Origin of the sequence: Bradyrhizobium betae (genome assembly GCF_004123905.1) — a bacterium.
GTDB classification, from domain to species: domain Bacteria; phylum Pseudomonadota; class Alphaproteobacteria; order Rhizobiales; family Xanthobacteraceae; genus Bradyrhizobium; species Bradyrhizobium betae_A.
Genome location: NZ_MZXW01000022.1, coordinates 56258 through 112260, shown reverse-complemented (window position 1 = coordinate 112260; position 56003 = coordinate 56258). Strand labels below are relative to the sequence as shown.

Genomic DNA, 56003 nt, shown 5'->3' with positions numbered 1-56003 from the left:
CTCCCAGGTGAAACGCCTGATGATATCCAGATTGCCGATCGGGCGGAGGCGCGCTCCTTCTTTCCTCGTCGCGGACACAGCATGACTCCCGTGAACTGATTCTTCAGGCCGGTGTTCGTGGAAGGCCATAGTCCACGCAAGCCTGCTCTGACGCAAGTGCAGAGCAGGGTAATTTTGTCACTAAAATTACAAACATGAGCAGATCAGTATTTTTTGCCCGGCCGCAGTGTTGCCCGGGGAGCACAGCCTTAGTGAAACCAGAAAGCTTACCAAATAAACTATTTTGATTAGCGGAACGGCGCAGGCATATTGGCTGGTGACGGTGGGGGGTACTCGATCGTCCCGTTGCAGGTGGTTCGCTCACGTCCCTCGCGTCGAATGCGGGTACGTCCGAAAGCGCGAAGCGGCCGAGCGGATTTGAAGAGACGGGGATCTGGGGGGCCGTGACGGTCCGGTCTCCGAAAAATGAGCAACTTGGAGGTTTTATAATGAAAGTGGTGAAGAGCCTTTTGCTCGGCACTGCGGCGGGTCTGATCGCCGTGGGTGGTGCCCAGGCGGCCGATCTTCCGGTCAAGGCCAAGGCCGTCGAGTACGTGAAGATCTGCACGCTCTATGGTGCGGGTTTCTACTACATCCCGGGCAGCGACACCTGCATCAAGCTGGGTGGCTACCTGCGTGCTGAAGTCGCGCTCAATTCTGGCGGCAACTACAGCGCGTCCTACAACAACGTCTTTGCGGCGAACAACCGCCTGACGAACTACTACTCGATGCGCGCCCGTGAAGATCTCAACATCGACACCCGCACCTCGACCGAGTACGGCGTGGTCCGCACCTATTTCGACGCGGTCTTCACCTGGACGACCGGCAACTATGTCGGCACCGGCTCGGGCACGGGCGCAACCCAGTACAGCGGCACCCTTGGCCTCAACGCGGCCGGCACCGGCCTCGTCGGTTCGGGCAGCGGCAACGTCAACGGCACCGACGGCAACCTCTCGGGCGGTGCGCTCGGCGTCTATTACGCCTTCATCCAGTTCGCCGGCTTCACGATGGGTAAGGCCGTGTCGCAGTTCGACGCGCCCTGGATCAACTATCCCGGCAACAACTTCGACCAGCTCGTCGGCGGCAGCGGCACCACCAACGGTGTTACCCAGTTCACCTACACGGCCGATTTTGGCCAAGGCGTGACGGCCGCGTTCTCGGCGCAGGATCAGACGCAGGTGTTCCAGACCGCGATCTGGAACACCGCGGGCATGTCGACCACGGGCGTGCTCGGTGGCGCTTACGGTTCGAACGACCTCGGCGGCAGCCGCTCGCCCGACCTGGTCGCCATGGTCCGCGTCGACCAGGCCTGGGGCCTTTTCCAGGCGTCGGTTGCCGCGCACGACAACCATGTCGGCTACTACGGCGCGAGCGAGACCACCGGTCACCCCGAAGACAAGTGGGGCTGGGCCGTTCAGCTCGCCTTGCAGATCAAGAACATCCCGACCGGTGCGGGCGACCTGATCAACATCTCGGGCGTCTACACCGACGGTGCGAGCCGCTACAACTTCCAGGAGCTGGCTGCGACCAGCTACTCGATGTTCGGCGGTTCGGGCGGCGCGTATCAGAGCATCGGCTTTGCCGGCGTGTCTGACGCGGTGTTCGCTCCCGGCGGCGGCCTCGAGCTGACCAAGACCTACGGCTTCCGTGGTGCCTACACCCACAACTGGAGCCCGTACTGGAACACGGCGCTCTACGGCGCGTGGGCTGCGGTCAACTACAGCGGCACGGCCAAGAGCCTGATCTGCGGCAGCGCCTCGTTCGCCACCCTGACCGGCACCTGCAACCCGGACTTCAACATCGGCCAGGTCGGTGTCATCACCCGCTGGACCCCGGTCAAGAACCTGACCTTCTCGGCTGACTTCACCTACAGCCATCTCGACCAGAAGTACTCGGGCGTGATCACGACCCCGGCGCTGACGTCGGTTGCCAAGCCGGCAGCCACGTACGAGCTGAAGGACCAGGACACCTACAGCATGCTGATCCGCGCCCAGCGCAATTGGTAAGCTTGAGCGGTCTTCGCAGTTGATGAAGCCCCGGCGGGAAACCGCCGGGGCTTTTTCATGGATGCGGATTTCTGAAAATCAGATGGGCCGTGCAGGGCACGAAGACGAGCTATGCGGCGCGATCGGGCCCCAAACTTATTTACTTACCTGAGTTGATCAGCTATATAGCTTTCAGCCGATTACGAAAGTCACGGCTCTTAGCTTCACGCTAAGCCTCCAGAAACCTCCGGTGATGCCCCGCCGGAGGTTTTTCGTTTTGGGGATATCCTCTTCTCTTCAGCCGCGCATCACGCGGGTGCGCGAGTTCGGCCGGTAGGCGAGGCGGTTGTGGCCGGCGCAATAGGACTGGCCGTCGGCCGCACTATTGCCGCAGAAGCAGAAATCCTCCGCGCCAGGCGTCGAGATCGGCCAACGGCAGCGGTTCTCGGCAAGCTCCAGCAGTGTACAGCGATTGGCATCGTCGATCGGACCTGCGACCGCCGGCGTGTCGGTCTCGGCGTAGATCGTGGCGAGCATCTCATATTGCAGCCGCGGCACGGCTCGCTGCGCGCGCGCCGGCGCGAGGCTGCGCTCGAGCCTGCGGTCTTCGACCGCGCGGCTGCGCGTCAGATTGAGCCGGGACAATTTGCCGATCACCGCGTTGCGGCTGACGCCGATGTCGGCGGCGATCTCCCGGCAGGAGAGGCCGGCCTCGAAATGCTGCTTCAGAAGTTCAATGCGTTCGTTGGTCCAGGTTGGTGAGAGAACAGGCATTTTAACGATCCCAGGTTGCAGATGTCGGCCATCCGCATCGCGAGATCCGTCCGCTTCACGCACCGAGCGTGCTCACGTCCTGCCATTGTCGCGAATCGACAAAAGTCCGTCCTTGATGGCGAGACGGATGCCTTCCTCGATCAGTGTTCGTGCGACGCCGGGAACGCTGGTGCCGTGGGTGCCCTGTCTCACCAACTTCTCCAGGTAGGTGATGGTCGAGAGCGCCAAGGTTACGGGAATGCGGTCAGTCTCGGCTTTTTCGGTGGCCATGCCTAAACGCTAGCCTCTTACGCAGGTACATAAAAGTAACGATTAAGACTCTATTTAGGTTCGGGGGTGGAAGTCAAATCCGGACTGATACGGTGGTTCAGCATATTGGAATCGCTGTGGAAATCGGACACGACGCGGCGCGCCGCGCGGAATCCCCGGGCGGCGGCCTGGCGTCAAGGGCTGGGGAAATGCCGGCCGGCTCAGCCGTGCACGATGGCCTTTTCGATCATGCAATGGATGCCCTTGGAGCCGTTGACGGTCTGGGTCACCCTGAGATCGGCGGCGAGGCTGCACAGTGTGTAGGCGTCCTCGCGCGACAGGTTTCGCGTCTCGCCGAGCAGCACGATCATGTCGCGGAGCGCACGCACCACGCATTGGTCGAGGTCGGGGTCCATTGCCATGGTCATGTAATGCGTCGCCGTCTCGGCGCGGGGATAGTCGAACCGGAGGTCCTTGCGCAGCGTCAGGCGGAAGCGGCCCTGCAGCGCGGTCTCGATCGCGGTGACGCAGACCTCGCCGTCGCCCTGCACGCCATGGCCGTCGCCGCAGGAGAACATCGCGCCCGGCACGAACACCGGCAGATACAAGGTCGCGCCAGTGCCGAGCTCCTTGTTGTCGAGATTGCCGCCCATGGCGCGCGGGACCAGCGAGGAGATGCGGCCCCAGGCCGGCGGCGGCGAAACGCCCATCACGCCGAAGAACGGCTTGAGCGGCAGGTCGAGACCCCAGGGCATGCGGCCGACCATCCGCTCCCGGTCCAGCGGAATGTTGAGGAGACGCGTCTCGTGGAAATCGTCGGGCAGGGTGCCGGACAGCGGCTTGATCATGTTCCAGCCCCAATCCTGCCGGAGCTGGACGTCGAGGATCTCAACCGCGAGCACGTCGCCGGGCTCGGCGCCCTCGACCGCGATCGGGCCGGTGAGGATGTGACCGGGCAGCATGCGCTCGCTTTTGGCGTGAACCTCGTACAGCTCCGGCGGAATGTGGAATTTGTCGCGATCGGGCAGCATGTCGGGGCCGCCGCTGATGGTGTCGACCGTCACCTCGTCGCCGCTTTTGATGGTGAGGACGGGCTTGAGCGCGGCTTCGAAGAAGCCCCAATGGCAGGTCTCGGGGCTGGAATGCAGGTGGTGATGGGTCATGTGCGGCCGTCCAATCGCTTTTGCGTGTCATACCCGGGCTTGACCGGGCGATCGATCCTCTTTCAAGAAGATTTCTGAAGATGGACGGGCTGGTCGAGCCCGCGCAAGACACGATTATTCAAGACACGATCATTCCAGCGAGGCTCCCCTGTATTTCGTCCTGTCCAAGACCCTCGGCGCCGCGCTGCTGCCGATCAATCTCCTGGTCGAGCTCGGCATCCTGTCGCTCGTGCTGATGGTGACGCGTTTTGCCGCGCTCGGCCGCAAGCTGGCCGTGACCACGCTGGTCCTGCTCGTGCTCGCCGCGTTCTCGCCGCTCGGCAATCTGCTGCTCTATCCGCTGGAGTCGCGCTTCCCGAAGTGGGACCCGTCGCGGGGCGCCCCCGACGGCATCATCGTGCTCGGCGGCTCCGTCGATACCGATCTGTCGGCGGCGCATCGCATGCCGGTGGTCTCGCACGCCGCCGATCGCATGCTGGCACCGGCCGAGCTCGCGCGCCGCTATCCGAATGCACGCATCGTCTTCACCGGAGGCACGGCGAATCTGGTCTCGACCGAGGCGAGGGAAGCCGACTACTCCGCGCCGATCCTGGAGAGCCTGGGGATCGCGAAGGAGCGCCTGATCCTCGAGCGCGAGTCCCGCAACACCTGGGAGAATGCGATCTTCACGAAACAGCTGGTGGCGCCGAAGCCGGGCGAGCGGTGGCTGCTGGTCACGTCGGCCTTCCACATGCCGCGCTCGATGGGAATCTTTCGCAAGGCCGGGTTTGACGTCGAGGCTTATCCCGTCGACTGGCGGATGGGCGGGCGCGACGAGCTGTTCGCCTTCACCCGCAATGGCGCCGACGGGCTCGGAAGGACCGACGTCGCGATGCGCGAATGGATCGGCCTCCTGACGTACCGCGTCATGGGCCGAACCGGCGAGTTGCTTCCGGGACCGGGCAAGGACTAGAACGAGGGCTGCAAAACAACAACACAGACCGGCGCGTGACCGCCGGCCGGGAGGACGCCGTGCAGCAGCAGAGTGCAGACAGGATCGATCTTGCCGGCCTCGTCGCCGATCTCAACAGCCTGTTGCGGCTGAAGACAAATGTGATCGGCATGAAGCTGTTCGCGCATGCTGCGGACATGGAGGCGATCCCGAAAATCCGCCGGCCGAATGCGATCCACACCACCGACCAGATCGTCAGCATGGCCTCGCGGCTCGGCTGGACCGTCGGCATCACCGGCGACGATCTCGTAGGCAACCAGTGCCGCGCGGTGATCGGCCTTAGCCCCCAGGACGAAAAATGGCTCGCCGGCGATAACTATGTCGGGGTCTGGCACGGCACCGCGGAAGACGCGCGCAAGCGCCAGGAGGCGCTCGACGTGGTTCCGTTCGGGCAGTATCAGGCGCTCGCGGTCAGTCCGCTCGCCAGCGGAAGGCTCGATCCGCCCGACATCTGCCTCGTCTATGCCACGCCCGGGCAGATGATCATCCTGATCAACGGCCTGCAATATACCGGCTACAGGAAGTTCGAATGGGGCGTGGTCGGCGAGACCGCGTGCGCGGATTCCTGGGGACGGGCGCTCAAGACCGGCGAGCCCAGCCTGTCCTTGCCATGCTATGCCGAACGGCGCTATGGCGGCGTGCCGGACGAGGAGATGCTGATGGCCTTGAAGCCTGCGCATCTCGCCAAGGCGATCGAGGGCATGAAGGCACTGGCCAAAAACGGCCTGCGCTATCCGATCCCGCCCTATGGTATTCAAAGCGACGTCCGTGCCGGCATGGGCGTGAGTTACGCAAAGAAATAAAGGCCGACCATGAGCTCTGCGAAATTCGACATCGTCGTCTATGGCGCGACCGGCTTCACCGGCCAGCTCGTCGCCGAATATCTGACACGGCAGTATAAGGGCGACAATCAGCTCAAATGGGCGATGGCAGGCCGTAGCCTCGGCAAGCTGAAATCGGTGCGCGATGCGATCGGCGCGCCCGGGAATACGCCGCTGATCGTCGCGGATGCGTCCGACGCCGCCTCGCTGAAGGCGATGGCGGAGCAGACGATGTCTGTCATCACCACCGTCGGACCGTATCAGCTCTATGGCGAGGAGCTGTTAGCTGCCTGCGTTGCCACAGGCACCGATTATTTCGATCTCTGCGGCGAGCCGATCTGGATGCGGCAGATGATCGACAAGTACGAGGCGGCCGCCAAGGAGAGCGGCGCGCGCATCGTGTTCTCATGCGGCTTCGATTCCGTGCCGTTCGAGCTCGGTGCCTTCGTCGTGCAGGAAGAGGCCAAGCGCGTTTTCGGCGCACCGGCATCGCGCGTGAAGGGCCGCGTGCGCGACATGCGCGGCACGCTGTCGGGCGGCACCGCCGCGAGCGCGAAGGCGACCTTCGATGCGGTCGCCAAGGACATCAGCCTGATCGCGATCCTGAACGATCCGTTCGCGCTGACGCCTGGATTCACCGGCCCGAAGCAGCCGAAGGGCAACAGGTCGCTGCTCGAGGAGGATCTGCAATCCTGGGCCGCGCCGTTCATGATGGCGCTGATCAACACGCGCAACGTTCATCGCTCCAACATGCTGATGGGCTTTCCCTACGGCCAGGATTTTGTTTACGACGAGATGGTCTTGACCGGTCCCGGCGAGAAGGGCGAGGCCAACGCCAAGCGCGTGATGGCGGCCAATGCCGAGAAGACCGGCCCGAGCGCGCCGAAGCCGGGCGAGGGCCCTTCAAAGGAAGAGCGCGAGAACGGCCGCTTCGACCTGCTCTATGTCGCGATCGCGCCCGACGGCCGCATGGTCCGCGCCGGCGTCACCGGCGACCGCGATCCCGGCTACGGTTCGACCTCGAAGATGATCTCGGAATGCGCGATGTGCATGCTGCGTGATGTGACGGATGTCCCGGCTGGCTTCTGGACGCCGGGCGCAGCGATGCAGCACAAGCTGATCAAGCGGCTACGGGACAATGCGGGGCTGACTTTCGCAGTGGAAGCATAAGGCCCACTGATCCGTGTCCGCGAAGTTCGACATCGTCGTCTACGGCGCAACGGGTTACACCGGCCAGCTCGTTGCCGAGTACCTCGCCGCGCATTATATCGGTGACGGCGCCCCGACATGGGCCGTGGCGGGGCGCAGCCAGGATAAGCTCGCCTCCGTTCGCGATGCGATCGGCGCGCCCGCGGACACGGCGCTCATCGTCGCGGACGCAGCCGATCCAGCGTCGCTGCGCGCGATGGTCGATCAGGCAAGGCTGGTCGTTACCACCGTCGGCCCGTACCAGCTCTATGGCTCCGATCTGCTTGCCGCCTGCGTTGCCTCGGGCACCGACTATATGGATCTCTGTGGCGAGCCGATCTGGCTGAAGCAGATGATCGACAGCCACGAGGCGGCCGCCAAGGCGAGCGGCGCACGCATCATGTTCTCCTGCGGCTTCGATTCCATCCCGTTCGAGCTCGGTGCGTTCTTCGTGCAGGAGGAAGCCCGCCGCGTGTTCGGAGCGCCGGCGCCGCGTGTCAAAGGACGCGTCCGCGACTTGAGCTGGAGGTTCTCCGGCGGCACCTCGGCGAGCGCACGGGTCACCTTCGAAGCGGTTGCGCAGGACCTCAGCCTGGTGTCGATCCTCAAAGACCCCTTTGCCTTCACGCCCGGCTTCGAAGGGCCGAAACAGCCGCGCGGCAACAGGCCTGTTTTCGAGGAGGATTTGCAATCCTGGTCCGCCCCGTTCGCGATGGCGATCCTCAACACGCGCAATGTCCATCGCTCCAACATGCTGATGGGATTCCCGTATGGCAGGGACTTCGTCTACGACGAGATGGTGCTGACCGGCGCAGGCGATGAAGGGCAGGCTAACGCGAAGCTCGTCATGGCGGCCAACAGCGAAAAGACCGGCCCTGAAGCGCTCAAGCCCGGCGAAGGACCGTCGAAGGAAGAGCGCGACAACGGTCACTACGACCTGCTCTATGTCGCGATCGCGCCCGATGGTCGTCAGGTTCGCGCGGCGGTAAAGGGCGATCTCGATCCCGGCTATGCCTCAACGGCGAAGATGATTTCCGAATGCGCGATCTGCCTGTTACGCGACACGCCTGATGTCCCGGCCGGTCTCTGGACGCCGGGCGCGGCGATGCAGCACAAGTTGATCAGGCGGCTGCAGGAGAATGCAGGGCTGAGGTTTGAGGTCGAGGGGTAAGCGCGATTGCGCGCCACAATCACGGTGTCATCGTCCGGCTTGACCGGACGATCCAGTATTCCAGAGACAGCAGTGATCGAGCCGAGAAGCCGCGGCCTACTGGATGCCCCGCCTTCGCGGGGCATGACAGCGTCAATCGCTACCCCGCCCGCGCATCATACGCGTACATGAACTCCATACCCTTCGAGCCCAGCGGCAGCAGCCATTTCATCATCTGATTGCGCATCCACGCGCCGGTGGCGCTGAACTCGCGCTTGCTGTTGCCGTTGCGGCGCGCCATCGCGACGATCTTCTCGGTGCGCGGGCGGCGCTCGGCCTCAAAAGCCTGGAAGGTGGCGCTGAGCTCCTGGCCCTCCTGCATCAGGCGAGCGAGCCGCATCGCATCCTCGAGCGCCAGCGAGGCGCCCTGGCCGGCGTGAGGGCTGGTTGCGTGCGCGGCATCGCCGATCAGCAGCGAGCGCTTGCGCGACCAGGTCGGCAGGGTCGCAACATCGAGCGTGTCGGTGACAACGATATTCTCGGCGGCGTCGATGATGGCAGGGATCGGATCGTGCCAGCCGTGATGGAAGCCGCGCAAATGCTGCTTCAACGTCGCCGGGTCGAGCGCGCGGAACATCGCGGCATCCATGCCGTGTGCAGGCTGGGTGCTCCACCACATCACACCGTCGTTCGGATCCGGGCTGCAATAGCCATAGCCGAAGAAGCCTCTCTGGCCGAACGTGGTCTCGACGTGCCGGCCGATTGATCGACCGTCGAGCACGGCGTGGGGCACGAAGCCGCCGAAGCCGATCAGTCCGGTGTCGAACGGTTGCGGGCCGTCTGGCACCACTTGGCGGCGCACGATCGAGTGCACGCCGTCGGCGCCGATCAGGAAATCGCCCTCGGCGGTGGTGCCGTCGGAGAAGTAGGCGATAATCGGCTGGTCGCCGCGGTCTTCGATCTTGATCAGGCGCTTGTCGAAATAGAGCGAGACGCAGGCACACCAGGCCTTGTCGATCAGGATTTCGTTCAACGTGGCGCGGCAGACGTTGACGGCGGGCTGGCCGAAGCGCCGCTCCATGTCGCGGTTGATCGAGCCGAGCCGCTCGCCGCCCTGCGAATAGAAGTCGAAGGACTCCGCGACCGAGCCGCGGCTGATCAGCTCGCCCGCAAGCCCGATCTCGTCCAGCACGTGCATGCCGTTCGGCGCGATCTGAAGGCCGCCGCCGATGCCCTTCGAGTAGGGCCAGGCCTCGTAGATCGCGGATTCGATGCCGGCGCGGCGCAGCAGGATCGCGGCGACGGGCCCGGCGATGCCGGCGCCGATGATCAGGGCTTTGCGAGGACGGTTGGACATGGCTTGCTCCCGACGTTTCCGTGGTGCTAGGAGAAATTACGGTCGCTAAATCTCTTAGTGACTAAGATATATATCGACTAAGATATGAGGTGAGCCTTGTCAAGGACGAAGGCGCGCACGGCGTTGTTAGAAGAGCTCGAGGAGGCGATGCGCAGGTCCTCCGCGCAGGGCGTGCTCTATGGCCAGACCGTTGCGAATGTTGCCGGAATTGCCAATTCCGACCTCGAATGCATGGACATCCTCTATCTCGAGGGACGCGTCACCGCAGGCCGGCTCGCCGAGGTCACCGGGCTGACCACCGGCGCCATCACCGGCGTGGTCGACCGGCTCGAGAAGGCTGGCCTGGTGCGCCGCGAGCGGGACGAGAAAGACCGCCGCAAGGTCTTTATTTCCGTCGTGCCGGAGCAGGCCATGAAGATCGGCCAGCTCTACGTTCCGATGCAGCAGGCGATGGAGAAGGTGTTTGGCACCTATTCCGACCAGGAACTGCGTCTGCTGCTGCGATTCGCGACCGAGGGCTACAAGGGTGTGCTCGCGGCAACCGAAGCGCTGAAGAGCCTGCTCGACACGCCGCCGGAGAAGCGGCCCGATCTCAAATTGAAGAAGCTTCGTCGCCAGCCCTAGTTTTGTAGATCTGCGCAGCCGCGATCATGCCCCACATTGCGCCCAGCATCATCCAGAAGTGCCGCCAATGGTCGGTGTCGATCACAAAACTCTCGCCGACGGTGCCGACGAAGGCGGAGAAGACGGCGAGATAGGCACGCTGCCAGGGCACGCGGACGAAGATGTGCCTGATACCCATGATGACAGTGGTGAAGACCAGCGCGGGATAGCACATGCCGGAGAGCCAGCCGCCGGACATGAAGGCGTTCAGATAGGAGTTGTGGGTGTCTTCGGGGAAGAAGCGGTGGAATTGCAGGGGGCCGATGCCGAATGGCAGGTCGAGCGCCATCTCTGCACCCAGGATATGCCGGCCGAACCGGCCGAAGCGGCCTTCGTCATAGCTCTGGTCGAAGCTCGCGCGCTGCTTGAACATCTCGGCGGTGGAGTCGAACGACAGCAGCACGGCGATCAGCGCGATTCCCAGCACTGCGGCGACGATCGCCATGACGACGATGCGCGAGCGCTGCGCGTTGGTGCGGCTGGTCAGCACCATCAGCGCCAGCATGAAGGCTGCGGTCAGCACGAGGCCGCCCCAGGCGGCGCGGGAGAAGGCGAGCAGGATCGCCAGCGACATGATGCCGAAGGCGAAGACGTTGCGGAAGGCCTTGGCCAGCTTGTCCGAGACCACGCTCTGCAGCGCGAACAGCGCCGGCAGGATCAGGAACGCGCCGAGCACATTCGGGTCCTTGAACGTGCCGCGCGCGCGTCCGTAGAGGGTGAGCAGATCGTCTGCGCCGGGAACCAGGTGGAAATAGCCCGCGACCGCCGACAGCGAGGCAATCATTGCGCCGACCACGAGGCCGCGGCGGAGCATGTCGAGTCGGGCCGCCGTGTCCTCGGATGTGACCATCGCGAAGAAGACGACTGTTACCGCCATGTACCAGGACGTCGCGATCCAGCTCACCACCTCGGGCTGCTCGAATAGCGGGATCGTGCTGATCGTGTAGCCGACATTGAGCAGGACCAGCATCAGGATCAGCGGCATCAGCGCGAGCCGCAGGCGGAGCCCGGTGGCGAAGAAGGTGACGGTGGCGAGCAGCGTCACGATCTCGTAGGGGCTGGGCTCGATGAAGACGATCGCACCGGAGGCGCCGACCAGCCACACCATCGCGCGCTGGAGCGCCAGCACGCCGGGCGCAGCCGGTGCGGCAATGTTCACTCCACCGGCTGTCGCCGCATACGCCATGATACGCCCACGCTACTCGTCCAAACAACTTCCGCCGTCATGCCCCGGCTTGACCGGGGCATCCAGTACTCCGAGTCGTTCGTGGCAGTTCCCGCTGCCGGCGATTACTGGATCGCCCGGTCAAGCCGGGCGATGACAGTCTGGCTCGAGGCCAGCAAACTCAATACGCGTTCTCGTTCTTGGTCAGCAGCGAGACCGGCGTCTTCAGGAGTATGACGAGGTCGAACAGCACCGACCAGTTCTCGATATAATAGAGGTCGAACTCGACGCGCTTCTGGATCTTCTCTTCGTTGTCGATCTCGCCGCGCCAGCCATTGATCTGGGCCCAGCCGGTGATGCCGGGCTTGACGCGGTGGCGGGCGAAATAGCCGTCGACGGCTTCGTCGAACAGGCGACTCTGGAGCTTGCCCTGCACCGCATGCGGACGCGGGCCGACCAGCGAGAGATTGCCGGAGAACACCACGTTGAACAGCTGCGGCAGCTCGTCGAGGCTGGTCTTGCGGATGAAGCGGCCGACGCGGGTGACGCGCGGATCGTTCTTGGTCACGACCTTCGATGCCGTCGGGTCGGCCTGGTGGTGATGCATCGAGCGGAATTTGTAGACGTCGATGCGCTCGTTGTTGAAGCCGAAGCGCTTCTGGCGGAACAGCACGGGGCCGGGGCTGTCGAGTTTCACCGCCAGCGCCACCAGTCCCATCACCGGCAGGGCTGCAAGCAGCGCGAGGCTGCCGACGACGCGGTCGAACAGCCATTTCATCACCAGATCCCAGTCGGTGATCGGCGCCTCGAACACGTCGAGCGTCGGCACCTCGCCGAGATAGGAATAGGAGCGGGGACGGAAGCGCAGCTTGTTGGTGTGGGCGGAGAGGCGGATGTCGACCGGCAGCACCCAGAGCTTCTTCAGCATTTCCAGGATGCGCGTTTCCGCCGAGATCGGCAGCGCGAACAGCACGAGATCGACGCGGGTGCGGCGGGCGAACTCGACGATGTCGTCGACCTTGCCGAGCTTGCGCGCGCCGGCGCAGGTGTCGAGCGCGCGGCTGTCGTTGCGGTCGTCGAACACGCCGAGCACGTGGATGTCGGAATCCTCCTGCGCCTTCAGCGCCTCGACCAGCTGCTCGCCGTTGCTGTCGGAGCCGACGATGATGGTGCGGCGGTCGAGCCGGCCCTCGCGTGCCCAGGCACGCACCAGCGAGCGCAGCATCAGACGTTCGGCGATCAGCGCGGCGAGCCCGAGGAAATAGAAGGCGGCAAGCCACAGCCGTGACATTTCGCTGCCGAACTTGGCAAAGAAGGAGATGCCGATGAACAGCAGGAAGACGAACGACCAGGACGAGATCATCCGCGTCATCTGCCGCAACTGACCGCGGAACAGTTGCACCTGATAGATGTCGGCGGCCTGGAAGCAGACCACGGCGGCGACCGCGACGGCGACGATCTCGGCCGGATAGACCCAGCTGAAGCCGACAAGCGGCATGACATAGCCGAGATAAACTCCAATGCCGACAAGGCTCAGCAGCGTGAAATCGGCCACGCGCACGAAGCCGGTGATCACGATCGGCGAATAAGCGCGGGCGACCTTCTGGTTGACGACTTCGAGCGCGGCCGGCGTCAGGCGGCGGCGGCGCTCGACGAAGGGCTGGTCAGCGGGCCTCGCCGCGGCGGTCGTCGCGGCATCGAGCATCGAGCGTGCGTTGAGCGGTTCCACGGGCGTCCACGTCCATTCCAAAAACCCGCGGGCCGCGACTTTGCGCCCCGGGCGAGCATCCCCTGGCATCTGGATTATCGGACAAATCGGAAGATTCTCTAAAGCGGGCCTTAAGGATGGTTAGTGATTGGTAAATGCGCCGCGATAACCCGCGAGCACGCCGTCAACCATCGCGGCTTGCGAGAAATGCGCGGAGATGCGCTCGCGCAAGGACGACGCGCGCTGCGCGGTGCCTTGCGGATCGTCGAGCGCGGCGGCAATCGCTTCTGCCATGGCCCCGGCGTTGCTCGCCGCGAACAGGGCGGGGCTTTCGGGTCCGAAAATCTCGGGGATGCCGCCAACGCGGGCCGCGATCATGGGAATGCCGGCGGCTCCGGCCTCGATCACGACATAGGGCATGGAATCGCCGCGCGAGGGCACGACCAGCAGGCGTCCTTTGGAGAAGCCGTAGCGCGCCTTGACGTGGCCGATGAAACGGATCGCGCTGGTGAGGCCGAGCCTTTCGACCTGCGCTTTCAGCGCCGCCGTCTCCTCGCCGTCGCCGCCGAGCGTGAGCGTGACCTTCTTGCCGCCTTCGTGCAGTCGCCCGACTGCATCGACCAGCAGATCCGCGCCCTTGATGTGCCTGAACTCGCCGACATAGGCGAGGTCGGTGGCATCCTCAGTGGTGACAACAGGTTCGAATTCTTCCGGCGTCACGCCGTTGAAGACGCAATGCACCACGCCCTTGGGCGTGCCGACAATGCGCTGATAGGTGTCGCGGGCAAAGGCGCTCTCGAACAGGAACAAATCCGTCGCGTCCATCAGCGTGCGTTCGAGCCGCGCGTAGAACTCGCCCTTGAGCGTGTTCAGAGGATAGTGCAGCGAGCCGCCGTGCGGGGTGTAGATGCGGATGCTGTCGTCCGAGCGGCGCCGCATCCGGACGAAGGCGCCGGCCTTGGCGCCGTGGCCGTGCAGGACGTCGGGCTTGAGCTCGGCGATCATGCGCCGCATCCGCAGCCACACCAGAAAGTCGTCAGGCGAAGGTTCACGGCGGATCGCCAGCCGATGTACGCCGAGCTTCAGCCGCGGGGCAAGCTCGGCCAGCGCCTTGTCCGCACGCTCGCCGCCGGTGAGGCTGTCGGCGAGGATGCCAACGTGATGACCGCGATCGACCTGGCCGTTGGCGAGGTCGAGGATGTGGCGGAAGATGCCGCCGACCGGAGCGCGGACGGCGTGCAGGATGCGGAGCGGCCGGTCGGGAGAGGGGGGCATGATCAGAACCAGCGCTCGACGGCGAATGCTCGAACAATTCTCGAAATATCGAGATGGATTAAGAGCCCTCGTGGTTAACAAACGATGACGAGCGCGCCTGCGTCGCTCGCAGCGTGGCGCGATTAACCCAGCGGCAACCTTAATGGAGTGTAATCGCCCCGGTTGAGGTAGAGTCGCAGCGTTGCCCTGCGGGAGTGTTCGATGCGTTTAGCGTTCTGGCGTGCCGGCAAGGACAAGGCTGTGGTCGAGCGGGCTGTTGCGAAGCCCAAAGCCGAAGCAGCACCCAAGGTTGAAGCAAGGCCTGCGCCCGTTGCGGCGAAGCAGGCGCCTGTCGAATCCGGTGACATCGATCTGCACGCGCTTGGCGGCGCACTTGCCCGCAAACGCGGCTGGATCATCGTGCCGACGGTGCTCGCGCTCGTCGTCTCCATCGCAATCGTCAATCTCATCACGCCGCGCTACAAGTCGGAGTCGCGCATCCTGATCGACGGTCGCGAGAACGTCTTCCTGCGTCCCAGCAGCGACCGCAGCACCGAGGAGCGGCAGGCGCTCGATGCCGAGGCCGTCACCAGCCAGGTGCAGCTGGTGTTGTCGCGCGATCTCGCGCGCGAGATCATCAAGAAGAACAAGCTCGCGGAACGCCCCGAATTCGATCCGGTGCTGCAAGGCATCTCGCCGCTGAAGTCGCTTGCGGCACTGGTCGGCATCGGTCGCGATCCGTTCTCGATGACGCCGGAAGAGCGCGTGCTCGATGCCTATTACGAGCGGCTCCAGGCTTACGCCGTCGACAAGTCGCGCGTGATCGTGGTCGAATTCCAGTCGCAGGATCCCGAGCTTGCAGTGCGCGTCGCCAATTCGATCGCCGACGGCTATCTCGTGCTCCAGCAGAATGCGCGCCAGGACCAGGCGCGCAATGCCAGCCAGTGGCTCTCGGGCGAGATCGAGAATCTGCGCAAGAAGGTCTCCGACGCCGAAGCCAAGGTCGAGGATTTTCGTTCCAAGTCGTCGCTCTTCGTCGGCACCAACAACACCACGCTGTCGAACCAGCAGATGGGCGAGGTCAACACCCAGCTCAACAATGCGCGCTCGATGAAGGCGGATGCGGAATCCAGGGCGCGGCTGATCAAGGAGATGCTCCAGAGCGGCAAGCCGATCGAAGCATCCGAAGTGGTGAACTCCGAGCTGATGCGGCGACTGTCCGAGCAGCGGGTGACGCTGCGTGCGCAGCTCGCCGAACAATCATCCACGCTGCTCGGCAATCACCCGCGGATCAAGGAGCTCAAGGCCCAGCTCGGGGACCTCGACAATCAGATCCGCGATGAAGCGGCCAAGATCTCCCGTTCGCTCGAAAGCGACGCGCGCATTGCCGGCGGCCGGGTCGACGGCCTGATAGCGAGTCTCGAGCAACTCAAGAAGCAGGCGACCTCGACCAACGGTCAGGATGTCCAGCTCCGTGCGCTCGAGCGCGAGGCCAAGGCGCAGCGCGATCTGCTCGAGACGTATCTCGGCAAGTACCGCGAGGCCAGCACCCGCGAGAGCATCGATACCGCACCGGCGGAAGGCCGCATCATCTCGCGCGCGATCGTCTCGAATATGCCGGCCTATCCGAAGAAGCTGCCGATCGTGCTGATCGCGACGATCGCGACGCTGCTGCTCTCGTCAGGCGTCGTCGTCACCGGCGAGCTGCTGCGCCAGACCGCGCCGCGCGCGGTGGCCGTCTTGATGCCGGCGCAAACGCAGGCGGCGGTCAGGCGGGAACCATTTGTCCAACCGGTGGTCGATCCGATCGCCGAGCCGGTGATGGATGATCCCGTGCCGCTCCAGCCGGAGATGGCAGTCGATGCCCATGTCAGCGAATTCGCCGAGATCGGCCACCTCGCCGATAGCCTGCGCGCCGCCGGCGCGGCGGCGAAGAAGGTTACGGTGCTCGGCACCGCCTCGGGTGAGGCCATCACGCTGTCGACGCTGACACTGGCCCGGCACCTGGCGCGCGATGCGCGGGTGGTCGTGGTCGATCTCGCCGCGTCCTCGCCGACGATTGCGGCGGTGTCCGTCGATGCTTCGGCGCCCGGCCTTGCCGAGCTGATGCAGGGCGAGGCCTCGTTCGCGCAAATTATCACCCGCGACAAGCTCTCGCGGCTGCATCTGGTCATGGCCGGCCGTCCCGGCTTCGACCGCAGCCTCCTCCAGTCGCCGCGCGTGACGCTCGCGATCGACGCGCTGCTCCGCGCCTACGACCACGTGCTGCTCGACGCCGGCAGCGCCTCTGACCTTCCGGCGGAGCTCCTGACGGCGCATGCCCGCGCCGTCGTGGTGCCCGATGCCGCGATGGCGCCGGATGCGCGCACATCGATGTGCGAGCAGCTCAGCGCCGTCGGCTTCAGCGAGGTGACGATGCTGAGCAAGCCCGTGCAACCGACGAACGGGGCAGAGACGCTGCGCGTGGTAGCGGCGTGATCTTTCTTCCCCTCTCCCCTTGTGGGAGAGGGTGGATCGCCGCGTAGCGGCGAGACGGGTGAGGGGTCTCTCTCGCCAGGCCCCACTGTCTTTTGAGCCTGAGGATAGATACCCCTCATCCGGCGCTTCGCGCCACCTTCTCCCGCAAGGGGAGAAGGGAAGGGCAGCTCGCGAGTGGGAATATCTACCCGAACGCCTGCCGCAGCCGTCGCGCCAGGTCGAACAGCATCTGGTTCTGCTTCACCAGCCGCTTGCCGTGGCTGAGCGACGACATCGCCATCGCCGCGAGCTTTCCGCGCGAGGTCAGGGGGACAAAGCTGTCGAAAATGTCCTCGTCGTCCTTGCAGAACATCCGCTTGTACTCGTCCGAACCGATGCCGAGGTCGAGCGAGCGGTAGCCGCGCTCGGCGTAGCGGTCGATGATGTAGCGCATCAGGATCAGCCCGGGGCTGTAGCGGGCGTGCTCGGACATCGTGTAGGTGTTGAACATCATCGAGAAGCGCTGGCCATCGGCGACGCCGGCGAAGATCGCGATCACGTCCTCGTCGCATTCGAGCGCGTGGATGTCGATGACCCGGCCTTCGCCGCGCGGCGCGAGACACGCGCTGCGGACGAACTGCTCGACGCCCGCTTCGGCGAAGACGTTCGGCAGCTTCTGCTCGGCCATCCGCGCCGGCTTGACCCGGAAGAACCAGTCGAGCAGGCGGGTGACGTCCGCGTCGGTGGTGGCGAGGTGATAGCGGTAGCCGGCGAGCGCCTGGAGCTTCTTCTCCTTGCTCTTGAGGCGCCGGCGGAAGGAATTGCTGATCCGCGATGCGGGGGGGCCGCAGGGCTCCATCACCAGCAGCGGGCAGCCGTTGATCGCGCTCTGGCGCGGGAGGGCCGCAAACGGGTTCTGCTGGTCGAGCCAGCGCAGCGGCTGTTGCGTCAGCGAGAGCACGTCGACATGTTCGCGCAGCGGCGCAAGCAGCGCATCGAGATCCGCCGCACCGAACTGTGCCGCGAACTCGGCGTTCCACAGGCCCATATTGAAGGTCGTGTGCTTGCCGCCCATGAAGCAGGCGGTGCGCACGCCGTGGCTTTGCCGCAACGAGAGCGGCAGCAGCAGCAGCGGCCGGTGCTCGGCGTCGCGGGCAATGACGATGAACGGGCGGGCACCTTCGCAGCCGCCGACCAGCCGTTGCCACGGGCTGAGCAGGTCGAAGCGCTGGTAGGGGGTGAAGAGGTGGCCGGACTCCTCGAATGCGCGCCAGACCGCTTCGGCCGCGCCGAGATCGGTGACGATATCGACATGCGCGATACGGCTCGCATTAGACCGCGCTGGCGATTCTGCCGTCCGGCTTTGCATCGCCGCAGCCATGGTCATTCACGAAACCTGTCGAGAAAACGAAAAATACGTACTTCGGCCTGTGGCCGACCTTTGCAAAGAAATGTCAACAAAGGGTAATGACTATAAGAGAGGGAAGGGACCGCCGGCGGGCGTGAAGGTGGGATATTGGCATCCGACGACAGATGGCTGGAACGGCTGCGCCTTGAGCTGACCTGGTTCACCGGCCGGGCGGCGCTACGCGGTCGCGGGGCCGGCGCCATCCTGCGCTTTGCGCATGTGCGGCCGCGGCGACGCGGCGCGTTTCAGCCGCTGCGCGAGCACGAGATTACCCCGCAATTCCTCGACCGCGCCATCCGCGCGCTGAAGCGCTGGAACTACGACATCATCGGCATGGACGAGGTCTGCCGGCGCGCGGTGACGCTGCCGGAGACGCGGCGCTTCGCTGCACTGACCTTCGACGGCGTGCCGAAGGATCTCATCCAATTCGCCTATCCGGCGCTGGCGCGCCACGCAGTTCCCTTCACGATCTATGTGCCGACCGCGTTTCCCGACGGCGTCGGTGATGCCTGGTGGCTCGGCCTGGAGCAGGTGATCTCGCGCGAGAGCCGCGTCAGCCTGATGATGGGCGAGAAGGAGCAGCGCTTCACCGTCACAGGCAATGCCGAGAAGCAGGCGCTGTTCTCGCATCTCGAAGGCTGGCTGCGCTCGCTGTCGCCGGCAGATCTGTCGGTTGCGATCGCCGATCTTTGCACGCGCTACCGGATCGATCTCGCGGCGCTCTCGCGTGAGGCATCGATGGATTGGGAGGATCTGGCGAAGCTGGCGGCCGATCCTCTCGTCACGATCGGCAGCGCGACCGTGAACTATCCCGTTCTCGCCAACATGAAGGACGCGGCCGCGTTGCGCGAGATGACCATGGGCAAGGCGGTCGCGGAATCGGCCTTCCACCGCGAGATCAGGCATCTCGCCTTTCCGTTCGGCGATCGCTCGTCCTTCCGGCGCAGCCACGTCGTGATGGCGGAGGAGGCCGGCTTCGCCAGTGCGGTGTCGACGATCCCGGGCATCGTGGATGCGGAGGGGCGCACCAATCTGCGCGCGCTGCCGCGAATTTCCTGGGACGGACGCGTGCGCTCGCTGCGGATGTTGCGCGTGCTGGTCTCGGGTACTGCCTATGCGCCGGTGAAACCGACGGGCAGCGCTACGAGCCAGACTTGACGCGATCGGGCCGCTGCATCCAGCTCACAATCGGCATCGCCGGTAGCACCCAGCCCATGCCGACCACCACGTAATAGATCGCCTGCCGCCAGCCGGACTCGGCGATCCACGGCATCTGCGCCGCTGCCATGCCGAGCAGGGCCCAGACGGTGGCCAGCACCAGGAGCAGGATGGCGCCGAGGAACTTGCGGGTGCGGATCGTCATGACGGAATGTCGCGGTCTTTCGCGTAACTTGCGCTGCGGAAGCGGGGGACTATAAGGGCCATGCAGTCCGGTTCAAGCATCTTTAGTTCAAGGCTTGGGTTCGCCCCGAATGACGCCGATTTCCGCCCCGACCAAGCCGTATCGCGCCGTGCGCTGGTGGCTGATTTCCGTGGCCGCGCTGATCGCGCTGATGGTGCTGGTCGGCGGGGCGACACGGTTGACGGAATCCGGCCTCTCGATCGTCGAGTGGAAGCCGGTGACGGGCAGCGTTCCGCCGCTGTCGGAAGCGCAGTGGACCGACGCGTTCGAGGCCTACAAGAAAATCCCGCAATATCGCGAGCTCAATGCGGGCATGAGCCTGTCCGAGTTCAAGGAGATCTTTTGGTGGGAATGGAGCCACCGGCTGCTCGGCCGCTTCATTGGTGCCGCCTATTTGCTGCCGTTCCTGTTCTTCCTATGGCGCGGCGGTCTGTCGGGTGAGTTGAAGCGGCGGCTGTGGCTGCTGTTCGCGCTCGGCGGACTTCAAGGCGCGGTCGGCTGGTGGATGGTGGCCTCGGGCCTGACGGAACGTGTCGAGGTCTCGCAATACCGGCTGGCGACGCATCTGGTGCTCGCACTGCTGATCTTCGCCGGTATCGTCTGGACGGTCCGGCGGCTCGCAGAGCGGCCGCCGATCGCAGCGCCCGCGCGGCTGCGCTTCACCAGCGCGCTGCTGCTCGTCGTGACTTTCGTGCAGATCTATTTCGGTGCGCTGGTCGCGGGGCTGCGCGCCGGGCGCGCCTACAACACCTGGCCGCAGATCGACGGCGCGTTCATTCCCTCGAGCGAGCGGCTGTGGTTCGAGACGCCGTGGTGGCGCAACATGTTCGACAACGTGCTGACGGTGCAGTTCGAGCACCGCATGACCGCCTATGCGCTGTTCGCGCTGGCGGCGCTGCATGCGATCGATGCCGTGCGTTCGCGCGCAGGCTCAGCGGCGAGTGGTGCGCTCTGGCTCTTGGCGGCCGTGAGCGTGCAGGCGGTGCTCGGTATCCTCACGCTGCTCAACCAGGTGCCGATCAATCTCGCGCTGTCGCACCAGGCAATGGCGATCGCAGTGCTGACGCTTACGGTGATGCAGGTGGAGCGGCTGGCCTCACGGCAGCCTGCCGAGGCGCAGACGCGCGTGGTTCCGCTTGGTCAGGCCGGCTGATCAGCAATAGCCGTAGATGCCGCACGAGTAGGGCAGGCGCCAGAAATAGTCGACCTGCTTCCCGCCGTAATACGAGCCCTGATAATCGTAGTCCCACGGACGGCCGTAATAGCCCGGCAGCGTGTGCGAGCCGGGCAGCAGCGGCGTGCCCGGCAGGTTGCGGATGTAGCTGCCGATGCCATAGGCCGGCGAGATCAGCGCATCCGGATCGGTCTCGACATAGACCTTTGGCGGCTCCTGCAGCGGAGCCGCGGCCCGCCGCTTCGGCGTGGCCGGGAGATCGGCGGCGAGCGCACTTGAGACCGTCAGCATCGCCGCAAGGGCAGGCACCATCCAGCGCAGCATCGTCGGCTCCGAATCAAAAGGGCGATCCAAGGACGATGTATGGGGCAGGTATGGTTAACGACTGTTAACCTGGGCGCATTTTCTGCGCCCCGGAACGACCCAGGCGACTAAGCTCCCAGCGCCTGCTCCAGATCGGCGATCAGATCTTCCTTGTCCTCGATGCCGATCGAGAGCCTGACCACGTCAGGGCCGGCGCCGGATTTCACCTTGGCGGCGTCGTCGAGCTGGCTGTGCGTGGTCGAGGCTGGGTGGATGACGAGCGAGCGGGTGTCGCCGACATTGGCGAGGTGCGAGAACAGCTGCAGTTTCGACACCAGGCTGACGCCGGCATCGTAGCCGCCCTTCAGGCTGAAGGTGAACACGGCGCCCGCGCCCTTCGGCGCGTATTTGCGCGCGAGCTGATTGTACTTGTCGCTCGCCAAGCCCGCATAGCTGACCGAGGCCACCGCCGGATGGCCGGCGAGGAATTCGGCGACTGCCTTGGCGTTGTCGCAGTGCTTCTGCATGCGCAGCGGCAGCGTCTCGATGCCGGTGAGGATCATGAAGGCGTTGAACGGCGAGAGCGCAGGGCCGAGATCGCGCAGGCCGAGCACGCGGCAGGCGATCGCGAAAGCGAAATTGCCAAAGGTCTCCTGGAGCCGGATGCCGTGATATTCGGGCCGCGGCTCCGACAGCATCGGGTATTTGCCGCCCGTGGACCAGTCGAACGTGCCGGCGTCGACGATGATGCCGCCGAGCGAATTGCCGTGGCCGCCCAGGAATTTCGTCAGCGAGTGCACGACGATGTCGGCGCCGTGGTCGATCGGGCGGATCAGATAGGGCGAGGCCAGCGTGTTGTCGACGATCAGCGGCACGCCCGCCTTGCGCGCCACCGTCGAGATCGCCTCGATGTCGGTGATGCTGCCGCCGGGGTTGGCGATCGACTCGATGAAGATCGCCTTGGTGCGCGGGGTGATGGCGCGCTCGAAGCTGGCGATGTCATCGGAATCGGCCCACACCACGTTCCAGCCAAAACTCTTGAACGCATGCGTGAACTGGTTGATCGAGCCGCCATAGAGTTTTCGCGCGGCGATGAACTCGTCGCCGGGCTGCAGCAATTGCTGCAGCACCACGACCTGCGCGGCATGGCCGGAGGCCACCGCGAGCGCAGCGGTGCCGCCTTCGAGCGCAGCGACGCGCTCTTCCAGCACTGCGTTGGTGGGATTGCCGATGCGGGTATAGATGTTGCCGAACGCCTGCAAGCCGAACAGAGAGGCGGCGTGGTCGGCGTCATTGAAGACGAAAGAGGTCGTTTGATAAATCGGAGTCGCGCGCGCGCCGGTGGTGGGGTCGGGCTGTGCACCGGCATGCACGGCGAGCGTTGAAAATCCCGGAAGGCGATCGCTCATTGGGGGCGTCCTGTTCTCATGGTCTGAAATCGCGCGGCATGCTGATCGGCGCCGCGGCTCCCGTCAAGCCGCTGCTTCACATCACCGCGCCACGATTGTCACGTTCGCGCAGCGGAAATTTATTGCGTCAGCTTTGCTCGGTCTTGTTTCTTGCCGCGCGATCGGAGGCCGCGGTGTCGCCGCCGCCGACACTCATCCGATTGAGGGATAGCCGCATGCCTTGCGTCGGTGCCGGCGCGCGCTTGGAACTCAATGTGCGCGAATTCACGCCCATCCAGGAGATCTCGGACGACAAACGGCCATATTCGATCTTGGGGCAGCGGTTCATCACCACCTTGATACCGACCGATTCCGCCTTCGCGGCCGCCACATCGTCACGTGCGCCAAGCTGCATCCAGATCACTTTCGGCAGCGGATCGAGCATGAGCGCCTCTTCGACCACGGGCATGATGTGGCTGGAGTTGCGAAAAATGTCGATCATGTCGATGGGACGCTCGATGTCGGACAGCGAGGCGACGAAGGGCTTTCCCAGCAACTCCTTGCCGACATGGCCCGGATTGACCGGGATCATGTCGTAGCCGCGCTGCGCCAGATATTTGAACGCAAAATAGCTCGGCCGCACATTGACCGGCGACGCGCCGACCATCGCGATCGACTTCACGCTGTTGAGGATGGCGCGGATGTAATTGTCGGGATAGGCGTCGTGGTTCATTGGCTCTTCTTTTGCTGTCATTGCGAGGAGCGAAGCGACGAAGCAATCCAGACTGCGTCCGCGGTGGGATTTCTGGATTGCTGCGCTTCGCTCGCAATGACGATTCTATTCATCCCGCCATGTCGGCGTGCGCTTCTCGATGAAGGCGCCGATGCCTTCCTCGGCGTCACGCGCCATCATGTTCTCGGTCATCACCTCTGCCGCATAGCGATAGGCATCCGCAAGGCTCATCTCGGCCTGGCGATAGAATGCTTCCTTGCCGAGCTTGACGGTGTAGGCTGATTTGAGCGCGACCTGTTGCGCGAGCTCGATCGCGGCGCCGAGTTCGGAGCCGGCGGGCACCACGCGGTTGACGAGGCCGATCTCGCGGGCGCGGTCGGCCGGGATCGGTTCACCGGTCAGCAGCATCTCCATGGCCTGCTTGCGCGGGACGTTGCGCGACAGCGCCACCATCGGCGTTGAGCAGAACAGGCCGATGTCCACGCCGGGCGTCGCGAACTTCGCCTCGTCCGACGCGATGGCGAGATCGCAGCTCGCGACGAGCTGGCAGCCGGCCGCGGTCGCGATGCCTTGGACCGCAGCGACCACGGGCTTGGGCAGATGCACGATCGCCTGCATCATCGCGCTACAGGCGGTCATCATCTCGGCGAAGAAGGCGCGGCCGCGATCCGGGTCAGTGCGGCGCGCGGTCAGCTCCTTCATGTCATGGCCGGCGGAGAAGGCGGGGCCGTTGGCGGCGATCACGACGCCGCGGATTGCCTTGTCGTCGCGGATCTCGTTGAGCTCGGCGTGTAAGCTGGCGATCATCGCTTCCGACAGGCTGTTGCGGGCGGCCGGGCGGTTCAGCGTCAGGACCGCGATGGGGCCTACTATTTCGCGCAGCAGAATTGGCGGTTGCGGGGAGGGGGCGCGGGCGGCCTGGGCGGACATCGAGGCGTTTCCGATTGGATTATTGCGTTTGGATGACGCAGATAACTTAATGTAACAGGGGATGTGAAGCGAGGGTGAGGCGAAGCATGGCGTTAGCGAAAATGAGCGTGGCGGAGGTCGAGCAGTTTCTCCGTGACGAGTTTCCCCAGGCCTTCAGCGGCGACGACATCACGATCGAGAGTGCGGACGGCCAGACCTGCCTTCTGCGGCAGCGCTACAGCGAAAGGATGCTGCGGCCGGGCGGAACCGTGTCCGGTCCGACGCTGATGACGCTTGCCGATTTCGCGATGTACGTGGTGCTGCTGTCCGCAATCGGGCCGATCGGGCTCGCGGTCACCACCAATCTCAACATCAATTTCCTGCGCAAGGGCCAGCCCGGGCAGGACGTGCTGGCGGAGGCGCGGCTTCTCAAGCTCGGCAAGCGCCTGGCGGTCGGGGAGGTGAAGCTCCTGTCCGGCAGTTCGCCGGACCCGATCGCCCATGTCACCTCGACCTATTCCATTCCAAATGTTTGAGCTTTTCGCAGGTAGTATCGTACCATATTTTTAAGTCGTTGATTTGTATTGATTAATTTCCATCCTCGGGCATTGACCGTTGCGGGTCTCTTCTCTAGAAAACCTCGCAGTCCGGTGCGGTGTTCGCGCCGATGCTCCCCGTCCACGGAAACTCTGACATGAAAACCTTTTCGGCAAAGCCGGCTGAGGTGACGAAGAAGTGGGTGCTGATCGACGCCAAAGGTCTGGTCGTCGGCCGCCTCGCCACCATCGTCGCCATGCGCCTGCGCGGCAAGCACCTCCCGATCTACACCCCGCACGTTGATTGCGGCGACAACGTCATCATCATCAACGCGCAGCATGCGGTCCTCACCGGTCGCAAGCGCGAGCAGAAGACCTATTACAAGCACACCGGCTATGTCGGCCACGTGAAGGAGCGCACCGCGCGCCAGATCCTCGAGGGCAAGCATCCCGAGCGCGTGCTCGAGAAGGCCGTCGAGCGCATGATCCCCCGTGGTCCGCTCGGTCGCGTGCAGATGGGCAACCTCCGTGTCTACGGCGGCGCCGATCATCCGCACGAGGCGCAGACGCCCGAGAAGCTCGACATCGCCAAGTTGAACCGCAAGAACACGAGGGCCGCATAATCATGGCCGAATCCATTCAGTCGCTCGACCAGCTCTCGCAGCTCAAGACGGCGGTCGCGCCCGACGCGCCCAAGCACGAGAAGAAGGTCGACAAGTTCAACCGCGCCTACGCCACCGGCAAGCGCAAGGACGCGGTCGCCCGCGTCTGGATCAAGCCGGGTGCCGGCAAGGTCACGGTCAACGCGCGCGAGGTCGAGGTCTATTTCGCCCGTCCCGTGTTGCGCATGATGATCGAGCAACCGTTCTCGGTGGCCGCACGTTCCGGCCAGTATGACGTGATCTGCACCGTCGCCGGCGGTGGTCTGTCCGGTCAGGCTGGCGCGGTCCGTCATGGTATCTCCAAGGCGCTCACCTATTTCGAGCCGGAGCTGCGTACCGTGCTCAAGAAGGGCGGCTTCCTGACCCGCGACTCCCGAGTCGTCGAGCGCAAGAAGTACGGCAAGGCCAAGGCCCGCCGGTCCTTCCAGTTCTCGAAGCGTTAATCGCTTCGGTCGCATTCGCCGCGAAAGCGGCTTCAATGAGATGCAAAAGGGCGCTGATTTCAGCGCCCTTTTTGCTGTTCGTTTGTATGCAAATTGATGACGTGTTTCCCGAAAACTTGCTCTTGCATGAAAACCTGAATGGAACTTCGCGGACATAGCGTCGCATTTGGAAGGGCGCGCAAATCGGATGTGCCGATCGCGTAATTGCTATGTTTTAAGAGGGGGCCGACATGATGTCGCTCGATAGCATCACGCTCTATTTGGTTGCCACCATGGTTGCCGCACTGCTCGGCGCCATGATGGTATTCTTTGGCAGGCAGGAAAACAGTCCTGCGCTGAAATGGTGGGGCACCGCGTATCTCCTCGGCGCCGCTTCCGTTGCGCTGTGGACTGTGGCCGGCGACAAGCTCGGCCCGCATCTTTACCTTGCGCTGAACGCGGTCGGCTTCGTCGCCTGCGGCATGGTGTGGAATGCGGCGCGCGTCTTCCACGGCCGCAAGCCGAACTGGCCGGGCCTTCTCGTCGGCGCGCTCGCCTGGGCCGCGGCCGCCACGCTGCTCGATCCCGCGGCGTCCATAGTGCGCATGATCGTCGGCGCCGGCATCGTCTCGGTCTATGCGGCGCTGACCGCGAGCGAGCTCTGGGTCGAACGGCGCAAGAGCCTGCAACGGCGCTGGCCGGCCTTCGTGGTGCCGGTGATGCACGGCTGCGTCTTGATGTTGCCGATCCTGCTCGGCAGTTTCCTGCGCCCGCACGATGCCGGTTTCTCCACGAGCATCTGGGTCACCGTATTCGCGGTCGAGCTGATCCTCTATGCCGTCGGCACCGTGTTCGTGATCTTCATGCTGGTGTCCGAGCGCACGGTGACCGCGCATCGGACCGCCGCGTCGACCGATCCCCTGACCGGCATGCTCAACCGCCGCGGCTTTTCGGAAGCCTGCGGCCGTGTGATCGAGCGCGAGGCCAAGGCCGGGCGTCCCGTGACCGTGATGATCTTCGACATCGATCATTTCAAGTCGATCAACGATCGCTTTGGCCATCCCGCCGGCGACGAGATGCTGAAGTTGTTCTCCACCGTCGTTGTCAGCAATCTGCGCATGACCGACATGTCGGGCCGCATCGGCGGCGAGGAATTCGCCGCTCTCTTGCCGTGTTCGCTGGAAGAGGGCGTGCTGGTCGCCGAGCGCGTGCGCGAAGCCTTCGAGGCCTCCGGCGTCGTCGTCGATGAAGGCCCGGTCGACACCACCGTCAGCATCGGCGTCGCCGGCGGTCCGGCCGGCACCGAGCTCGAGGTGCTGCTGGCCTCGGCCGACACCGCGCTCTACCAGGCCAAGCGCGGCGGCCGTAATCGCGTCGAGGCGGCGGAGGAGCTGCCGCTGTCGCTGGAGAACTGGCGCCGCCAGAGCGCAGCGCGGGTCGGTGTGCCCAAGGGACAATCCAAGGCACAGCCGGCGACAGCCTGATACGCGGGGGGGCCTCGCGGTAATCCCCTGTTTACCGTTCGATCCCTACCATTGCGGTCATGGAATCGATCCGTCGACAGAATCCGCAGGCTGCCCTGATGTCGCTCGAAGCTCACGCGGCTTCGGCACGTGGCGGCTTCGCCTGTGTGTTCTCGACCGCGGACGAGTATGAGACGGCGCTCATCGCCGAGCGCCGCGCCCAGGGGCGCTACATGCAGAGCCGCAGCTATTGGCCGATCGCGCTGTTCGCCGGCTGTGCGCTGGTCGTGGCGGCCACGGTGCTGCTGTTCGCCTGAGTGACCTGCATTTTTGGTCCTGGTTTTGGACTTGGTTTTGGACTTGGCAGGGCGCCGTTTCGGTGCCTTTTTCTTTGCCCGAAGCTGCGGTAGACACGCTCATCGAACAATAATGGGTGGAAACCGATGATCACCGAGATCGCGCAAATCGACGTCAAGCCGGGCAGCGAGAAGGACTTTGAGGCCGCCGTCGCCAAGGCCAAGGCTGCCTTCGGCCGCGCCAAGGGCTTTCACGGTTTTGAGCTGCACAAGTCGATCGAGAAGCCGCAGCGTTACCGGCTGATGGTGAAATGGGAAACGCTGGAGAGCCACACGGTGGATTTCCGCGGCTCCGAGAATTTCACCGAATGGCGTGGCCTCGTCGGCCAGTATTTTGCCGCGCCCCCCGAGGTCGAGCACACCGAGACCGTGCTGACGACGTGAAGGGTCAAGCCGCCTCCGCCAGAGGGGGCGCCTCATACGTCTTGAAATGGTCGATCATGACCTTGGCGATGGCGACCAGCGGCAGCGCCAGCGCGAGGCCCCAGATTCCGAAGACGACGCCGAGCAGGATCTGGAACGCGAACAGCGTCGCCGGCGGGATGTCGAGCGCCTGGCGCTGCAGGATCGGCGTCAGCACGTAGCTCTCCATGGCGTGCACACCCATGAAGAGGATGAAGGCCGACAGCGCCGGGATCCAGCCCGAGGCCAGGCTCGCCAGCACCACGACGACGCCGGCGATGATGGCGCCGACGGTCGGGATGAAGGCAAGCAGGCCGGCCTGGATCCCCAGGATGAACGAGCCGGGAATGCCGATGATGGCAAGCCCGATCCAGGTCACGAGGCCGACCGCGATCATCACCACGATCTGCGCGATCAGCCAGCGCTCCAGCGTTTCGCTGATGCGGTCGATGATCAGGGCCACGCGCGTGCGATGCTTTGCGGGCGCGAGGAACAACAGACCGTCGTGATAGACGCTGGGCTGGGCGGCGAAGGCGAGCCCGAGAAACAGCACGATGAAGATGTTGCCGACGGCGCTGATCGCGCCGAACAGCAGCTTGAAGGTCTGACTCACGATCGCCCCGCCACTCGAGGCCAGCGCGCCGGCACCGCCGGGCAATCCGCCATGGGAGGCCGGGCTCGGGGCGGGCGTCGCGCCGGCGTCGCCTGAGGCGACGGGCGCGGCATTGCCGAGATCGAACACGCTGGTGTCGACGCCGTGGTTCTCCAGGAAGGAGCGGACGTTGCTGATCTGCGACCTGATGGTCTTGCTCAGCACCGAGGCCTGCTCGGCGATGGTGGCGCCGCCGAGATAGGCGACACCCGCAAGCAGCACCGCAAGCACGGCGCAGACGATCGCGAGCCGGACCGGATGAGGCAGGTGCACGCGGCGGCCGAGCGCGTTTGTCAGCGCGTTGAGGCCGACGCCGAGCAGCATGCCGGCGAAGATCAGCAGCAGGGTGGCGGCAAAATACCAGGTGAAGGCGAGCAGCGCCGTGAACAGCACGATACCGCTGCCGCCGACCGAGATGGCCCAGGCCTGATCTCGCGCGAGATCGCTGCGGGTCCGGGGCCGTTCATCTCTGGGAATGGTCACATCGGATCCTTTTCGGGGCTGTACCGAGCACTCTTTCGCGAATTGCCGTCGGGGATCAAGCCGGGCGGCGCTGGCCTGGCCTCAAAGCCAACGCGACCGGGGCAAAAGGGTGCCTCTAGGGGGCCTTGGCCGCCTTTGCGCGAAAATAGCATTGCCGTCCCGCGATCCCTTCTGTTGAATTTGTTCCATCGGAGGGGCATGTTTGGAGAATCTTTTTCGGCAGGAGGTCGGAACGGGAGATGAGAAAGCCGGTCGTCGGCGTGATCGGGAATGCCCATCGCGTCGAAAATCGATTTCAGGTCCAGATGGTCGGCGAGCGCAATTTGCGCGCGGTGGCCGAGGTTTCTGGTGGCTTGCCGATGATGTTCGCGGGCGCGCCTGATATCACCGATATTGGCGCGCTGCTCGACGTGGTCGACGGGATCGTGCTCACCGGCGCCCGTGCCAACGTCCATCCGACTCGCTTCAATGTCGATCCGTGCGAACGGCACGAACCCTACGATATCCATCGCGACGAGGTCGCGCTGGCGCTTTCGGTCGCCTGCGTCGCCCGCGGCGTTCCGCTGTTCGGCATCTGCCGCGGACTGCAGGAGATGAACGTCGCCTTCGGCGGCTCGTTGCACCCCGAGATCCGCGAAATCCCCGGCCGCATGAACCACCGCATGCCCCGGCTCGAGAACGGCGAGATCCATCCCGATCCGACCGTGGTGTTTGCCGACCGTCACGACGTCGACCTCACGCCCGGCGGTGCGTTCGCAAGACTGCTCGGCTGCGAGAAGATCAGGGTCAATTCGCTGCACGGCCAGGGCATTTTGGACCCCGGCAAGCGCGTGCTGATCGAAGGAATCGCCGAGGACGGCACCATCGAGGCGATCCGCATCGCGGAAGCCCCGACCTTCGCGCTCGGCGTGCAATGGCACGCCGAATACGACCCGCAGCAAAATCCGGTCAACCGGAAGCTGTTCGAGGCTTTTGGTGAGGCGATGGTCGAACGGCAGAAGGCCGCGGCGTAGTTCTCGCGCGTGTCCCGGACGCGCTGCAGCGTTCTTACGCTGCTGCGCAGAGCCGGGCGCAGGTCTTTCGGAAATCAGGCGCTTTATGTTTGCCCTTGGCTCGCTCGCCTGTCTGAACGGAGCCCTGTCGGCCGAGCCGAGCATCGGCAATGGGCTGATATCGTCGTCAAAATATCTTTGGTCCATTCCAGACGTCACGATACGGGACGTTGCACCAGCCGCAAACGGAACGGCCGTTCTCGTGCTTCAAGACCGCGAGAAGCGCCTGTCATTGATGATTGGCGCGAACGCACTTGGCGTTGATCGCGCGTTCCGCTTAAGACCGTCAAGATGCTTGATCCCTACGCCATCCACTCGGCAGCGGCGGCCGACGGCTCGATCTGGATCGGCGGGACGACGAACAAAGGGCGATCGTACGCCAGCGCTCCTTTGTCAGATGCCTACCTCGCAAAGGTCGGCCCGGATGGGCATTTGGTTTGGGAAGTTGTAATTGCGCGAAAGCGTGAGAACTCAATATTCGATATGGCGATCTTGCCCTCCGGTGACGCGGTCATCATCGGGCGAGAAGATGATGCAAATTGGCTCGCGCGGATATCTGGCGATGGAGAAATCCTCTGGGAGAAGACATTTGGGTTAGGCGAAATCGCGTCGGTCGCTGTGTTGAATGATCTGATTGCGGTGATGGCCTTCGAGGCGGTCGAGGGAGAGGCGAAAGGCGCCGGTGCGCGCGTGGCTTTGTGGCGTTTCGAGACCGAAGGACAACTTTTGGATCACCATGTCGTCCGTGACGATGGGGCAGGCCGGGCGCTTCCTGGCTGATGAAGGTCGGTTCGGGACGCGGAGATATTTTCGCGGCCAGCGCCTGGACTGAGCCGATGTCGAAGACGCCCTCGGCCAAGGCACTGAGCGTTACCCGTTTGACTGCCCAAGGCCAGGTCGTTTGGCAGAACGTCATTCCGGAGACCATCGTTCAACGTCGCGTGGGACCAATGCCTTGCCCGCGTGCCGTCCTGATCCCTCGAGAAGGAGGTCTCATCACCTTCTGTGTTGCTGCGGAAGGCACCGAATTTTTTTATCTCGAGCCCGCAGCAGGCAAAGTTGTCCGCGATCTTCTTCCAAATGCAACAGAGCAAATTTGCGACGGATCGTCCGGGCGCGCTTCGTTCATGCTCCCGCATTCCGACTCAAGCATCTGGATATTCGGGACGGGCGGAAGTTGCAGCTGGCTTCAACAGGTCAAGCTCCAGCCGTAGGTTGGGCGGAGGCCACTGCATCACCCTTCCTCGATCCAGACTTCCGCATCGCTCAGAGCGTTCAGAATGCGTTCGATGTCTTCGGGCTCTATCCCGTTGCCGCACAGTTCATTCAATTCGTCGAAGGTGATCTTGCCGTTTCGTTCCCCGATTTCGGTGGCTCGTCGAATGATTTCCGGTACGCTCATGTTCTCTCCTGGGGCGGCCTCTACTTTATGCTGAGAGAGTCGGGTTCCCGAGAGGGACGCCTCTAGCGCTTGCCATTGGCCCCACAGCCGGCGCGGTGCTCCGCTCTGTTACGCCGCCCGCTCCATCCGTCGCGCGCGGTAGGCCTGCGGCGACATCAGTGTCAGCTTGCGGAACGCCTTGCGGAAGCTGCTCTCGTCCTCATAGCCGGCTGTGCGCGCGATGGTCTTGATCGGCTGCGCCGTTGTCTCCAGCAGCGTGCGCGCCTGCTCGACGCGGCGGCGCATGATGAAGGCCTGCGGCGGCTCGCGCGTGAGCTCCTGAAATTTTCGGTTCAGCGTGCGTTCGCTCAGCCCGAGCGCGTCGGCAAGGCGCTTGACCGTCATCGGGCTCTTGCCGGTGCGGCGAACCAGCAGATCGGCTTTGGTCAGTAGCGGGTCCTGCGAGAGCAGATAGCCGACCGGCATGAAGATCGATTGGGTGCGCTGCGCGGTGTCGATGACGACGTAGTCCGCGCAGAGTTTTGCGATCGCCTTGCCGTCGACCATCTCGATCAGGCGGAGCAGGAGGTCGACCCACGACATCGGCCCGGCCGCGCAGACGATGCGGTCCGCCACGGTGACGACGGCGTCGGCGGCAAGGTCGACCGCGGGATGACGCTGCCGCAGCTCCCCTTGCAGCCACCAGGTGATGGTGGCGCGGCGGTTGTCGAGCAGGCCGGCGCCGGCAAGTAGGAATACGCCGCTGCAAAATGCGCCGATCAGCCGGCCGTTCGCATGCTGCCGGCGGAGCCAGGCGCCGGCGCGCGCATATTGCGGTTGCAGGCGCTCGGCCGTGACGTGATCGACGAGGTTGCCGGGGACGAGGATCGCATCGAAGCTCGCGCGCTTGCCGATCGCGCCGTCGACCGCGACGATCTGGCCGCCGCCGGCGCGCACGTCCTTGCCGTCGAGCGAAAGCGTTTGCCACGCGAACCGCGTTTTCGCGCCGCTTTGCTGAATCACGTGATTGGTGAGCGAGAGGATGTCGGCGATCCCCGCGATTGCCGAATGCATGCAACCTTCCAGTGCCAGGATTGCGAGCTTCATGGGACCTCCAGATGCGATGCGGTGATGCTAGCCGATCGGCGCACGGGCGCCGTGGCGGAAATTGCCTGATCTCTGTCTTATCCGCCACTGCTATTGCCGGCATGTCCGGCTCAATCTCCTGCCGTCGTCACACGACATGATTGGAGAAAGACATGCCTTACATCACTATTTCCACCGTCCGCGGCATTCTGGACGCCGCGCAGAAGAAGACGCTGCTCGAACGCGTCACCGACCTCCTGGTCGAGGTCGAAGGGCAGGGCAATCCGGAATTCCGCCGCAACGTCTGGGTCAGGATCGAGGAGCAGGAGCCGTCGCACTGGTCGCTTGGCGGCATGCAGCCGACGAACGAGATCATCGCCGGCACGTTCGGTGCGATCGGGGCGGACGGCGTGCGGGCCCCGCGGCCGTAGCAGCGCAGAGTGCGTGGCGGATCAGCCCAACACTTGGTCAAGATTTGGTCAAGGCTTGGTCCGCTCGCGCCCTGTGCTCAACCGATCTGCGGAGGCGATTTCCATTGCGTTGCACAATCACAACAAGACCTGCGCACGGCTGCATTGAGGTTCGCGAGACGCGCACCATATGCTCTGCAAGGGAGCCCTGCCGTGCAGACCATGAAGGCGGCCCTCGTTGCGGCGATTGGCGTCGTGGCTTTGATCTGCTGCCTCCTTCCGAGCTCAGCGGAGGAGAGCAGCCATCTTGCACTGACTGTTACGATCGACGGGGCCATTGGCCCTGCGTCGGCCAGCTACGTGAAGGAAGCCCTGGGCCAGGCAGGCGAACGGCGTGCCGAGGTCGTGATTCTGCGAATGAACACGCCCGGCGGCCTCAATTCCAGCATGCGCGAGATCATCGCGGATGTGCTGGCCTCGCCCATCCCCGTCGTCGGTTACGTCGCTCCCTCCGGCGCCCATGCGGCGAGCGCGGGGACCTATATCCTTTATGCGACCCACATCGCGGCGATGGCGCCAGGCACCAATATCGGTGCCGCGACGCCGGTGCAGATTGGCGGGCCGTTGCCGGGACTGCCGAGCGGACCGCCGGACAAGGATAGCAAAGACAAGAAGGACGAGCCGAAGGACGCGATGACTGCGAAGGCGACGAACGATGCCGTCGCTTTTATCCGCAGCCTCGCCGAACTGCGCGGCCGCAACGCCGATTGGGCCGAGAAGGCCGTCCGTGAAGCCGCCACCCTGTCCGCCAACGGCGCGTTGCAGGCTCACGCCATTGAGCTCGTCGCGCGCGATCCGGCCGAATTGCTCGGACAAATCGATGGTCGCGTCGTCGAAATTGCGGGCGGCAAGACGCAACGCCTCGCGACGAAGGATGCCGTCGTTGAAGCCATCGACCCCGGATGGATATCGCGCTTCCTGGCCGTCATCACCGATCCGAATGTGGCGTTCATTCTCCTGATGGTCGGCATTTACGGCCTGATCTTCGAGTTCATGTCTCCCGGTGCGGTCGCCCCGGGAGTCGTTGGAGCGATCTGCCTGCTGATTGGTCTCTATGCACTCAATTTGCTGCCGGTCAACTATGCCGGCCTTGCCCTGATGTTGATTGGACTCGTGCTCCTCACGGTCGAAGCCTTCAACCCGACCGTGGTGATCGGTCTCGGAGGGATCATCGGTTTCGTGCTGGGGGCGCTAATGCTTTTCAGGGGCGAGGCGCCTGGCTACCACCTGTCGTGGTGGGCGATCGGAATCACTGCGGCCGTATTCGTCGGCTTTGCGCTCGTCGTGCTTGGTTCGCTTCGGCGCGCCGCCAAGGCTCCCGAACGGGTCGGCGCGCAGGCCATGCGAGGCTTGGCCGCCGAGGTTCTCGACTGGAACGGCAGCGAAGGCCATGTCTTCGCCCATGGTGAGCGCTGGCGGGCGCGCGGCGCCGAAACGTTCAAGCCCGGAGAGACGGCCGAAGTCACCAGCGTCATCGACCTGACGCTGCTGATCCGGCGCGCACCAACCGGCGAGGGAGGTACATCATGATGCTGGAATATTCGACCTATGCGGCGCTCGCGCTGCTCGTCGTCATATTTCTATCCCAAGCCATTCGAATCCTGCGCGAATACGAGCGCGGCGTCGTCTTTACGCTCGGCCGCTTTACCGGCGTGAAGGGCCCCGGCCTCATCATCCTCATTCCGATCGTGCAGCAACTCGTCAAGGTCGATCTCAGGGTGATGGTGCAGGTCGTGCCGCCCCAGGACGTGATTTCGCGGGACAACGTGTCCGTCAAGGTCAACGCGGTTCTGTACTTCCGCATCGTCGACCCCGAACGGGCCATCATCAAGGTCGGCGATTACATGGCCGCCACCAGCCAGCTCGCACAGACCACGCTGCGCTCGGTGCTCGGCAAGCACGAGCTCGACGAGATGCTTGCCGAGCGCGACCGGTTGAATGCCGACATCCAGGAGATCCTCGACAAGCAGACCGACGTCTGGGGCATCAAGGTCACCGGCATAGAGATCAAGGACATTGATCTGAACGAAACCATGGTGCGTGCGATCGCCAAGCAGGCGGAGGCGGAGCGGTTGCGGCGTGCCAAGGTGATCAATGCGATGGGCGAGCAGCAGGCTGCCGAAAAGCTCGTCGAGGCTGGCCGGATTCTCGCGCAGGAGCCGCAGGCGATGCAGCTACGTTATTTCGCGGCTCTGCACGACATCGCGGGCGAACGGTCGTCGACAGTCGTCTTTCCGCTGCCAACGGGCCTGCTCGACCATTTCATGCCGCGGCGTGACAACCCGTAGCAAGCGCGCGACCTATCAGCTTCCGGCCGAGCTTCAGAAGGCCTTCATCGCGACTTGGTAGGATGGTAGAGCGGAAGCGAAACCCATCGTCCCTTGCAAGGAGCGAGATGATGGGTTTCGCAAGGGCTTTACCCCATCTTACTCCCCCAAAACAAAAAGGCGCCCCGAGGGGCGCCTTTCGCGTGTCGTGTCCAGTTCGGGCTGCTTAGCCCGAATAGTACATGTCGAACTCGACCGGGTGCGGGGTCATTTCGAAGCGGGCGACTTCGGTCATCTTCAGCTCGATGTAAGCGTCGATGAAGTCGTCGTCGAACACGCCGCCGGCCTTGAGGAAGCCGCGGTCCTTGTCGAGGTTTTCCAGCGCCTCGCGGAGCGAGCCGCACACCGTCGGGATCTGCTTCAGCTCCTCCTTCGGCAGATCGTAGAGGTCCTTGTCCATCGCCGGACCCGGATCGATCTTGTTCTTGATGCCGTCGAGGCCGGCCATCAGCATCGCGGCGAAGCCGAGATAGGGATTGGCGAGCGGATCGGGGAAGCGGACCTCGACGCGCTTGGCCTTCGGGTTCGCCGTGTAGGGGATGCGGCACGAGGCCGACCGGTTGCGCGCGGAGTAGGCGAGCAGCACGGGGGCCTCATAGCCCGGGACCAGACGCTTGTAGGAGTTGGTCGACGGGTTGGTGAAGGCGTTGATCGCCTTGGCGTGCTTGATGATGCCGCCGATATAGTGGAGGCAGGTCTCCGACAGGTCGGCGTATTTGTTGCCGGCGAACACCGGCTTGCCGTCCTTCCAGATCGACTGATGCACGTGCATGCCCGAGCCGTTGTCGCCATAGACCGGCTTCGGCATGAAGGTGGCGGTCTTGCCGTAGATATGCGCGACCTGGTGGATGCAATATTTGTAGATCTGCAGGTGGTCGGCCATCAGCGTCAGCGTGTCGAACTTCATGCCGAGCTCGTGCTGGGCGGAAGCGACCTCGTGGTGATGCTTCTCGACCTTGACGCCCATCTTGGCCATGGCGCCGAGCATTTCCGAACGCATGTCCTGCACCGAGTCCTGCGGCGGCACCGGGAAGTAACCGCCCTTCGTGCGGACGCGGTGGCCGAGATTGCCGCCTTCATATTCGGTGTCGGAGTTGGTCGGCAGCTCCGAGGAATCGAGGCGGAAACCGGTGTTGTAGGGACCGCTCGAGAAGCGCACGTCGTCGAACACGAAGAACTCGGCTTCTGGGCCGACGAACACGCTGTCGCCCACGCCCATCGACTTCACCATGGCTTCCGCCTTCTTGGCGATGCCGCGGGGGTCACGGTTGTAGGGCTCGCCGGTAGTCGGCTCGAGCACGTCGCAGGTGATGACCATGGTGGTCTCGGCGAAGAACGGATCGATCGTCGCTGTCACCGGATCCGGCATCAGGCACATGTCGGACTCGTTGATCGCCTTCCAGCCGGCGATCGAGGAGCCGTCGAACATCGTCCCTTCGGCGAAGATATCTTCATCGATCATGCTGACGTCGAACGTCACATGCTGCCACTTGCCGCGCGGATCGGTGAAGCGCAGGTCGACGTACTTGACGTCGTTGTCCTTGATCGATTTCAGGACGTCTTTGGCGGTCTTCATGCATACCCCTTTTGGCTCTGCGGGTCGGTTTCCAGGTGAGCAGGATTGTTCTCGCTTTTGGCGAGTTCGCGCACGACCGCACAAACAAAATCAGGCCGCCGAAGCAGCCTTTTTCTTGTCAGAGTGTCGCAAAATGCGGGATAGCACCCGGCTCAGATAGCGTCCAGCCCGGATTCGCCGGTCCGGATGCGGATCGCCTCTTCGATATTGGAGACGAAAATCTTGCCGTCGCCAATGCGCCCGGTTTGCGCGGCGCGGCGGATCGCGTCGATGGCGCGCTCGACCAGATCGTCGCCGATCACGATCTCGATCTTCACCTTGGGCAGGAAGTCGACGATGTATTCTGCGCCGCGGTAGAGCTCGGCGTGGCCCTTCTGCCGGCCAAAGCCCTTGGCCTCGGTCACCGTGATGCCCTGAAGGCCGACTTCCTGAAGCGCTTCCTTCACCTCGTCGAGCTTGAACGGCTTGATGATGGCTTCGATTTTCTTCACTGCGCGCCTCCCGGCCTGTCGATCAAATAGCAACGTTTTCGTCAGGATGCGCTTTTCTTAACGCACGATCTTGTCTTCGCTATGCCGGGATGCCTGACCAGCCCAGCGGCGGCCGGTCACACCCTGATGAATGCCAGTGAGCACGACGAACCGAAGCGGCTTCCTCGAAAGCAGGGTCTATGCCAAGTTGCAAATGCCCTGATTATTGGAGCGTTATCAGCCTTTTAACGAGCATCCCTGATAGGTGGAGCCGACCGGCCTAAAATACCGCAGACTATGAAATAGGCAAACGGTTCAATTTCTATGCAGATCATTGTTCCGGTGTATGGATCGGCACGGAACGTGCCTGTTGTAAAGGCGTTTGGACCAGGGAAGTGGCATGGAAGTTCTGACCAACGCTGAAATGCAGCGGGCCGACCAGCTCTCGATCGCGGCCGGCACGCCCGGCTTCAAGCTGATGCTGAGCGCAGGCCAGGCGGTCGCTGAGGCCGCCACTGCGCTGGTGGAGGAGGGGCCGATCCTGATCGTAGCCGGCCCCGGCAACAATGGCGGCGACGGTTTTGTCGCGGCGGCCGAGCTCGCCGCCCAGGGCCGCGAGGTCTCGATCATCCTGATGTGCGAGCGCGACCAGCTCCAGGGCGATGCGGCCTCGGCCGCACGCGGCTGGAAGCACCCGGTGCTGCCGTTCAATCCGCAGGCGATCGGCAAGCCGGCGCTGATCATCGATGCGCTGTTCGGCGCGGGCCTCAGCCGTTCCGTCGAGGGCGAGGCGCGCGCCATGATCGAGGCCATCAACGCCAACGGCGCGCCGGTGCTGGCGGTCGACCTGCCAAGCGGCATCAACGGCACCAGCGCGGCCGTGCTCGGCGTTGCCGTCAACGCCACCGAGACCGTCACCTTCTTCCGCAAGAAGCCGGCGCATTTGCTGCTGCCGGGCCGCATGCATTGCGGGCATGTGCGTGTCGCCGAGATCGGCATCGACGCACAGGTGCTGGACGAGATCAGGCCTGAGATCTTCGAGAACGATCCGGATTTCTGGGGCGCGGCCTTTCCGCTGCCGCGCATCGACGGCCATAAATACGCACGGGGGCATGTGCTCGCGGTCTCCGGCGATATGGCCGCGACCGGCGCCGCGCGGCTTGCCGCGCGCGGTGCATTGCGTGCGGGGGCGGGCCTGGTGACGCTCGCGAGCCCACGCGATGCGCTTGCCATCAATGCGGCTGCGCTCACCGCGGTGATGGTACGCCCCGTCGACACCGCGGTTGAATTCGGCGAGCTGCTTGGCGACAAGCGCTACAACACCTGCATCATCGGCCCCGGTGCAGGCGTCGGTGATCGCACCTGCGACATGGTCCATACCGCGCTTAACGCGCAGCGGCATCTGGTGCTGGACGCGGATGCGCTGACGAGCTTTGCCGCGAATCCCGAGCGGCTGTTTGAATCGATCAAATCCTCTGGGGACAGTGCGGTGGTGCTGACGCCGCATGAGGGCGAGTTTCCGCGCCTGTTCTCCGACCTCAGCAACAAGAATCCGGGCCGCTCCAAGCTCGAGCGCGTCCGCGCCGCCGCCGAGCGCTGCGGCGCAGTGGTGCTGCTGAAGGGCCCGGACACCACCATCGCCGCCCCCGACGGCCGCGCCACCATCGCCGCCAACGCGCCGCCCTGGCTCGCCACCGCCGGCGCCGGTGACGTGCTCGCCGGCATCATCGCGGGCCTGCTGGCGCAAGGCGTGCCGCCGTTCGAGGCCGCCAGCATCGGCGTGTGGATGCATGGCGAGGCGGCAAGCGAGGCCGGGCCGGGCCTGATCGCGGAGGATCTGACCGAGACACTGCCGGCCGTGCACCGGCGGATCTACGGTGCGCTCGGGGTGGAGTATTAGTGCTGAGGCAACTCGCGCTCACCGACATGGGCGCCGCCGCGCAGGTCCACCGGATTGCGTTCGACCATGCGATGCCGTGGCTCGTTGGGCTGCATACGCCGGACGAGGACCGCTGGTTCTATCGCGAGCGCGTCTTTCCGGTGTGCCGCCTGTGGGGACATTTCGATGATGATCTCCTGAGAGGCATCATTGCTTTCCGTGACGGATGGGTCGAGCAGCTCTACGTGCTTCCCGCGGCTCAAGGCCGCGGCGTCGGCACCGAACTCCTCCAGGTCGCCAAAGACTCCTGCGAACGGCTGGAGCTCTGGACCTTCCAGCGCAACGCGTCGGCGCGACGCTTCTACGAAGCGCGCGGATTTGCGTTGGTCGAGCAGACCGACGGGGCGCGGAACGAGGAGCGAGAGCCCGACGCTCGTTACCTCTGGACCCGCCAATAGGCGCTCACTCCACTGCGTACCAACGCACCAGCCGCGGCGCGGCCCAGTCGGTCACGACCGATTCGAGCAGCCATCGTCCGGGGGAGGTCGCAGCGAAGGCGATGCGTTGGGTCTGGCCGGGCTCGATTGCGAGCGTATCGAGCCAATAGGGCTTCCAGCCGTCGTCGAGCTTGTCGAGCAGGCGGAAATGGTGGCCGTGCAGGTGGAAGACGGTCGTGATCGGGGCGGGGTTCTTGAGGGCCAGCACGACGGTGCGGGCGGCTTTGGCGCGGAAGGCGGGGTTGGAGGAGACGGAGAAATTCGCGGGCCGCGTCCAACCGGCCTCGGGGGTGCCGAGCGCGACATCGAACCGCAGGGCTCCTCGGAGGTCCAGCTTCTCGGGCAGGTCGTTCAAAGGGAGTGGCTGGGGAGGCGACAACGGCAGGCGATCCAGCTTGCCGGAGATCGTGAGGCTTCCGATCTGGCGCGCTTCCTTGCCGTCATGGAGCAGGAATGGGGCCGATGCGGCTGCATCCACAAAGGCGTCGGCGCGTGTGCCGGGGGCCAGCACCAGGGCGCCGTTGCGCGCCGGGAACGGCTCGGCCGGCTGTCCGTCGAGGGCCATGATTTGGACCTCGTGGCCTTCCAATTTGATCGCCAGAACAGAGCGTTGGGAGCCGTTGATAAAGCGCAGTCGCAGCCGCTCGCCGACTGATGCTGAGAGTTCGAATGAAGTTTTGCCGTTGACCGTATAGAGGGCCGTCGTGTCCTTGGGGTCTCGCCCCGGAGGAAGCGCGGTCCCGTCCGGCCGCAGGCGCCATTCCTCGATCAGGAGGACCACGTCACGATCGACGGCGACCCGGCTGGACTCGGCGACGATGACCGGAAGCGGGCGCGCGGGGGACTTCTGGCCGTCCTCGAAGAGTCGGAAGTCAGCCAGCAGGGTCCCTGCGTTTGATATTGAAATTATTGATGTTTCAGTCGTGTCCGGAGCGGTCGGCGCGCGCCCCCGAAGCGGATCGGTGGCGGCCGGGGCATTCAGGCCGTACCAGACCGGTGCAAGCGGCACAGGCAGCTCGTTCCGGAACACCATTTGGCAGCTGTCAAAACGCTTGAGACGGACGTCCCCAAGGTGGCTTACGGCGGCCAGCTCCCAGATTGGTGTCGCCGGCTGACCCGGCCTCAGATCCAGGGTCGCTGCCCTTGCCTGAAGCGCAAGCTGGGCGGTCACGAGCGGGCTCGCGCCGCCGGCCGTCAGCCCGGCCGCCGAGGCTCCAAGGGAGGCACCAAGACCGGCCAAAACCTCACGTCTCGTCGGGGCAAAAATCCGCGTTTTCATGCGGCAATGCGGACCATGTGGCGCTGGATAAGTCCAGCCGCGATGCTTACCTCAAGCAGGCGTCCACACGGCCATTTTTTTGCTGCGAACAGGCGGGCACATGCTATAAGCCCGCCGCCCGCGGCATCGCGGCCGGTCTTGATGCAAATTTACGCGGGCGTGGCGGAACTGGTAGACGCGCTGGATTTAGGTTCCAGTGACGAAAGTTGTGGGGGTTCGAGTCCCTCCGCCCGCACCAAGCGCTTTCAGCGTTTGCACGGATTACTGAGGGGCCTCGCTCCGCGCGGATGTTTGTCCGCCTGGGGCCGGGTTCGATGAGCCACCGTCGTTGAGGCGTCTGCTTCGCGCCGGATCGATTAATGACAGCGTCCCGACGCGATAGCGTGCCGGGACCGAACGAGAAGAAGATTGGACGCCATGCAGGTCACAGAAACCCTCTCGGAAGGTTTGAAGCACGAGTTCAAGATCAGCGTTTCCGCGTCTGATCTCGACGCCAAGGCCGGCGCCAAGCTCGTCGACCTCAAGGACAAGGTCAAAATCAACGGCTTCCGTCCCGGCAAGGTACCGGTCGCGCATCTCAAGAAGGTCTATGGCCGCTCGGTGATGGCCGAGACCATCGACCAGACCATTCGCGACACCAACACGCAGCTGTTCTCCGAGCGCGGCTTCAAGCTCGCGACCGAGCCGAAGATCACCATGCCGAGCGAGCAGGCCGAGGTCGAGGAGCTGCTCAACGGCAAAACCGATCTGACCTACACGGTCGCGATCGAGGTGGTGCCCGCGATCGCGCTCGCCGACTTCAAGGCCTTCCAGGTCGAGAAGCCCGTCGCTGACGTCTCCGACACCGACGTCGACGAGGCGATCAAGCGCATCGCCGACACCAACCGCGGCTACGCCGCGAAGGCCGGCGGCGCCAAGGCCGAATCGGGCGACCGCGTCACCATCAACTTCAAGGGCAGCATCAACGGCGAACTCTTCGAGGGCGGCACCGGCGAAGGCATCCAGGTTGCGATCGGATCCAACACCTTCATTCCGGGCTTCGAGGAGCAGCTCGTCGGCATCGGCGCCAACGAGACCCGTACGCTGAAAGTGTCGTTCCCCAAGAACTACATGAACGAGAAGCTCGCCGGCCAGCCGGCCGAGTTCGAGACCACCGCGACCCTGATCGAGTCGCCGCAGGACGTCGTGATCGACGACGAGTTCGCCAAGACGCTCGGCCTCGAATCGCTGGACAAGCTGAAGGAGGCCGCACGCGAGCGTCTCTCCGCCGAGTTCGCGGGTGCGACGCGCCAGCGCGTCAAGCGCGCGCTGCTCGACCAGCTCGACGAGGCCCATCGCTTCGAGGCGCCGCCGTCGCTCGTCGACGAGGAGTTCAATCTGATGTGGAACTCGGTCAAGGCCGAGATGGACTCGGCCGGCAAGACCTTTGCCGACGAGGACACCACCGAGGAAAAGGCCAAGGAAGAGTACCGCAAGATCGCCGACCGCCGCGTGCGGCTCGGCCTCGTGCTCTCCGAGATCGGCGAGAAGAACAAGATCACCGTGACCGACGACGAGGTCGGCCGCGCCGTGATCGAGCGCGCGCGCTCGATGCCGGGCCGCGAGAAGGAAGTCTGGGACTTCTATCGCAACAACGCCCAGGCGCTGGCCCAGCTTCGTGCACCGATCTACGAGGACAAGGTCGTCGACTTCATCCTCGAGCTCGCCAACGTGACCGAGAAGAAGGTTTCGCGCGAGGATCTCTACAAGGACGACGAGGCGGAAAAGACCGCGGCCTGAAGGCTTTGAGCAATCCTTCTATTAAGGATGATCAGCGGAAGGGCCCGGCTAGCCATGTGGCTGGCTGGGCCTTTTCGCGAGAATCAGCTTCAAGTGCCGGGTGGATTAAGCCTTAATTTGCTCCGCACTTGTCTGGCGCGAATTGGGCTATATCTGTCGGTACGCCCTGTACCCGAGTTTCTCTATCAACAAGTTCTGCATCACGGGACGTCCATCGCCTTCCGGCAATCCAGCCAAACTGGCAGCCAACACAGGCGGTATCCGCGTCCGAAAACCCTAGGTGACTCATGCGCGATCCGGTTGAAACCTACATGAACCTCGTGCCCATGGTGGTCGAGCAGACCAACCGTGGCGAGCGCGCCTACGACATTTTCTCGCGCCTGCTGAAGGAGCGCATCATCTTCCTGACCGGGCCGGTCGAGGATGGTATGTCGACGCTGGTCGTCGCGCAGCTGTTGTTCCTCGAGGCGGAAAATCCGAAGAAGGAAATCTCGATGTACATCAACTCGCCGGGTGGCGTGGTGACGTCGGGCCTTGCGATCTACGACACCATGCAGTTCATCCGCCCGCCGGTGTCGACGCTGTGCACGGGGCAGGCGGCCTCGATGGGCTCGTTGCTGCTGGCCGCCGGCGAGAAGGACATGCGCTTCTCGCTGCCGAACGCGCGTATCATGGTGCATCAGCCTTCCGGCGGCTTCCAGGGCCAGGCCACCGACATCATGCTGCACGCCCAGGAAATCCTGAACCTGAAGAAGCGGCTCAACGAAATCTACGTGAAGCACACCGGCCAGACCTACAAGTCGATCGAGGACGCGCTGGAGCGCGACAAGTTCCTGACCGCGAACGACGCCAAGGAGTTCGGCTTGGTCGACAAGGTCATCGACAAGCGCATCGAAGAGCCGGCGGCGAAGGCCCCGTAGCACTACTGGATCGTAACGGCGATCCCCTGGGATCGCCTGTGACCGTCAGGGGCGCGTTCACGTTAAGTGCGCGTGCGCGCATCGTGGAACGGTATTTTGCGCCCTGCGACAGGCAGAAAGTTCCGCTTTCGTGCTTGTTTTTCGTGGCAATCCAGCAACGTCGGGGTGATTTCGATCACTTCGCCCGTGCCAAGACCGGAAATCACGGTATTGTCACGGGTAGCCGACGACCCCCGATTAGCGAATTCTTGATAGTCGGGTGACAGCATGGTTGGCTACGAATGATCGGCTATGATCGCGGGAAATCGAGTGACCGTGATTCGCACGGGGTGTAACGCGTAGGGTCTTTTTTGGTACGGAATTTGCTCTATTTGAGCTTCATACCGATCGATGTGTCGGGATGGGGCGATCGAGCGGAACGGGATCGAACCGCGGACGGAGACATGAATGAGTAAGGTCGGCACGAGCGACTCCAAGAACACGCTATATTGCTCGTTCTGCGGCAAGAGCCAGCACGAAGTCCGCAAACTGATCGCGGGTCCCACGGTCTTCATTTGCGACGAGTGCGTTGAGCTCTGCATGGACATCATCCGTGAGGAGAACAAATCCTCGCTGGTGAAGTCGCGCGACGGCATTCCGACGCCGAAGGAAATCTGCAAGGTGCTGGACGATTACGTGATCGGACAGAGCCATGCGAAGAAGGTCCTGTCGGTCGCGGTGCACAACCACTACAAGCGCCTCAACCACCAGACCAAGCACAACGACGTCGAGCTAGCGAAGTCGAACATCCTGCTGATCGGTCCGACCGGTTCGGGCAAGACGCTGCTCGCGCAGACGCTCGCCCGTATCCTGGACGTGCCGTTCACGATGGCGGATGCGACCACGCTGACCGAAGCCGGCTATGTCGGTGAGGACGTCGAGAACATCATCCTGAAGCTGCTCCAGGCCGCCGACTACAATGTCGAGCGTGCCCAGCGCGGCATCGTCTATATCGACGAAATCGACAAGATCAGCCGCAAGTCCGACAATCCCTCGATCACGCGCGACGTGTCGGGTGAGGGCGTGCAGCAGGCGCTGCTGAAGATCATGGAAGGCACGGTGGCTTCGGTCCCGCCGCAGGGCGGCCGCAAGCATCCCCAGCAGGAGTTCCTGCAGGTGGACACCACCAACATCCTGTTCATCTGCGGCGGTGCGTTCGCCGGCCTCGAGAAGATCATCTCGGCGCGTGGACGGTCGACCTCGATCGGCTTCGCTGCCCAGGTGATGGCGCCGGAAGACCGCCGGACCGGCGAGATCTTCCGTCATGTCGAGCCTGAGGATCTCCTGAAGTACGGCCTCATCCCAGAATTCGTCGGCCGTCTGCCCGTCGTGGCGACGCTGGAGGATCTGGACGAGACCTCGCTGAAGAAGATCCTGACCGAGCCGAAGAACGCGCTGGTGAAGCAGTACCAACGGCTGTTCGAGATGGAGAACATCGAGCTGACCTTCGCCGACGAGGCGCTTGGCGCGGTCGCCCGCAAGGCGATCGAGCGCAAGACCGGCGCGCGTGGTCTGCGTTCGATCCTCGAGGCGATCCTGCTCGAGACCATGTTCGACCTGCCGGGTCTGGAAGGTGTGGAAGAAGTCGTGATTTCCCGCGAAGTCGTGGAAGGAACGGCGCGTCCGCTCTACATCTACGCCGATCGGTCCGATCGCGCGGTCGAGAACGCCAGCGCCTGATTTCCCGGCGCTGGAACGCTTCCTGTTGTCTTTGATAGTAGCGGCTGCGGAACAGTTCTCCGCAGCCGGTGTTGCGTCGCTTGTTCGCGTGCGTAAGCGCCTGATGGCGCGCGTCTTTCAATGACTTGACACCCCCCCGGTCGATAGCCACCTAATGTCGGCGGCGAGCGAGAATTCTGTTCAAGATTCGCCTCAGTTCCGATCTGGCAAGCTTGGTCCAACCTGCGAATGGTAGACCGGTTTTTTAGATCACCTCGGCACCTTGTGGCGGTTGCGCATGAACATGGCGGGCTGCGTGCAAGGGGGCAAAGCAAAAGGAAAAGGCCATGACCAATCCAAAACCCCGGCCGACCATCGTTCATGGCGAAACGCACGCTTATCCCGTGCTGCCCCTGCGCGACATCGTCGTCTTCCCGCACATGATCGTTCCGCTCTTCGTCGGTCGCGAGAAGTCGATCCGCGCGCTCGAAGAGGTGATGAAGAACGACGCGCTGATCATGCTTGCGACGCAGAAGAACGCGTCCGACGATGATCCGGCGCCCGATGCCATTTACGAGACCGGTACGCTCGCCAGCGTGCTCCAGCTCTTGAAGCTTCCCGACGGCACCGTGAAGGTGCTGGTCGAAGGGCTCGAGCGTGCGCGCGTGCAGAAGTACACGGATCGCAGCGAGTATTACGAAGCGACCGCTGTTGCGCTCGCCGACACCGATTCAAAGTCGGTCGAGGCGGAAGCGCTGTCGCGTTCGGTCGTGTCCGACTTCGAGAGCTACGTGAAGCTCAACAAGAAGATCTCGGCCGAGGTCGTCGGCGTCGTGCAGGCGATCACCGATTTCGCCAAGCTCGCCGACACCGTCGCCTCGCATCTCGCGGTCAAGATCGCGGATCGCCAGCAGATCCTGGAAACGCTGTCCGTCACCACGCGCCTGGAGAAGGTGCTGGGCCTGATGGAGAGCGAGATCTCGGTGCTGCAGGTCGAGAAGCGGATTCGTTCTCGTGTCAAACGACAAATGGAGAAGACCCAGCGCGAGTATTATCTCAACGAGCAGATGAAGGCGATCCAGAAGGAACTCGGCGACGACGAAGGTCGCGACGAGCTCGCCGATCTCGAAGAGAAGATTTCGAAGACCAAGCTCTCCAAGGAGGCTCGCGAAAAAGCGCAGCACGAGCTGAAGAAGCTGCGCCAGATGTCGCCGATGTCCGCGGAAGCGACCGTCGTGCGCAACTATCTGGACTGGCTGCTGTCGATCCCATGGAACAAGAAGTCCAAGGTCAAGAAGGACCTGGAATCGGCGCAGGCGACCCTCGACTCCGATCACTACGGGCTCGAGAAGGTCAAGGAACGCATCGTCGAGTATCTCGCGGTGCAGTCGCGCGCCAACAAGCTGACCGGACCGATCCTGTGCCTCGTCGGGCCTCCCGGCGTCGGCAAGACCTCGCTCGGCAAGTCGATTGCGAAGGCGACGGGGCGCGAATTCGTGCGCGTCTCGCTCGGTGGCGTGCGCGACGAGGCCGAGATCCGCGGTCACCGCCGCACCTATATCGGTTCGATGCCCGGCAAGATCATCCAGTCGATGCGGAAGGCGAAGTCGTCCAATCCGCTGTTCCTGCTGGACGAGATCGACAAGATGGGCGCCGATTTCCGCGGCGATCCGTCGTCGGCCTTGCTCGAGGTCCTGGACCCCGAGCAGAACGGGACGTTCAACGACCACTATCTCGAGGTCGACTACGATCTGTCCAACGTGATGTTCATCACGACCGCGAATACGCTCAATATTCCGGGCCCGCTGATGGACCGCATGGAGATCATCCGGATCGCGGGCTATACCGAGAACGAGAAGGTCGAGATCGCGCGCAAGCATCTGATCCCGACCGCAGTCTCCAAGCACGGCCTGGACTCCAAGGAGTTCTCGATCGACGACGACGCGCTTCTGCTGTTGATCCGCCGCTACACCCGCGAAGCGGGCGTGCGTAACCTGGAGCGTGAGCTCTCCACACTGGCCCGCAAGGCGGTGAAGGAGCTGATGATCTCCAAGAAGAAGTCGGTCAAGGTCACCGAGAAGACTCTGGAAGAGCTGCTCGGCGTGCCGAAGTACCGCTACGGCGAGATCGAGAGCGAGCCGCAGGTTGGCATCGTCACCGGACTTGCCTGGACCGATGTCGGCGGCGAACTCCTGACCATCGAAGGCGTCATGATGCCCGGCAAGGGCAAGATGACGGTCACCGGAAACTTGCGCGACGTCATGAAGGAGTCGATTTCGGCGGCGGCGTCCTACGTCCGCTCGCGCGCGATCGTCTACGGCATCGAGCCGCCGCTGTTCGACCGCCGCGACATCCACGTGCACGTGCCGGAAGGCGCGACGCCGAAGGACGGTCCGTCGGCCGGCGTGGCGATGGCCACCGCGATCATCTCGGTCATGACCGGCATTCCGGTTCGCCACGATGTCGCGATGACCGGCGAGATCACGCTGCGCGGTCGCGTGCTGCCGATCGGCGGCCTCAAGGAGAAGCTGCTGGCTGCGGCCCGCGGCGGCATCAAGACGGTGCTGATCCCCGAGGACAACGCCAAGGATCTCACGGAGATTTCCGATGCGATCAAGGGCGGCATGGAGATCATCCCGGTCTCGCGCCTCGACGACGTCGTCGCCAAGGCGCTGGTGAAGAAGCCGGTGCCGATCGTCTGGGAAGAGGACACCAAGGTGACGGTGAAGCCCGACGGCGACGAAGCCGCCGGCGGCCTGACCGCTCACTAGGTTTCAGCGAATGATGATAAAACGGCGCCTTCGGGCGCCGTTTTTGTTTTGAGAAAGGGGATGCGATGCAGGTCGACGGTCAATGCCATTGCGGGCGGATCACCTTCGAGGCCGAGATCGATCCGGAGGGCGTTTCGGTGTGTCACTGCACCGATTGCCAGGCACTGACCGGATCGCCGTTCCGGGTCACCGCGATCTGCACCGCTGCCGACGTCAGGCTGACCGCCGGTACCCCAAAGGTCTACGGCAAGCGCGGCGACAACGGCCGGATGCGCTTCCAGCATTTCTGCGCCAATTGCGGTTCCCCGCTGTTCACCAGCGGCGAGGGCGACCAGGCCGCCGATTGGGGCATCCGCTGGGGCTCGATCCGCCAGCGCGACAAATTGCGGCCCGTGCGGCAGATCTGGTGCCAGTCGGCCGCGGTGTGGATCGACGCGGTGCCGCTGCTGCCGGGCAGGCCGGGGGATTGAGGGCGGGCCTGCCAAGCCGTCGCCCGCGAAGCGGGCGAAGGCTGGTGGGCGGTCACGGATTCGAACCGCGGACCCTCTCGGTGTAAACGAGATGCTCTAACCAGCTGAGCTAACCGCCCCACGGCGCCTCTTTAGCCCTCCAGCGGGGGGCGGAGCAAGGGGCGGTCGCACGCCAAACCGTGCTCATTTGACCGCTTGATCGGCTTCCATCGTGGTATCACCGCCGGCAAACGGATGGAGACCACCAATGGACCAGCCCAGCGGACACGAGCAGAACGCCGACCAGATCGCCTATTGGAACGGACCGAGCGGGCAGCGCTGGGCCGATCGTCACGCGGCGCAGGAGAGCCTGCTCGGCCCCATTGCCGATGTGCTGATCGACCGCGCCAGGCCGAAGCCGGGCGAGCGCGTCCTCGATGTCGGCTGCGGCTCCGGTGCGACGACGTTTGCGTTCGCGCAAGGCGTCGCGCCTGATGGCTTTGCGCTCGGGCTCGACGTCTCCGAGCCGATGCTGTCGCAGGCGCGTGCGTTTGCGCCAAAAGGCCTGCCGCTGGATTTCGTGCTGGCGGATGCGACGGTGCATCCGTTCGAGCCGGCGAGCTTTGATCTGCTCGCCTCGCGCTTCGGCGTGATGTTCTTCGCCGATCCCATTGCGTCCTTCACCAATCTCCGCCGCGCGCTGAAACCATCGGGACGGCTCGCCTTTGCCTGCTGGCGCGAGCCGAAGGAGAACCCGTGGATGATGGCGCCGCTGATGGCGGTCTACAAACACGTGCCGAAAATGCCGCCGGTCGGGCCGGAGGAGCCGGGCCCGTTCGCCTTCGCCTCGGAAGAGCGCGTGATGCGCATCCTGAAAGGTGCGGGCTTTGCGGACGTGGCGATGGAGCCGCACAATCTTGCGATGGACGTCGCGATCGGAGGCGGGCTCGATGCCGCCGTCGAGGGCTCGCTCCAGATCGGCCCCGCCAGCCGCGCGTTGCAGGGCCATCCGCCGGAAACGTACGCCGCCGCAAAAGCCTCGATCCGCGAGATGTTCGCGCCGTTGCTGAAGGGACAGAGTGTGGCGCTTGAGGGCGCGATCTGGATCGTGACGGCGAAGGCGACCTAGGCGGCAGGCTATCGTCGAGGCTCGCGTCTCTATCAGATCCGTCATCCTGAGGCGCGAGTGGCGCGGTGCGTAGCAGCGCGCCGGGAGCCTCGAAGGATGAACGGCCGGGATGCAGCCGGGCCGCGCCCTTCGAGGGCCGCTGAAGAAGCGGCCACCTCAGGGTGACGGCGAGGAGATTTGCGAGCATCATCCGCAGCTTCTTCACACCACATCGTCCGGCGCCAGCGCGCAGCCATTGTCGGGGTGCGTCTCGACCTGAAGCGTGGTGTGGCCGATCCGATAGGATGTCTTCAAGAGCTGCGCGGTCTCCATCAGGAAGGCGTCGACTGCGCCTGCGGGCATCACGAGGTGGCAGGTCAGCGCTGTTTCGGTGGTCGAGATCGGCCAGACGTGGAGGTCGTGGATCCCTGACACGCCCGGACGCGCCAGCAAAAACGCCTTGATCGCGGCGAGGTCGGTGCCCTTGGGGGCGGCCGCCATCGACATGTCGAGGGAGCCGCGCAAGAGGCTGGTGGTGCTCCAGAGGATGGTGGCGCAGATGACGAGGCTGGTGACGGGATCGAGCCAGAGCCAGCCGGTCCAGATGATCAGTGCCGCCGAGACCACGACGCCGAGCGAGACCGCGGCGTCAGCCGCCATGTGCAAGTACGCGCCCTCGATGTTGATGTCGTCCCTGCGTCCGCTCGCGAACAGGAGCGCCGTGAAGCCGTTGATGAGGATGCCGATGCCGGCGACGACCATCACCGTGACGCCCGCGACCGGCTCCGGTTCGCGCAGGCGCAGGATTGCCTCCCAGCCGATCGCGCCGGTTGCAACCAGCAGGAACACGGCATTCGCCAGTGCGGCGAGGATGGTGGAGGCGCGAAAGCCATAGGTGAAGCGGCCGCTCGGCGCGCGCCTCGCCGCGATCGATGCGCACCAGGCCACGACCAGCCCGAGCACGTCGGACAGATTATGGCCGGCATCCGCCAGCAGCGCCGTGGAGTTGGCGAGATAGCCGTAGACGGCTTCCGCCACGACCAGCGCGGTGTTGAGGGTGATGCCGATCGCAAAGGCCTTGCCGAAATTGGCGGGCGCGTGGACATGCCCGCCGTGGCTGTGGTCGTGACTATGATCATGCCCGTGGCCGGCATGGTCATGGTGGTGATGACCGTGATGGTCGTGGCTGCCCAAACCTAGCGCTCCCCGGAAGCCGCCAAATCAGCCGCCATTGTAGGCGTTTCGTTTGCCACGTGACGGCGGAACAGCACGTAGAGCGCCGGCAGCACCAGCAGCGTCAGCACGGTCGAGGAGATGATGCCGCCGATCACTACGGTCGCGAGCGGCCGCTGTACCTCGGCGCCGGCACCTGTGGCGAGTGCCATCGGCACGAAGCCGAGCGAGGCGACCAGCGCCGTCATCAGCACCGGCCGCAGCCGCGTCAACGCGCCTTCGCGGACGGCATCCGCAATGGGCCGCCCCTCGCTGCGCAGCCGCTCGATGAAGGCGATGATGACGAGGCCGTTGAGCACGGCGACGCCCGACAGCGCGATGAAGCCGACGCCGGCGCTGATGGATAGCGGAATACCGCGCAGCAGCAGCGCCGCGACGCCGCCGGTCAACGCCAGCGGTACGCCCGAGAACACTAGCGCCGCATCCGCCGCCGATCCCATGCCCATGAACAGCAGCAAAAACACCAGCAGCAGCGCCACCGGCACGACGATGGTCAGCCGCTTGGTCGCCGAGACCAGCTGCTCGAACTGTCCGCCCCAGCCGATCCAGTAGCCCGGCGGCAGCTTGACCTTCTCTGCGACGGCCGCTTCCGCCTCGCTCACGAAAGAGCCGAGATCGCGCGCGCGGACATTGGTGGTGACGACGATCCGCCGCTTGCCGTTCTCCCGGCTGATCTGGTTCGGTCCGGGCGTGGCGTCGACAGTGGCGACCGACGACAGCGGCACATAACGCATCTGGGCGAGGGGAGAGGCAGGCAATGCCGTTCGAATCGGAGCGCTCGCGTCCTCGCCCGGTGGCAGCGGAATCGGGATGGCCCTGATGGCATCGAGATTGCCGCGCAGATGCTCCGGCAGGCGTACGACGATGTCAAAGCGGCGGTCGCCCTCGAACAGCTTTCCGGCCGATTTGCCGCCGACCGCAATCTCGACGATGCCCTGCACCTCACCGATGCTGAGGCCGTAGCGGGCGAGCGCCTGGCGGTCGAGCCGGACGGTGAGGATCGGCAGGCCGGAGACCTGCTCGATCTTGACGTCGCTGGCGCCGCGGATGCCGCGGATCGCGGCCTCGACCTGCTTGGCCGCGCCTTGCAGGATATCGAGATCATCGCCGAAAACTTTGATGCCGACATCGCTGCGCACGCCGGAGATCAGCTCGTTGACGCGGAACTGGACCGGCTGGGAGATTTCATAGGCGCTGCCGGGAATGTCGTCGGCGGCCTTGTCGATGGCGTCGATCACCTCCGATTTCGGCTTGCTTGGATCGGGCCATTCGGCGCGCGGCTTCAGCATGACGTAGCCGTCGGTTTGCGCCGGCGACATCGGATCCGTGGCGACCTCCGCAGTGCCGATGCGGGTGAAGAATTCCTTCACCTCCGGAATCTGCGTGATGCGCTTTTCCAGTGCCTTTTGCAGATCCAGCGACTGGGTGAGGCTGGTGCCGGGAATCCGGATCGAGGCCAGCGCGACGTCGCCTTCGTCCAGGCTCGGAATGAACTCGCCGCCCATGCGCGAAGCGGCGACACCGCTTGCGATCACGATGATTGCAGCCATGACGGCGACCGCGCCGCGGTTGTCGATGGCAAAGCGGAGCAGGGGCAGATAGGCGCGCTTCGCCATCCGCATGAACAGGTTTTCGTGCTCGGACACCTTGCCGGTGACGAAGATGGCAACAGCGGCCGGCACGAAGGTGATGGAGAACAAAGCGGCGGCACCGAGCGCCATCAGCACCGTCAGCGCCATCGGCGTGAACATCTTGCCCTCGACGCCGGTCAGCGTCAGCACGGGCAAGTAGACGACCGCGATGATCAGTGTTCCGAACAGGCTCGGTTTGATGACCTCGCTCGACCCGCGCAGGATCGTGCGCAGCCGTTCGGGCGTTGTGAGCAGGCCGCCTTTCTCGCGCTGGGCCACCGCCAGCATGCGCAGGCAGTTCTCGACGATGATCACCGCGCCGTCGACGATGATGCCGAAGTCGATCGCACCGAGGCTCATCAGGTTGGCGCTGACTTTTGTCTCGACCATGCCGGTGATGGTCATGGCCATGGACAGCGGAATGACGCAGGCCACCACGAGCGCGGCGCGGATGTTGCCGAGGATCAGGAACAGCACGGCCACGACCAGCGCTGCGCCCTCCAGCAAATTGTTCTCGACCGTGCGGACGGTGGCCTCGACCAGATGCGTGCGGTCGTAGACGGTTCGCGTCACCACTCCCTCGGGCAGCGATTTGGCGATCTCGTCGAGACGCGCCGCGACGCGTCGCGCCACGGTGCGGCTGTTCTCGCCGATCAGCAGCATGGCGGTGCCGAGCACGGTTTCCTCGCCGTCACGGGTCGCGGCGCCCGTGCGCAGGTCGCGGCCTTCCGTGACGGTGGCGACGTCCCTGATCCTGACGGGATTGCCGCCGCGCGAGCCGATCACGATGTCCTGGATCTCGCTGATATTGCCGACCTGGCCCGGTGAGCGAACCAGATATTGCTCGCCATTGCGCTCGATATAGCCGGCGCCGACATTGGCGTTGTTGGCGGCAAGCGCCGTCATGACATCGCGAAAACCGAGCCGGTAAGCCATCAGCTTGCCGGTATCAGGCAGTACATGGAATTGCCGCTCGAAGCCGCCGATGGTGTTGACCTCGATCACGCCAGGCACGTTGCGCAGCTGCGGCCGGATGATCCAGTCCTGCACGGTGCGGAGGTCAGTCAGAGAATAGTCGTGGCCGCCCGGTGCCTTCGCGCCCGCCTTGGCCTCGACGGTGTACATGAAGATTTCGCCGAGCCCGCTCGAGATCGGCCCCATCGCGACTTCGACGCCGGCCGGCAGCTGGTCCTTCACCTGCTGGATGCGTTCGCCGACGAGCTGGCGGGCGAAATAAATGTCGGTGCCGTCCTTGAACACCACCGTCACCTGGCTCAGGCCATAGCGCGACAGCGAGCGCGTGTAGTCGAGTTTTGGCAGGCCGCCCATCGCGGTCTCGACCGGGAAGGTGATGCGCTGCTCGGTCTCGAGCGGCGAATAGCCGGGCGCGCGGGTGTTGATCTGAACCTGGACGTTGGTGATGTCAGGTACGGCGTCGATCGGAAGCCGCTGGAAATTCCAGGCCCCGAACGCGACGGCGCCGATCGCGAGCAGGAGAACCAGCCAGCGCTGTTGCAGCGAGACGGCGATGAGACGCTCAATCATGCTCGGCCTCGCCCTTGCCCATCTCCGCCTTCACGACGAAGCTGTTCTCCGCGACGTAATGCTCGCCGGCGGAAAGGCCCGCCTTGATCTCGACATGGCGCGGATCGGAATCGCCAAGCTCCACCGGCCGCGCCTCGATCTTGTCGCCGTCCTCGCGGACGAACACGATGGTCCTGTTCTCCAGCGTCTGGATCGCGCTTCGGCGCACGGCCACCGCGACGTTGCGGGTGGCGAGGATCAGCCGCGCGGTGACGAACAGGCCCGGACGGAGCCGGCCGTCGGGATTTGGCAGCACCACGCGGGCCAGCGCAGTCTGGGTCTCGCTGCTGCCGATCGGCGCCATGTAGGAAATCGAGCCCTTGATCTCGCCGCGGCCGTCGTCGGGATCGATCAGCACCTCGTCGTTGAGGCGGACGCGCCGGAGGTCCTGCCGGTAGATCGACAGGTCGACCCAGATGGTGGAGAGGTCGGCGACGACGAAGGCCGGCTTCTGCTCGGAGGCGTATTCGCCGAGCGAGATTTGCCGCTCGATGACGGTGCCGGCGATCGGCGCCTTGAGCTCGTAGACGGTCAGGCTCTGGTTGCTCTCGATCGCGGCCAGCAGATCGTCCTTGCCAACCTTGTCGCCGATCCGCCTCTGGATCGATTTTACGATTCCGGGAAAGCGCGGCGTCACCTGCACCACGGCTTCCTGGTTGGCGCGCAAAATGCCGTTGAAGGACAGCGTGTCAGTCAGCGTCGCGCTCGCGGCTTCCGCCAGCACTACGCCGGCAGCCGCCAGCTTGACGTCGGAGATGCGGATGCGGTCGGCGCCGTGCTCGTCCTGCTCGACATGGTCGTTCGGCTTCTCCGGTTTCCTTTCCTCGGCGTGCTCGATGTGCGTCACCTTGCTAGGGGCGAGCAGGGAAGTGCCGTAAGCGCCGAGCGCGGCGGCAACGATAGCGACGAGGATGGCGGAGGATGTCTTCATCGTGCGCCCTCCCGGGCCAGCGCAAAGGGATTGCCGACGAGGCCCTCGATGGTGGCAACGCCGGCATGAAAATTCTGCAGCGCCTCCTGCTCGCGCAGCCGCGCTTGCGTGACGCTGGCCTGGGCGTCGAGCACTTCGAGCAGGGTGAAGCGGCCCTGTCCGTAGCCCTGCGCGATTGCGTCCGAAGCTTCGGTGGCCTTGGGAATTGCAGTCTCGCGCAGCACCGCTAGCTCGCGCAGCGATCCCTGCAGCGAGTCGTAGGCGCGGCCCGCAACCACGATCAGCGTGTTGCGATTGGCCTCGCGCTCGGCTTTGGTCTTGGCGAGGCTCTCCTGCGCCGAGAGGATGTTGCCTTGGTTCTGATCGAATACCGGGATCGGAACCGAAACAGTGAGGCGCGCCGCATCGTCATTGGTCTCGTTGAAATGGCGCCAGCCGGCGGCGATGCGCACGTCGGGATAGGGTTTTAGCCGCGCCATCAGCAGCTCGGCGTTGCGCTGGGCATAGACGGCGGTCCAGCGCACCAGCTGCGGATTGGCGTCGATGGCGGCGACCACCGACTGGAACGTCGGTGGCTTGCCCATGGTATCGAGCCGGCCGGAGACCTCGCCGAACTTTGCCATCG

The 56003-nt window shown here is 64.3% G+C and carries 54 protein-coding genes and 2 tRNA genes (2 of these 56 running past the window's edge); 30 read left to right on the top strand and 26 right to left on the bottom strand.

From position 1 onward, the window contains the following. Positions 1-78, bottom strand: partial view of a MarR family winged helix-turn-helix transcriptional regulator gene (locus tag B5V03_RS20125; protein WP_164988149.1) — the 5' portion only. 429 nt of this gene lie to the left of the window's left edge; only the first 78 of its 507 coding nucleotides appear in the window; the start codon lies at positions 76-78; its stop codon lies beyond the left edge, outside the window. 410 nt (positions 79-488) lie between these two features. On the opposite strand from B5V03_RS20125, the gene B5V03_RS20120 reads away from it, so the two are divergent. Then, the gene (locus B5V03_RS20120) at positions 489-2045 is read left to right on the top strand and encodes a porin (RefSeq protein ID WP_129272143.1); all 1557 of its coding nucleotides are present in this window, start codon (positions 489-491) and stop codon (positions 2043-2045) included. Positions 2046-2321: 276 nt separating this feature from the next. On the opposite strand, the gene B5V03_RS20115 is transcribed toward B5V03_RS20120, so the two are convergent. The 3 genes from B5V03_RS20115 to B5V03_RS20105 all read right to left on the bottom strand — a co-directional run bounded on the left by B5V03_RS20115 (position 2322) and on the right by B5V03_RS20105 (position 4210). After that, a complete protein-coding gene (locus tag B5V03_RS20115) occupies positions 2322-2798 on the bottom strand; it encodes a GcrA family cell cycle regulator (protein ID WP_129272142.1) in 477 nt (158 codons plus the stop codon). Between the two features lie 72 nt (positions 2799-2870). Continuing rightward, positions 2871-3068, bottom strand: coding sequence for a hypothetical protein (locus B5V03_RS20110; RefSeq protein ID WP_007603456.1), 198 nt, complete (start codon positions 3066-3068; stop codon positions 2871-2873). 200 nt (positions 3069-3268) lie between these two features. Then, entirely contained in the window at positions 3269-4210 is a 942-nt protein-coding gene (locus B5V03_RS20105) for an acetamidase/formamidase family protein (RefSeq protein ID WP_129272141.1), read from the bottom strand. A gap of 235 nt (positions 4211-4445) precedes the next feature. On the opposite strand from B5V03_RS20105, the gene B5V03_RS20100 reads away from it, so the two are divergent. The 4 genes from B5V03_RS20100 to B5V03_RS20085 are packed head-to-tail and all read left to right on the top strand — an operon-like array spanning position 4446 to position 8381. Further along, positions 4446-5162: a YdcF family protein gene (locus B5V03_RS20100; protein ID WP_245502276.1), complete on the top strand. Its 717-nt coding sequence runs from the start codon at positions 4446-4448 to the stop codon at positions 5160-5162. Between the two features lie 59 nt (positions 5163-5221). Further along, positions 5222-6004 (top strand): DUF169 domain-containing protein, encoded by a 783-nt coding sequence (locus B5V03_RS20095; RefSeq protein ID WP_129272139.1) that lies wholly within the window; start codon positions 5222-5224, stop codon positions 6002-6004. 9 nt (positions 6005-6013) lie between these two features. Beyond that, on the top strand, positions 6014-7192 hold the full coding sequence (locus tag B5V03_RS20090) for a saccharopine dehydrogenase family protein (RefSeq protein WP_129272138.1): 1179 nt from the start codon (positions 6014-6016) through the stop codon (positions 7190-7192). Between the two features lie 13 nt (positions 7193-7205). Further along, complete coding sequence (locus B5V03_RS20085) at positions 7206-8381, top strand: saccharopine dehydrogenase family protein (RefSeq protein WP_129272137.1); 1176 nt, start codon at positions 7206-7208, stop codon at positions 8379-8381. A gap of 139 nt (positions 8382-8520) precedes the next feature. On the opposite strand, the gene B5V03_RS20080 is transcribed toward B5V03_RS20085, so the two are convergent. Next, positions 8521-9717 (bottom strand): FAD-dependent monooxygenase, encoded by a 1197-nt coding sequence (locus B5V03_RS20080; RefSeq protein WP_129272136.1) that lies wholly within the window; start codon positions 9715-9717, stop codon positions 8521-8523. A 147-nt stretch (positions 9718-9864) separates the two neighbouring features. On the opposite strand from B5V03_RS20080, the gene B5V03_RS20075 reads away from it, so the two are divergent. Beyond that, on the top strand, positions 9865-10341 hold the full coding sequence (locus tag B5V03_RS20075) for a MarR family transcriptional regulator (RefSeq protein ID WP_129272392.1): 477 nt from the start codon (positions 9865-9867) through the stop codon (positions 10339-10341). Here B5V03_RS20075 and B5V03_RS20070 read toward each other — a convergent pair. The 3 genes from B5V03_RS20070 to B5V03_RS20060 all read right to left on the bottom strand — a co-directional run bounded on the left by B5V03_RS20070 (position 10310) and on the right by B5V03_RS20060 (position 14528). Further along, positions 10310-11566 carry an O-antigen ligase family protein gene (locus B5V03_RS20070; RefSeq protein ID WP_164988148.1) on the bottom strand — a complete coding sequence of 419 codons (1257 nt, stop codon included), beginning with the start codon at positions 11564-11566 and terminating at the stop codon, positions 10310-10312. The genes B5V03_RS20075 and B5V03_RS20070 overlap by 32 nt on opposite strands. A gap of 160 nt (positions 11567-11726) precedes the next feature. Further along, positions 11727-13274, bottom strand: a complete 1548-nt coding sequence (locus tag B5V03_RS20065; RefSeq protein ID WP_129272134.1) for an undecaprenyl-phosphate glucose phosphotransferase — start codon at positions 13272-13274, stop codon at positions 11727-11729. Between the two features lie 120 nt (positions 13275-13394). Next, positions 13395-14528: a glycosyltransferase family 4 protein gene (locus B5V03_RS20060; protein ID WP_129272133.1), complete on the bottom strand. Its 1134-nt coding sequence runs from the start codon at positions 14526-14528 to the stop codon at positions 13395-13397. Positions 14529-14729: 201 nt separating this feature from the next. On the opposite strand from B5V03_RS20060, the gene B5V03_RS20055 reads away from it, so the two are divergent. After that, positions 14730-16985, top strand: a complete 2256-nt coding sequence (locus B5V03_RS20055; RefSeq protein WP_129272132.1) for a GumC family protein — start codon at positions 14730-14732, stop codon at positions 16983-16985. 184 nt (positions 16986-17169) lie between these two features. On the opposite strand, the gene B5V03_RS20050 is transcribed toward B5V03_RS20055, so the two are convergent. After that, positions 17170-18351 carry a GNAT family N-acetyltransferase gene (locus B5V03_RS20050; RefSeq protein ID WP_129272131.1) on the bottom strand — a complete coding sequence of 394 codons (1182 nt, stop codon included), beginning with the start codon at positions 18349-18351 and terminating at the stop codon, positions 17170-17172. A gap of 129 nt (positions 18352-18480) precedes the next feature. On the opposite strand from B5V03_RS20050, the gene B5V03_RS20045 reads away from it, so the two are divergent. Further along, the gene (locus B5V03_RS20045; protein ID WP_129272130.1) at positions 18481-19530 is read left to right on the top strand and encodes a polysaccharide deacetylase family protein; all 1050 of its coding nucleotides are present in this window, start codon (positions 18481-18483) and stop codon (positions 19528-19530) included. Here B5V03_RS20045 and B5V03_RS20040 read toward each other — a convergent pair. Continuing rightward, complete coding sequence (locus B5V03_RS20040; RefSeq protein ID WP_018320088.1) at positions 19514-19735, bottom strand: DUF2842 domain-containing protein; 222 nt, start codon at positions 19733-19735, stop codon at positions 19514-19516. The two genes, B5V03_RS20045 and B5V03_RS20040, sit on opposite strands and share 17 nt — an antisense overlap. Before the next feature lie 109 nt (positions 19736-19844). Between B5V03_RS20040 and B5V03_RS20035 the strand changes: the two genes are divergently transcribed. After that, positions 19845-20927: a COX15/CtaA family protein gene (locus tag B5V03_RS20035; RefSeq protein WP_129272129.1), complete on the top strand. Its 1083-nt coding sequence runs from the start codon at positions 19845-19847 to the stop codon at positions 20925-20927. Here the strand turns inward: B5V03_RS20035 and B5V03_RS20030 are convergent, their stop codons facing one another. The 4 genes from B5V03_RS20030 to B5V03_RS20015 all read right to left on the bottom strand — a co-directional run bounded on the left by B5V03_RS20030 (position 20928) and on the right by B5V03_RS20015 (position 24302). Then, complete coding sequence (locus B5V03_RS20030) at positions 20928-21272, bottom strand: hypothetical protein (protein WP_129272128.1); 345 nt, start codon at positions 21270-21272, stop codon at positions 20928-20930. It abuts the gene before it with no gap. Positions 21273-21379: 107 nt separating this feature from the next. Further along, the gene (locus B5V03_RS20025) at positions 21380-22660 is read right to left on the bottom strand and encodes an O-acetylhomoserine aminocarboxypropyltransferase (RefSeq protein ID WP_129272127.1); all 1281 of its coding nucleotides are present in this window, start codon (positions 22658-22660) and stop codon (positions 21380-21382) included. Between the two features lie 127 nt (positions 22661-22787). Further along, positions 22788-23372 (bottom strand): CoA-binding protein, encoded by a 585-nt coding sequence (locus B5V03_RS20020; protein WP_129272126.1) that lies wholly within the window; start codon positions 23370-23372, stop codon positions 22788-22790. A 105-nt stretch (positions 23373-23477) separates the two neighbouring features. Next, positions 23478-24302 carry an enoyl-CoA hydratase gene (locus B5V03_RS20015; protein ID WP_129272125.1) on the bottom strand — a complete coding sequence of 275 codons (825 nt, stop codon included), beginning with the start codon at positions 24300-24302 and terminating at the stop codon, positions 23478-23480. An 86-nt stretch (positions 24303-24388) separates the two neighbouring features. Between B5V03_RS20015 and B5V03_RS20010 the strand changes: the two genes are divergently transcribed. From B5V03_RS20010 to B5V03_RS19985, 6 genes are all read left to right on the top strand, one after another. Beyond that, positions 24389-24817, top strand: a complete 429-nt coding sequence (locus B5V03_RS20010; protein ID WP_129272124.1) for a PaaI family thioesterase — start codon at positions 24389-24391, stop codon at positions 24815-24817. A gap of 158 nt (positions 24818-24975) precedes the next feature. After that, positions 24976-25440: a 50S ribosomal protein L13 gene (gene rplM, locus B5V03_RS20005; protein ID WP_129272123.1), complete on the top strand. Its 465-nt coding sequence runs from the start codon at positions 24976-24978 to the stop codon at positions 25438-25440. Positions 25441-25442: 2 nt separating this feature from the next. After that, on the top strand, positions 25443-25922 hold the full coding sequence (gene rpsI / locus B5V03_RS20000; protein WP_129272122.1) for a 30S ribosomal protein S9: 480 nt from the start codon (positions 25443-25445) through the stop codon (positions 25920-25922). 230 nt (positions 25923-26152) lie between these two features. Beyond that, complete coding sequence (locus B5V03_RS19995; RefSeq protein WP_129272121.1) at positions 26153-27385, top strand: GGDEF domain-containing protein; 1233 nt, start codon at positions 26153-26155, stop codon at positions 27383-27385. 59 nt (positions 27386-27444) lie between these two features. Beyond that, entirely contained in the window at positions 27445-27681 is a 237-nt protein-coding gene (locus tag B5V03_RS19990) for a hypothetical protein (protein ID WP_129272120.1), read from the top strand. 126 nt (positions 27682-27807) lie between these two features. Further along, positions 27808-28104, top strand: a complete 297-nt coding sequence (locus B5V03_RS19985; protein WP_129272119.1) for an antibiotic biosynthesis monooxygenase family protein — start codon at positions 27808-27810, stop codon at positions 28102-28104. A 4-nt stretch (positions 28105-28108) separates the two neighbouring features. On the opposite strand, the gene B5V03_RS19980 is transcribed toward B5V03_RS19985, so the two are convergent. Continuing rightward, positions 28109-29257 carry an AI-2E family transporter gene (locus B5V03_RS19980; protein ID WP_129272118.1) on the bottom strand — a complete coding sequence of 383 codons (1149 nt, stop codon included), beginning with the start codon at positions 29255-29257 and terminating at the stop codon, positions 28109-28111. A 239-nt stretch (positions 29258-29496) separates the two neighbouring features. Between B5V03_RS19980 and B5V03_RS19975 the strand changes: the two genes are divergently transcribed. From B5V03_RS19975 to B5V03_RS19965, 3 genes are all read left to right on the top strand, one after another. After that, positions 29497-30270: a gamma-glutamyl-gamma-aminobutyrate hydrolase family protein gene (locus B5V03_RS19975; protein ID WP_129272117.1), complete on the top strand. Its 774-nt coding sequence runs from the start codon at positions 29497-29499 to the stop codon at positions 30268-30270. A 330-nt stretch (positions 30271-30600) separates the two neighbouring features. After that, positions 30601-31089 carry a hypothetical protein gene (locus B5V03_RS19970; protein ID WP_129272116.1) on the top strand — a complete coding sequence of 163 codons (489 nt, stop codon included), beginning with the start codon at positions 30601-30603 and terminating at the stop codon, positions 31087-31089. Next, positions 31089-31523, top strand: coding sequence for a hypothetical protein (locus tag B5V03_RS19965; RefSeq protein ID WP_129272115.1), 435 nt, complete (start codon positions 31089-31091; stop codon positions 31521-31523). Before B5V03_RS19970 ends, B5V03_RS19965 begins: the two co-directional genes overlap by 1 nt. Before the next feature lie 20 nt (positions 31524-31543). Here B5V03_RS19965 and B5V03_RS19960 read toward each other — a convergent pair whose 3' ends face one another. Together B5V03_RS19960 and B5V03_RS42755 are read right to left on the bottom strand one after the other, a co-directional pair. Next, complete coding sequence (locus B5V03_RS19960; RefSeq protein WP_129272114.1) at positions 31544-31711, bottom strand: RNA polymerase subunit sigma-70; 168 nt, start codon at positions 31709-31711, stop codon at positions 31544-31546. 108 nt (positions 31712-31819) lie between these two features. Further along, the gene (locus tag B5V03_RS42755) at positions 31820-32797 is read right to left on the bottom strand and encodes a GlxA family transcriptional regulator (RefSeq protein WP_129272113.1); all 978 of its coding nucleotides are present in this window, start codon (positions 32795-32797) and stop codon (positions 31820-31822) included. A 152-nt stretch (positions 32798-32949) separates the two neighbouring features. Here B5V03_RS42755 and B5V03_RS19950 point away from each other — a divergent pair, with 152 nt between their 5' ends. The 3 genes from B5V03_RS19950 to B5V03_RS19940 all read left to right on the top strand — a co-directional run bounded on the left by B5V03_RS19950 (position 32950) and on the right by B5V03_RS19940 (position 35534). After that, on the top strand, positions 32950-33207 hold the full coding sequence (locus tag B5V03_RS19950; protein ID WP_129272112.1) for a tautomerase family protein: 258 nt from the start codon (positions 32950-32952) through the stop codon (positions 33205-33207). A gap of 192 nt (positions 33208-33399) precedes the next feature. Continuing rightward, positions 33400-34776 (top strand): NfeD family protein, encoded by a 1377-nt coding sequence (locus B5V03_RS19945; protein ID WP_129272391.1) that lies wholly within the window; start codon positions 33400-33402, stop codon positions 34774-34776. Next, a complete protein-coding gene (locus tag B5V03_RS19940; protein ID WP_129272111.1) occupies positions 34773-35534 on the top strand; it encodes a slipin family protein in 762 nt (253 codons plus the stop codon). The genes B5V03_RS19945 and B5V03_RS19940 overlap by 4 nt, the downstream gene beginning before the upstream one ends. A gap of 205 nt (positions 35535-35739) precedes the next feature. On the opposite strand, the gene glnA is transcribed toward B5V03_RS19940, so the two are convergent. Continuing rightward, positions 35740-37149, bottom strand: a complete 1410-nt coding sequence (gene glnA / locus B5V03_RS19935; protein WP_129272110.1) for a type I glutamate--ammonia ligase — start codon at positions 37147-37149, stop codon at positions 35740-35742. Positions 37150-37301: 152 nt separating this feature from the next. After that, a complete protein-coding gene (locus B5V03_RS19930) occupies positions 37302-37640 on the bottom strand; it encodes a P-II family nitrogen regulator (RefSeq protein WP_007603495.1) in 339 nt (112 codons plus the stop codon). Positions 37641-38019: 379 nt separating this feature from the next. On the opposite strand from B5V03_RS19930, the gene B5V03_RS19925 reads away from it, so the two are divergent. Further along, positions 38020-39519, top strand: a complete 1500-nt coding sequence (locus B5V03_RS19925; protein WP_129272109.1) for an NAD(P)H-hydrate dehydratase — start codon at positions 38020-38022, stop codon at positions 39517-39519. Further along, complete coding sequence (locus B5V03_RS19920) at positions 39519-39956, top strand: GNAT family N-acetyltransferase (RefSeq protein WP_206736168.1); 438 nt, start codon at positions 39519-39521, stop codon at positions 39954-39956. The genes B5V03_RS19925 and B5V03_RS19920 overlap by 1 nt, the downstream gene beginning before the upstream one ends. Before the next feature lie 4 nt (positions 39957-39960). Here B5V03_RS19920 and B5V03_RS19915 read toward each other — a convergent pair whose 3' ends face one another. Next, the gene (locus B5V03_RS19915) at positions 39961-41274 is read right to left on the bottom strand and encodes a multicopper oxidase domain-containing protein (RefSeq protein WP_129272108.1); all 1314 of its coding nucleotides are present in this window, start codon (positions 41272-41274) and stop codon (positions 39961-39963) included. Between the two features lie 153 nt (positions 41275-41427). Here B5V03_RS19915 and B5V03_RS19910 point away from each other — a divergent pair. From B5V03_RS19910 to B5V03_RS19900, 3 genes are all read left to right on the top strand, one after another. Then, positions 41428-41512, top strand: a tRNA-Leu gene (locus B5V03_RS19910). A gap of 179 nt (positions 41513-41691) precedes the next feature. After that, entirely contained in the window at positions 41692-43053 is a 1362-nt protein-coding gene (gene tig / locus B5V03_RS19905) for a trigger factor (protein WP_129272107.1), read from the top strand. A gap of 287 nt (positions 43054-43340) precedes the next feature. Continuing rightward, a complete protein-coding gene (locus B5V03_RS19900) occupies positions 43341-43973 on the top strand; it encodes an ATP-dependent Clp protease proteolytic subunit (protein WP_129272106.1) in 633 nt (210 codons plus the stop codon). Positions 43974-44035: 62 nt separating this feature from the next. Here the strand turns inward: B5V03_RS19900 and B5V03_RS19895 are convergent, their stop codons facing one another. Continuing rightward, the gene (locus B5V03_RS19895; RefSeq protein ID WP_129272105.1) at positions 44036-44242 is read right to left on the bottom strand and encodes a hypothetical protein; all 207 of its coding nucleotides are present in this window, start codon (positions 44240-44242) and stop codon (positions 44036-44038) included. Between the two features lie 178 nt (positions 44243-44420). Between B5V03_RS19895 and clpX the strand changes: the two genes are divergently transcribed. From clpX to B5V03_RS19880, 3 genes are all read left to right on the top strand, one after another. Then, complete coding sequence (gene clpX / locus B5V03_RS19890) at positions 44421-45692, top strand: ATP-dependent Clp protease ATP-binding subunit ClpX (protein ID WP_018320118.1); 1272 nt, start codon at positions 44421-44423, stop codon at positions 45690-45692. A 326-nt stretch (positions 45693-46018) separates the two neighbouring features. Next, positions 46019-48442: an endopeptidase La gene (gene lon / locus B5V03_RS19885; RefSeq protein WP_129272104.1), complete on the top strand. Its 2424-nt coding sequence runs from the start codon at positions 46019-46021 to the stop codon at positions 48440-48442. 65 nt (positions 48443-48507) lie between these two features. Continuing rightward, positions 48508-48912 (top strand): GFA family protein, encoded by a 405-nt coding sequence (locus B5V03_RS19880; protein ID WP_129272103.1) that lies wholly within the window; start codon positions 48508-48510, stop codon positions 48910-48912. A gap of 42 nt (positions 48913-48954) precedes the next feature. On the opposite strand, the gene B5V03_RS19875 is transcribed toward B5V03_RS19880, so the two are convergent. Further along, positions 48955-49031, bottom strand: a tRNA-Val gene (locus B5V03_RS19875). Positions 49032-49159: 128 nt separating this feature from the next. Between B5V03_RS19875 and B5V03_RS19870 the strand changes: the two genes are divergently transcribed. Beyond that, a complete protein-coding gene (locus tag B5V03_RS19870) occupies positions 49160-50020 on the top strand; it encodes a class I SAM-dependent methyltransferase (RefSeq protein WP_129272102.1) in 861 nt (286 codons plus the stop codon). A gap of 201 nt (positions 50021-50221) precedes the next feature. Here B5V03_RS19870 and B5V03_RS19865 read toward each other — a convergent pair whose 3' ends face one another. The 4 genes in view from B5V03_RS19865 to ihpA are tightly spaced (at most 2 nt apart) and all read right to left on the bottom strand, a layout consistent with a single transcriptional unit that may run on beyond the window. Then, entirely contained in the window at positions 50222-51193 is a 972-nt protein-coding gene (locus tag B5V03_RS19865) for a cation diffusion facilitator family transporter (protein WP_164988147.1), read from the bottom strand. Positions 51194-51195: 2 nt separating this feature from the next. Continuing rightward, a complete protein-coding gene (locus B5V03_RS19860; protein WP_129272101.1) occupies positions 51196-54408 on the bottom strand; it encodes an efflux RND transporter permease subunit in 3213 nt (1070 codons plus the stop codon). After that, a complete protein-coding gene (gene ihpB / locus B5V03_RS19855) occupies positions 54401-55378 on the bottom strand; it encodes a divalent metal ion exporter adaptor subunit IhpB (RefSeq protein ID WP_129272100.1) in 978 nt (325 codons plus the stop codon). The genes B5V03_RS19860 and ihpB overlap by 8 nt, the downstream gene beginning before the upstream one ends. Continuing rightward, positions 55375-56003, bottom strand: the final stretch of a protein-coding gene (gene ihpA / locus B5V03_RS19850) for a divalent metal ion exporter subunit IhpA (RefSeq protein ID WP_129272099.1). Its footprint extends 646 nt past the window's final position; the window shows 629 of its 1275 coding nt (coding positions 647-1275); its start codon lies off the right edge, out of view; its stop codon occupies positions 55375-55377. Before ihpA ends, ihpB begins: the two co-directional genes overlap by 4 nt.

What these genes read in the sequence shown, in the direction of transcription:
- B5V03_RS20110 (WP_007603456.1), bottom strand. Translation starts at nt 3,068, where the DNA reads ATGGCCACCGAAAAAGCCGAGACTGACCGCATTCCCGTAACCTTGGCG.
- B5V03_RS19880 (WP_129272103.1), top strand. Translation starts at nt 48,508, where the DNA reads ATGCAGGTCGACGGTCAATGCCATTGCGGGCGGATCACCTTCGAGGCC.
- B5V03_RS19900 (WP_129272106.1), top strand. Translation starts at nt 43,341, where the DNA reads ATGCGCGATCCGGTTGAAACCTACATGAACCTCGTGCCCATGGTGGTC.
- B5V03_RS20120 (WP_129272143.1), top strand. Translation starts at nt 489, where the DNA reads ATGAAAGTGGTGAAGAGCCTTTTGCTCGGCACTGCGGCGGGTCTGATC.
- B5V03_RS19985 (WP_129272119.1), top strand. Translation starts at nt 27,808, where the DNA reads ATGATCACCGAGATCGCGCAAATCGACGTCAAGCCGGGCAGCGAGAAG.
- clpX (WP_018320118.1), top strand. Translation starts at nt 44,421, where the DNA reads ATGAGTAAGGTCGGCACGAGCGACTCCAAGAACACGCTATATTGCTCG.
- B5V03_RS19915 (WP_129272108.1), bottom strand. Translation starts at nt 41,274, where the DNA reads ATGAAAACGCGGATTTTTGCCCCGACGAGACGTGAGGTTTTGGCCGGT.
- B5V03_RS19970 (WP_129272116.1), top strand. Translation starts at nt 30,601, where the DNA reads ATGCTTGATCCCTACGCCATCCACTCGGCAGCGGCGGCCGACGGCTCG.
- B5V03_RS20060 (WP_129272133.1), bottom strand. Translation starts at nt 14,528, where the DNA reads ATGCCCCCCTCTCCCGACCGGCCGCTCCGCATCCTGCACGCCGTCCGC.
- B5V03_RS20020 (WP_129272126.1), bottom strand. Translation starts at nt 23,372, where the DNA reads ATGAACCACGACGCCTATCCCGACAATTACATCCGCGCCATCCTCAAC.
- B5V03_RS20050 (WP_129272131.1), bottom strand. Translation starts at nt 18,351, where the DNA reads ATGACCATGGCTGCGGCGATGCAAAGCCGGACGGCAGAATCGCCAGCG.
- tig (WP_129272107.1), top strand. Translation starts at nt 41,692, where the DNA reads ATGCAGGTCACAGAAACCCTCTCGGAAGGTTTGAAGCACGAGTTCAAG.
- B5V03_RS20010 (WP_129272124.1), top strand. Translation starts at nt 24,389, where the DNA reads ATGGCGTTAGCGAAAATGAGCGTGGCGGAGGTCGAGCAGTTTCTCCGT.
- B5V03_RS19960 (WP_129272114.1), bottom strand. Translation starts at nt 31,711, where the DNA reads ATGAGCGTACCGGAAATCATTCGACGAGCCACCGAAATCGGGGAACGA.
- glnA (WP_129272110.1), bottom strand. Translation starts at nt 37,149, where the DNA reads ATGAAGACCGCCAAAGACGTCCTGAAATCGATCAAGGACAACGACGTC.
- B5V03_RS20075 (WP_129272392.1), top strand. Translation starts at nt 9,865, where the DNA reads ATGCGCAGGTCCTCCGCGCAGGGCGTGCTCTATGGCCAGACCGTTGCG.
- B5V03_RS20035 (WP_129272129.1), top strand. Translation starts at nt 19,845, where the DNA reads ATGACGCCGATTTCCGCCCCGACCAAGCCGTATCGCGCCGTGCGCTGG.
- B5V03_RS20025 (WP_129272127.1), bottom strand. Translation starts at nt 22,660, where the DNA reads ATGAGCGATCGCCTTCCGGGATTTTCAACGCTCGCCGTGCATGCCGGT.
- B5V03_RS19965 (WP_129272115.1), top strand. Translation starts at nt 31,089, where the DNA reads ATGAAGGTCGGTTCGGGACGCGGAGATATTTTCGCGGCCAGCGCCTGG.
- B5V03_RS20080 (WP_129272136.1), bottom strand. Translation starts at nt 9,717, where the DNA reads ATGTCCAACCGTCCTCGCAAAGCCCTGATCATCGGCGCCGGCATCGCC.
- B5V03_RS42755 (WP_129272113.1), bottom strand. Translation starts at nt 32,797, where the DNA reads ATGAAGCTCGCAATCCTGGCACTGGAAGGTTGCATGCATTCGGCAATC.
- B5V03_RS20105 (WP_129272141.1), bottom strand. Translation starts at nt 4,210, where the DNA reads ATGACCCATCACCACCTGCATTCCAGCCCCGAGACCTGCCATTGGGGC.
- B5V03_RS19870 (WP_129272102.1), top strand. Translation starts at nt 49,160, where the DNA reads ATGGACCAGCCCAGCGGACACGAGCAGAACGCCGACCAGATCGCCTAT.
- B5V03_RS20115 (WP_129272142.1), bottom strand. Translation starts at nt 2,798, where the DNA reads ATGCCTGTTCTCTCACCAACCTGGACCAACGAACGCATTGAACTTCTG.
- B5V03_RS20015 (WP_129272125.1), bottom strand. Translation starts at nt 24,302, where the DNA reads ATGTCCGCCCAGGCCGCCCGCGCCCCCTCCCCGCAACCGCCAATTCTG.
- B5V03_RS19940 (WP_129272111.1), top strand. Translation starts at nt 34,773, where the DNA reads ATGATGCTGGAATATTCGACCTATGCGGCGCTCGCGCTGCTCGTCGTC.
- B5V03_RS20090 (WP_129272138.1), top strand. Translation starts at nt 6,014, where the DNA reads ATGAGCTCTGCGAAATTCGACATCGTCGTCTATGGCGCGACCGGCTTC.
- B5V03_RS19990 (WP_129272120.1), top strand. Translation starts at nt 27,445, where the DNA reads ATGGAATCGATCCGTCGACAGAATCCGCAGGCTGCCCTGATGTCGCTC.
- B5V03_RS19995 (WP_129272121.1), top strand. Translation starts at nt 26,153, where the DNA reads ATGATGTCGCTCGATAGCATCACGCTCTATTTGGTTGCCACCATGGTT.
- B5V03_RS19895 (WP_129272105.1), bottom strand. Translation starts at nt 44,242, where the DNA reads ATGCTGTCACCCGACTATCAAGAATTCGCTAATCGGGGGTCGTCGGCT.
- B5V03_RS19860 (WP_129272101.1), bottom strand. Translation starts at nt 54,408, where the DNA reads ATGATTGAGCGTCTCATCGCCGTCTCGCTGCAACAGCGCTGGCTGGTT.
- B5V03_RS20070 (WP_164988148.1), bottom strand. Translation starts at nt 11,566, where the DNA reads ATGGCGTATGCGGCGACAGCCGGTGGAGTGAACATTGCCGCACCGGCT.
- B5V03_RS20040 (WP_018320088.1), bottom strand. Translation starts at nt 19,735, where the DNA reads ATGACGATCCGCACCCGCAAGTTCCTCGGCGCCATCCTGCTCCTGGTG.
- B5V03_RS19925 (WP_129272109.1), top strand. Translation starts at nt 38,020, where the DNA reads ATGGAAGTTCTGACCAACGCTGAAATGCAGCGGGCCGACCAGCTCTCG.
- lon (WP_129272104.1), top strand. Translation starts at nt 46,019, where the DNA reads ATGACCAATCCAAAACCCCGGCCGACCATCGTTCATGGCGAAACGCAC.
- B5V03_RS20100 (WP_245502276.1), top strand. Translation starts at nt 4,446, where the DNA reads ATGGTGACGCGTTTTGCCGCGCTCGGCCGCAAGCTGGCCGTGACCACG.
- B5V03_RS20030 (WP_129272128.1), bottom strand. Translation starts at nt 21,272, where the DNA reads ATGCTGCGCTGGATGGTGCCTGCCCTTGCGGCGATGCTGACGGTCTCA.
- ihpB (WP_129272100.1), bottom strand. Translation starts at nt 55,378, where the DNA reads ATGAAGACATCCTCCGCCATCCTCGTCGCTATCGTTGCCGCCGCGCTC.
- rpsI (WP_129272122.1), top strand. Translation starts at nt 25,443, where the DNA reads ATGGCCGAATCCATTCAGTCGCTCGACCAGCTCTCGCAGCTCAAGACG.
- B5V03_RS19975 (WP_129272117.1), top strand. Translation starts at nt 29,497, where the DNA reads ATGAGAAAGCCGGTCGTCGGCGTGATCGGGAATGCCCATCGCGTCGAA.
- B5V03_RS19950 (WP_129272112.1), top strand. Translation starts at nt 32,950, where the DNA reads ATGCCTTACATCACTATTTCCACCGTCCGCGGCATTCTGGACGCCGCG.
- rplM (WP_129272123.1), top strand. Translation starts at nt 24,976, where the DNA reads ATGAAAACCTTTTCGGCAAAGCCGGCTGAGGTGACGAAGAAGTGGGTG.
- B5V03_RS20055 (WP_129272132.1), top strand. Translation starts at nt 14,730, where the DNA reads ATGCGTTTAGCGTTCTGGCGTGCCGGCAAGGACAAGGCTGTGGTCGAG.